The organism is Schlesneria sphaerica, assembly GCF_044336245.1.
Taxonomy (GTDB): Bacteria; Planctomycetota; Planctomycetia; order Planctomycetales; family Planctomycetaceae; genus Schlesneria; species Schlesneria sphaerica.
Genome location: NZ_CP172346.1, coordinates 1983750 through 2041420, shown reverse-complemented (window position 1 = coordinate 2041420; position 57671 = coordinate 1983750). Strand labels below are relative to the sequence as shown.

38 protein-coding genes (2 of these 38 cut by a window edge) are annotated in these 57671 nt (G+C 56.2%); 17 read left to right on the top strand and 21 right to left on the bottom strand.

Features of this window, described 5'->3' with window-relative positions; genetic code table 11:
* Window positions 1-352, top strand: partial view of a nucleotide exchange factor GrpE gene (locus ACGY09_RS07500; RefSeq protein WP_397571063.1) — the 3' portion only. It extends 176 nt beyond the left edge of the window; the window shows 352 of its 528 coding nt (coding positions 177-528); the start codon falls outside the window, past its left edge; it ends in the stop codon at window positions 350-352.
* 643 nt (window positions 353-995) lie between these two features.
* On the opposite strand, the gene ACGY09_RS07495 is transcribed toward ACGY09_RS07500, so the two are convergent.
* Both ACGY09_RS07495 and ACGY09_RS07490 read right to left on the bottom strand, forming a co-directional pair.
* Window positions 996-1709, bottom strand: a complete 714-nt coding sequence (locus ACGY09_RS07495) for a hypothetical protein (RefSeq protein ID WP_397571062.1) — start codon at window positions 1707-1709, stop codon at window positions 996-998.
* A 63-nt stretch (window positions 1710-1772) separates the two neighbouring features.
* Window positions 1773-2996, bottom strand: coding sequence for an inositol-3-phosphate synthase (locus ACGY09_RS07490; RefSeq protein ID WP_397571061.1), 1224 nt, complete (start codon window positions 2994-2996; stop codon window positions 1773-1775).
* Window positions 2997-3468: 472 nt separating this feature from the next.
* Here ACGY09_RS07490 and ACGY09_RS07485 point away from each other — a divergent pair, with 472 nt between their 5' ends.
* Window positions 3469-4374, top strand: coding sequence for a MotA/TolQ/ExbB proton channel family protein (locus ACGY09_RS07485; protein ID WP_397571060.1), 906 nt, complete (start codon window positions 3469-3471; stop codon window positions 4372-4374).
* 117 nt (window positions 4375-4491) lie between these two features.
* On the opposite strand, the gene ACGY09_RS07480 is transcribed toward ACGY09_RS07485, so the two are convergent.
* Both ACGY09_RS07480 and ACGY09_RS07475 read right to left on the bottom strand, forming a co-directional pair.
* On the bottom strand, window positions 4492-5055 hold the full coding sequence (locus tag ACGY09_RS07480) for a cytochrome c oxidase subunit 3 (protein ID WP_397571059.1): 564 nt from the start codon (window positions 5053-5055) through the stop codon (window positions 4492-4494).
* A 623-nt stretch (window positions 5056-5678) separates the two neighbouring features.
* Entirely contained in the window at window positions 5679-6353 is a 675-nt protein-coding gene (locus ACGY09_RS07475; RefSeq protein WP_373650904.1) for a metal-dependent transcriptional regulator, read from the bottom strand.
* A gap of 246 nt (window positions 6354-6599) precedes the next feature.
* On the opposite strand from ACGY09_RS07475, the gene ACGY09_RS07470 reads away from it, so the two are divergent.
* From ACGY09_RS07470 to prmC, 3 genes are all read left to right on the top strand, one after another.
* Window positions 6600-6878 carry a type B 50S ribosomal protein L31 gene (locus ACGY09_RS07470; protein WP_397571058.1) on the top strand — a complete coding sequence of 93 codons (279 nt, stop codon included), beginning with the start codon at window positions 6600-6602 and terminating at the stop codon, window positions 6876-6878.
* A gap of 443 nt (window positions 6879-7321) precedes the next feature.
* Complete coding sequence (gene prfA, locus ACGY09_RS07465) at window positions 7322-8398, top strand: peptide chain release factor 1 (protein ID WP_373650906.1); 1077 nt, start codon at window positions 7322-7324, stop codon at window positions 8396-8398.
* Window positions 8399-8478: 80 nt separating this feature from the next.
* The gene (gene prmC, locus ACGY09_RS07460; protein WP_397571057.1) at window positions 8479-9375 is read left to right on the top strand and encodes a peptide chain release factor N(5)-glutamine methyltransferase; all 897 of its coding nucleotides are present in this window, start codon (window positions 8479-8481) and stop codon (window positions 9373-9375) included.
* Window positions 9376-9624: 249 nt separating this feature from the next.
* Here prmC and ACGY09_RS07455 read toward each other — a convergent pair whose 3' ends face one another.
* Window positions 9625-12783 carry an efflux RND transporter permease subunit gene (locus ACGY09_RS07455; protein WP_397571056.1) on the bottom strand — a complete coding sequence of 1053 codons (3159 nt, stop codon included), beginning with the start codon at window positions 12781-12783 and terminating at the stop codon, window positions 9625-9627.
* Between the two features lie 273 nt (window positions 12784-13056).
* Window positions 13057-14448 (bottom strand): efflux RND transporter periplasmic adaptor subunit, encoded by a 1392-nt coding sequence (locus tag ACGY09_RS07450; protein WP_397571055.1) that lies wholly within the window; start codon window positions 14446-14448, stop codon window positions 13057-13059.
* A gap of 719 nt (window positions 14449-15167) precedes the next feature.
* Here ACGY09_RS07450 and ACGY09_RS07445 point away from each other — a divergent pair.
* Complete coding sequence (locus tag ACGY09_RS07445; protein ID WP_397571054.1) at window positions 15168-16709, top strand: hypothetical protein; 1542 nt, start codon at window positions 15168-15170, stop codon at window positions 16707-16709.
* Window positions 16710-16777: 68 nt separating this feature from the next.
* On the opposite strand, the gene ACGY09_RS07440 is transcribed toward ACGY09_RS07445, so the two are convergent.
* Window positions 16778-17134, bottom strand: a complete 357-nt coding sequence (locus ACGY09_RS07440; protein WP_397571053.1) for a hypothetical protein — start codon at window positions 17132-17134, stop codon at window positions 16778-16780.
* A gap of 636 nt (window positions 17135-17770) precedes the next feature.
* Here ACGY09_RS07440 and ACGY09_RS07435 point away from each other — a divergent pair.
* Window positions 17771-19108, top strand: a complete 1338-nt coding sequence (locus ACGY09_RS07435; protein WP_397571052.1) for a PP2C family protein-serine/threonine phosphatase — start codon at window positions 17771-17773, stop codon at window positions 19106-19108.
* Window positions 19109-19272: 164 nt separating this feature from the next.
* On the opposite strand, the gene hisS is transcribed toward ACGY09_RS07435, so the two are convergent.
* Window positions 19273-20589 carry a histidine--tRNA ligase gene (hisS, locus tag ACGY09_RS07430; RefSeq protein WP_397571051.1) on the bottom strand — a complete coding sequence of 439 codons (1317 nt, stop codon included), beginning with the start codon at window positions 20587-20589 and terminating at the stop codon, window positions 19273-19275.
* Window positions 20590-20805: 216 nt separating this feature from the next.
* Entirely contained in the window at window positions 20806-21249 is a 444-nt protein-coding gene (locus ACGY09_RS07425) for a YkgJ family cysteine cluster protein (protein WP_373650913.1), read from the bottom strand.
* 525 nt (window positions 21250-21774) lie between these two features.
* Between ACGY09_RS07425 and ACGY09_RS07420 the strand changes: the two genes are divergently transcribed.
* Window positions 21775-23073 (top strand): Gfo/Idh/MocA family protein, encoded by a 1299-nt coding sequence (locus tag ACGY09_RS07420; RefSeq protein WP_373650914.1) that lies wholly within the window; start codon window positions 21775-21777, stop codon window positions 23071-23073.
* A gap of 194 nt (window positions 23074-23267) precedes the next feature.
* Here the strand turns inward: ACGY09_RS07420 and ACGY09_RS07415 are convergent, their stop codons facing one another.
* Entirely contained in the window at window positions 23268-24791 is a 1524-nt protein-coding gene (locus ACGY09_RS07415; protein WP_397571050.1) for a SpoVR family protein, read from the bottom strand.
* Between the two features lie 700 nt (window positions 24792-25491).
* On the opposite strand from ACGY09_RS07415, the gene ACGY09_RS07410 reads away from it, so the two are divergent.
* From ACGY09_RS07410 to lptB, 3 genes are all read left to right on the top strand, one after another.
* Complete coding sequence (locus tag ACGY09_RS07410) at window positions 25492-25950, top strand: response regulator (RefSeq protein ID WP_373650916.1); 459 nt, start codon at window positions 25492-25494, stop codon at window positions 25948-25950.
* An 87-nt stretch (window positions 25951-26037) separates the two neighbouring features.
* The gene (gene lepB / locus ACGY09_RS07405) at window positions 26038-27906 is read left to right on the top strand and encodes a signal peptidase I (RefSeq protein WP_397571049.1); all 1869 of its coding nucleotides are present in this window, start codon (window positions 26038-26040) and stop codon (window positions 27904-27906) included.
* Window positions 27907-28095: 189 nt separating this feature from the next.
* Entirely contained in the window at window positions 28096-28887 is a 792-nt protein-coding gene (lptB, locus tag ACGY09_RS07400) for an LPS export ABC transporter ATP-binding protein (RefSeq protein WP_373650918.1), read from the top strand.
* A 189-nt stretch (window positions 28888-29076) separates the two neighbouring features.
* On the opposite strand, the gene ACGY09_RS07395 is transcribed toward lptB, so the two are convergent.
* The 4 genes from ACGY09_RS07395 to cysC all read right to left on the bottom strand — a co-directional run bounded on the left by ACGY09_RS07395 (window position 29077) and on the right by cysC (window position 33900).
* Window positions 29077-30570: an aldehyde dehydrogenase family protein gene (locus tag ACGY09_RS07395; protein ID WP_397571048.1), complete on the bottom strand. Its 1494-nt coding sequence runs from the start codon at window positions 30568-30570 to the stop codon at window positions 29077-29079.
* 319 nt (window positions 30571-30889) lie between these two features.
* Entirely contained in the window at window positions 30890-32434 is a 1545-nt protein-coding gene (locus ACGY09_RS07390) for an acyl CoA:acetate/3-ketoacid CoA transferase (protein WP_397571047.1), read from the bottom strand.
* On the bottom strand, window positions 32434-33186 hold the full coding sequence (gene fabG / locus ACGY09_RS07385) for a 3-oxoacyl-ACP reductase FabG (protein WP_397571046.1): 753 nt from the start codon (window positions 33184-33186) through the stop codon (window positions 32434-32436). The genes ACGY09_RS07390 and fabG overlap by 1 nt, the downstream gene beginning before the upstream one ends.
* Window positions 33187-33291: 105 nt before the next feature.
* The gene (gene cysC, locus ACGY09_RS07380; protein WP_373650922.1) at window positions 33292-33900 is read right to left on the bottom strand and encodes an adenylyl-sulfate kinase; all 609 of its coding nucleotides are present in this window, start codon (window positions 33898-33900) and stop codon (window positions 33292-33294) included.
* Between the two features lie 412 nt (window positions 33901-34312).
* Here cysC and ACGY09_RS07375 point away from each other — a divergent pair, with 412 nt between their 5' ends.
* The 4 genes from ACGY09_RS07375 to ACGY09_RS07360 all read left to right on the top strand — a co-directional run bounded on the left by ACGY09_RS07375 (window position 34313) and on the right by ACGY09_RS07360 (window position 45501).
* Entirely contained in the window at window positions 34313-35383 is a 1071-nt protein-coding gene (locus tag ACGY09_RS07375) for a 3-deoxy-7-phosphoheptulonate synthase (RefSeq protein ID WP_373650923.1), read from the top strand.
* Between the two features lie 516 nt (window positions 35384-35899).
* The gene (locus ACGY09_RS07370) at window positions 35900-36085 is read left to right on the top strand and encodes a hypothetical protein (protein ID WP_373650924.1); all 186 of its coding nucleotides are present in this window, start codon (window positions 35900-35902) and stop codon (window positions 36083-36085) included.
* A 244-nt stretch (window positions 36086-36329) separates the two neighbouring features.
* Window positions 36330-43352: a HAMP domain-containing protein gene (locus tag ACGY09_RS07365; RefSeq protein ID WP_397571858.1), complete on the top strand. Its 7023-nt coding sequence runs from the start codon at window positions 36330-36332 to the stop codon at window positions 43350-43352.
* Between the two features lie 106 nt (window positions 43353-43458).
* Window positions 43459-45501 carry a response regulator gene (locus ACGY09_RS07360; protein WP_373650925.1) on the top strand — a complete coding sequence of 681 codons (2043 nt, stop codon included), beginning with the start codon at window positions 43459-43461 and terminating at the stop codon, window positions 45499-45501.
* Window positions 45502-45539: 38 nt separating this feature from the next.
* On the opposite strand, the gene ACGY09_RS07355 is transcribed toward ACGY09_RS07360, so the two are convergent.
* From ACGY09_RS07355 to ACGY09_RS07335, 5 genes are all read right to left on the bottom strand, one after another.
* Window positions 45540-46772, bottom strand: a complete 1233-nt coding sequence (locus ACGY09_RS07355) for an enoyl-CoA hydratase-related protein (RefSeq protein ID WP_397571045.1) — start codon at window positions 46770-46772, stop codon at window positions 45540-45542.
* Between the two features lie 72 nt (window positions 46773-46844).
* Window positions 46845-48134, bottom strand: a complete 1290-nt coding sequence (locus ACGY09_RS07350; RefSeq protein ID WP_373650927.1) for a hypothetical protein — start codon at window positions 48132-48134, stop codon at window positions 46845-46847.
* Window positions 48135-48255: 121 nt separating this feature from the next.
* Window positions 48256-49101, bottom strand: coding sequence for a tRNA (guanine(46)-N(7))-methyltransferase TrmB (locus ACGY09_RS07345; protein WP_397571044.1), 846 nt, complete (start codon window positions 49099-49101; stop codon window positions 48256-48258).
* A 77-nt stretch (window positions 49102-49178) separates the two neighbouring features.
* Window positions 49179-50693: a hypothetical protein gene (locus ACGY09_RS07340; protein WP_397571043.1), complete on the bottom strand. Its 1515-nt coding sequence runs from the start codon at window positions 50691-50693 to the stop codon at window positions 49179-49181.
* A 398-nt stretch (window positions 50694-51091) separates the two neighbouring features.
* Entirely contained in the window at window positions 51092-52042 is a 951-nt protein-coding gene (locus tag ACGY09_RS07335; protein ID WP_373650930.1) for a 6-phosphogluconolactonase, read from the bottom strand.
* Window positions 52043-52499: 457 nt separating this feature from the next.
* Between ACGY09_RS07335 and pckA the strand changes: the two genes are divergently transcribed.
* On the top strand, window positions 52500-54077 hold the full coding sequence (pckA, locus tag ACGY09_RS07330; protein ID WP_397571042.1) for a phosphoenolpyruvate carboxykinase (ATP): 1578 nt from the start codon (window positions 52500-52502) through the stop codon (window positions 54075-54077).
* A gap of 50 nt (window positions 54078-54127) precedes the next feature.
* Here pckA and xerC read toward each other — a convergent pair whose 3' ends face one another.
* Entirely contained in the window at window positions 54128-55072 is a 945-nt protein-coding gene (gene xerC, locus ACGY09_RS07325; RefSeq protein WP_397571041.1) for a tyrosine recombinase XerC, read from the bottom strand.
* A gap of 345 nt (window positions 55073-55417) precedes the next feature.
* Window positions 55418-55660 carry a hypothetical protein gene (locus ACGY09_RS07320; RefSeq protein ID WP_373650933.1) on the bottom strand — a complete coding sequence of 81 codons (243 nt, stop codon included), beginning with the start codon at window positions 55658-55660 and terminating at the stop codon, window positions 55418-55420.
* Between the two features lie 442 nt (window positions 55661-56102).
* On the opposite strand from ACGY09_RS07320, the gene ACGY09_RS07315 reads away from it, so the two are divergent.
* Window positions 56103-57671, top strand: partial view of a zinc-dependent metalloprotease gene (locus ACGY09_RS07315; protein ID WP_397571040.1) — the 5' portion only. Its footprint extends 1149 nt past the window's final position; only the first 1569 of its 2718 coding nucleotides appear in the window; the start codon lies at window positions 56103-56105; the stop codon falls past the right edge of the window.

Sequence of the window (57671 nt, the reverse complement as noted above, 5' to 3'; positions counted from 1 at the left end):
CGACGAACGAAAGTATCAGTCGCTGCCATTGCTGAAGTCGCTGTTGCCGGTATTCGATGGTCTGGACCGTGCGGTCTTTGCGGCCTCGCAGTCGAAGAACTTTGACGATCTGCTCAACGGTCTCCTCATGACCATCAAGCAGATTGATGGTGCACTGGCGGGGCACGGAGCCAAAGCGATCGTAGCCGAAGGGCAGCCCTTCGATCCAAACCTGCATGAAGCGGTCAGCCAGGTCCCCTCCAAAGAGTTTGCCCCAATGACCGTGATCAACGACGTCGAACGGGGCTATACCTTGCATGACCGGGTTGTCCGCCCCAGCAAGGTCATCGTCAGCACGGCTGCGGCTGAGTGATTCGCACAGAGGAATCGTTTCCGTCGAGGCACGAAATGAAGAGCGACCGGTGAGCAGTGCTGCTTGCCGGTCGCTTGCATTTGTCGAACCCCGTCATCGATCATCGGAGACGAAGTCCCGCCGAACGTCGGTTCGGAATCGTCATCAGGTCGGGAGCCAAATGCATTCATATGGCTGTCGTACAGCGTTCTTTTCCTACCGCCGGCATGACGTGCGACGGCGATTCGCTGCTGCGGAACGAGCGACATCGGTACTTGAGGTGTTGAGCCCGGACCCCATCACGCTCCCTGCCGTCAAGTCTTCCAATTCTCGGGCGACGACCTTGATGAGAGACGCACATCAATCATGGTCTGCCAGGGAAGTCGCCTTCGTATTCCAGCAGAACTCGGAAGGATCGCTCCATACTCCTGGAAAGTGCTTGCCGGAGACAGGGAACGAATCTGAGCCAACCCAGGTGCGTCTCATGCCACAGTGGTAGCATCGTTTTCAGACCGACGCCGCTCGTCGATTGTCGTTCTGAACGAGCCGAGTGATCGTTGTATATGACCAATCTGCACACAGCTCATGTTGATCAGGTTGCCGCGATGGCATCGCAACGGGGGCGGTCTGTAAGTCTCGGCCCCGCATCTTCGCAGTCGGTGAACTAGAGAGGTTCCCAACTGATCCTGCACCAGGGCATCTGTTGCTGAAGTCGCCCAATCCCGGCTGAGGTTGTGGGCGTTCGTCGCAGAATCAAAGTCTTCAGGCGCTTTAGCCGAGTGAAGCCCGACAGTCCCGCGTCGTTGATTCTGGTGCGGGTTGCGTCAAAGTACGTCAGCGAATCAGGCAGGTCCTGAATTGCGGGGTTTGAGAACTGGGTTCTTGCAACGCACAGCCACTGTAACGTCTGATTTCGAAGGAACGGAAGGCGGGTCCGTGGGAGGGGCTCACTCGGGATATAGAGGGCGCTGGGGCGAACGCCCGTCAGCAAATCTTCGACTTGATGAATCGAGATCCTGGTCTCATACGATGAGATCGAGTCCAGAGAACCGATCTGCTTGACGATCTGAATTGCCTTTACAAGTTTATCGGGATCGGGCGAACGAAAAGTGACATCGCGAATTCGCCGGGAGTTCCATCGGGTCCAACCTCGTTTCAAACGGGCGGGAAGGGACGTCCCTGCAGTCGAAACGTCTCGCTGGAATTCGGCGCTGCAACACAGTTCCCGAAGCTTGTCCGCGAGAAATTGATGCTGGATGTCCAGGTAATATTGCCAGCCAACGAAGCTGGCCAGCAACACGAGGGCACCAGCGAGAGCGACTCGAGAACGAAAGTGGAACTGCGACAGGGGCCGATTCCAGAGGGCAGAGATCTGCATCGGAAACATAGCCTCCTGTCGCGAGTTCACATCAAGTCGCCAGTCAGCGGTGATGAACTTGCGCTAGTCTTCGAGATTCTCGTCGGTCACTCGTTCGACCCACCGCATCAGTTCCTGGAACTGATAGGCGAATGCCGGTTCATCAGTTCCCATGGGGCTCTTGAAAAAGGAGGCCAGGTGGGGAATGACGCCACTGCTTCCCCGGCGGGCTTCGCGTTCGGTCAGTCGAATCAGGTCAATCACCAGAGGTGCTGCCAGTAAGGAGTCACAGCCCTGCCAGGTGAATTGCAGTACCATGGGCGTGCCGAGGAAGCCCTGGAAGTGAATGTGATCCCACGCTGTTTTCCAATCTCCCATCGATTCGATGTATTCGATGGAAACCAGCGTTTGTGGTTTATAGCCAAGGATCTCTGTGAGCAGGTGATCCTTGGATTTCACCTTGTTGGCCTTGTTGATGGGGTCATCCAGGACTTTGCCGTCCAGATTTCCAAAGATGTTATGGCCCACCCAGCTCATCACTTTCAGATTGCGAGCGGCGAACATGGGTGCCAGGACGGCTTTCATCAGGGTCTCGCCCGTCTTCCCGTCACGGCCAACGTGCAGGACCTGCTGCTGGTGTGCGTATTCGTCGAGCCCTGGCAGATCAGAGCCGATTGAGGGGGTGAAGTTCACATAGTGAGCGCCACACTTCATTGCCGCGATGGCGTAAAGTGTGCTGGCCGGCAGCGGGCAGTCTCCTTTGGCTGCAAGGGATTTCTGGACGTCAGCCCACATCCACGACTTCACTTCTTCTTTAGGGGGCGGTTCTGTCGAAGAGACATTCACCACGACGACGCGATCGAGCTTGTTGCTGGCTTTGAATGTTTCAATGTCTTTTGCAAGGCGTGTCACAGCCTGGCTGGCGGTTTCTTTTTTCGTCTTGAGAGTGGCCGCACCGGCCAGGGATTCAATGCGGGAGCCCACGTTGAACAGCGTACCGGGACGGACGTTGGCGTCGAACTTTGCCAGTTGCGAAGCGATTCCGGCGAGTGTTTTCTCGTTGAAAACGTGAGATTTCTCGATCAGGTTCTGGGCTTCGGCCGAGTATGAAGTGTCACGAATTTCGTGGCCACCAATGACGATTTCATCCCAGTTGACCAGGTCAAGACCCGCGAACGGAGGAAGCGAGGTGACTAATCCTGTGGTGTCTGTCAGACCTTTTCGCAATGCTGCCAATCCGACAACAACGGTCGTGGCAACTCCCCCCCAGGCGCCGATCAACCAAACTCCGACTTTCCGCTTCGCCATGCCCTGAGCCTTCCTCTACGCAGTTTTGACCTGAACTTCGAATCCCTGACCCGAACTTTCAATCCGTCACTTTATCAGAGGGATTCGGGCATCGCGAGGCACACAAGCGTCTACCCCGATTACGGCGGAATAGTCCTGCTAATCAGTCGAGTTGAGGGCATCGCACTTTAACAAAGCGGCAAAGTCGATCTCTGGCATCGTGGGTTATCTGGCCCTCGGGTGTCGAAATGAATCGGGCAAGAACGCTCGAAGAAGTCCGATTCCGAACAATCGCGCACTTTTGATTTTGCTGATTGGTCCCTTTTCTGACGGGTGAGCGCGAGTCGAAGAAGACAGGAGAATCTCCGCAGGGAGTCCCATTGAGAATGGAATGATCCTGTGGCAATCTCTTCCCGGATGCATTCGGCATTTGGTTTTTCCGTCAAGTCAGTAGAATGCGTTCCATTCACGGCCTGATAAGGATGTTGTGACGATGACCCATCCCAATCCCAGACGAGACGGACCGATGTTCCCCTCCCCCATTGTGCGCAGTTCTCATCGTCCGGCCGGTAGACGCGGATTCACGCTTTGCCTGATGCTGGTCATCGTTTTGGGGGGGATCTGGAAACTGGCCTCCGCGCAGGACTCCGCCGAAGAGCCCGAGGAAAAGGGAACAACAGCAGCTGTCTGGTCGAATGAAGGTAAAATCCCCACCGAACCCTACGAAGTCTGGCTTGCGCTGGGGGCATTTCGCTTTCCCCTGGCCCTCACTTCGATCATCGTATTGTGGTTTACGATCGAACGGATGGTCGTACTTCGCCACGGTCGAGTTATTCCGAATCCCTTTGTGAAGCGATTCTTCGAGCACCTGAAATCAGGCAATCTCGAACCGAGAATGGCGATCAAGCTTTGCGAAGACAACGGCAGTCCGATCGCGCTGGTACTCGCCAACGGGTTGCGGAAATGGGGCAAAAGTAGTGTCGAAGTAGAGCAGGCCATCATTGATGGCGGGGAACGGCAGGTCAGTCAATTGCGAAAACATATTCGCATTCTGAATGGTGCTGCCACAATCGCTCCGCTCCTGGGACTTCTGGGAACTGTGGTGGGGATGATCGACTCGTTTAACCGCATCTCGCAAAGCGCGGCGATGGGCAAATCGGAAGCGCTGGCAAGCGGAATTGGATTGTCGTTGCTGACCACCGCGGCAGGACTCGGAATCGCCATTCCGTCGCTGATTATGTACATGTATTTCACCGGCCGGGTGGATTCGCTGGTGATCGAGATGGACGGGCTGGCTCAGGATCTCGTCGATATCATTTCTGCAGAAGGGCTTTCGGAACAGGCTCGTGCGGCGGCGAAAGCGAATTCGGCCAAAGCAGAATCGCGCCGCGCTGTATGACCGTGTGACATCGTCTTGAGGGCTTTAAAAGCGATTTTGGCGTATTCGTCTTTGGGAGGGCTGCCATTTCGGGCGGCCTCGCTGGCGGGCCACTGGCTCCCTGATTCGTGCATGGCTTCATTCATAGAGTCGCGCGATTGCCATTACGAACAGAATGACGATCCAGACAATTCCGAGAGCGTGCCAGAACCAGGCTGCAATCGTGACCCCCCAGTAGTACTCGTGGTCATACCGGTCGGCGTTAGCCTGCACAATGATGTAGCAGAGGAACAGCAACGCAATCATAAAGTGCATCGCATGCAACGCAGTGATGACAGCGACAAAAGAAGCCATGGCACTCGACGCTTCATCCCTGGTTCGGCTCTGTATCAGATAGTTTAAGGCGTATGCCTGGACCGATACGAACAACGCTCCTGTCGCGAGAGCCCACGAAAGGGAGCGACGAAACCGGATCTGACGTTCGCGCCGCACGGCCTCGATTGCACGGAGCAGAAATCCGCTTCCCACCATCAACAGCCACGTGCTCAGGATGAACGCCGACGAAAATCGGCTTGCACTTCCCGGCAGCTGTGGCGGAAACGCGTGGCAAAGCGCTAGCGAAACGACTGCGGCAACAGCCAGTGTTGACGTGGCCAACAGAAAAAAACGCAGGGCATAGACACTTTTGAGTTCCGCAGCCACTTGCTACCCCGACCGCAATTTGGAGTCATCGTAGAAAAGACGAGCGACAGTTCGGTCTCCTCTCAGCCGTGAACGATCGTAAAACAGTTCAGTTGCGGTGGATTGGTCGGGATTTCCAGTGACGTGAATTATTCCCCTCTCGCCGGGGGCCTGACAGACTTGCGCCCCATCCCCAAGGTGTCACGTTCATGGACTGGTTGAGGGAGTCCTCCTGATAACGAATCGGTCCTCTAACGAATCGGTCCTCTAACGAATCGGTCACCCATCGCTCACACAGCGGCCGTGGAAAAACGCAGGAATCGTCGTGAAGTGGTGTTATCTGCGGGTTACAACTGGCTCGGTGGTATTACACCGAGCCACCTACCATCAAACTTGCGTTTTGCGACAGTTCTATTTTCGCTGCAGAGATTCACAAGTTCAAACGAAATCACGAACTTTGAAGGTCAATCACTGCTTCCCGGTACGAACTTCCTGAATCAGCGAATGCATTCCGGTGGGAAGTGGTTGGGTCGTGGATCTCGGGTAGAAAGTCCGGCTGTGAGATGAACCGGCGGGTAGGAGGAACCTTCGCGGGGTTCCGGATGCTCTTGGCAGTTGTTCGATGGCAGGATCTCGGCCTGGAACTACTGATCCCCGACCCGTTCGACCAGGACGTGGCGGGCGGCCGGGTGCCCCAGCGTCACTTCGCGACCATCGATCACAGTGGTCACGATCCCGGCTTCGGGGCTGTTGAAGATCACGCGACATTCCTTGAGCAGGGAGAATCCCGAATCCCCCAGGAACCGCAAGAAGTCACTCCCCTGCTCGGTTACGCGGACGATGCGAATCGTGGCGCCGGACTCGATTGTGTCCAGCGGAATTGCGAGTTCAGAGTTGCCGCGCATGGCCCCATCGGCGGATGGGATCGGGTCTCCGTGGGGGTCGGCAACTGGATGTCCCAGGAATTCATCAATCCGGTCAACTAACCGGTCACTGACGGCATGCTCCATGTTTTCAGCTTCGGCGTGAACCTCGTCCCAGTTGAGATCCAGCGTTTTCACAAGAAACAGTTCAATCAAGCGGTGTCGCCGGAGAATCCGCAGGGCGATCTGGCGGCCGGTTTCCGTCAGCCGAACCCCTTCGTAGGGACGGTAATCGGCATGTCCCGTTTCTGACAGGGTTTTCAGCATGGCCGTGACCGTACCCGGCGCGACGGACATTGCAGTGGCGAGTTGACCTGTCGTCACCCAGTCGGAACCTGTTTTCAGGCCCGTCAGCAGGGTGGTTTTCAAATAGTTTTCGACCGTAAGTGTTGTCATGGACCGATTCTCGACGGAAATTAAGAGCCCTTCGTCGCAGCCCAGTTTGCGATAAAACCGAACATTTTGAAAGTGGCTGGACAAATGAGAATGAAAGCCTTGCGAGCATTGACGCCAATACTTACACTTCCAAGTCCCGTTGCGGTCGGAGCGAATTCCGCAATTCCGGTTCTGTTTTGAAAAAAAGATGCCCATCGATGTCGCGCGAACATCGGGCCGTCGTCACTTTGCAGGGTAGGTTGGATCATGAAAGAGGGCATTCATCCCGAGTATCGAGACGTGGTCTTTCAGGATACGTCGACGGGAGTTCAGGTTGTCATTGGGTCTACGATCAAGACTCAGAAGACGGTTGAGTTCGAAGGCCGAACCCTTCCCATGGTGACGGTGGACATCAGCTCTGCTTCGCACCCCTTCTTCACCGGCAAGCAGAAGTTCATCGACGCTGCGGGCCGCGTGGAAAAATTCCAGCGCAAATACAACTGGGGCAAGAAAGACGAAGGCACTGCCGAAGCTCCAAAAGAGTAGTTTGCTGCTGTCGGATCGGTCGACTCATCTCGTACAAGGGGTGGGTCGTACCGTAGGCTTTTGAGTTTCGCCGTCAATCTGATCCATTTTCTCGAGCGGCACGTCCCTCTTCCGGATGAAGTCGTGCTGCCGGTTGAGATTCATGTTCGAGACGATCTGGATTTCGCTGATCGTTCAGGGCTGATCGCCGTACTCCTCGGCTGCACCTGTTTCAGAGGGATGGTGATCGCCGCTCGGTCGAATTTTTGGCGTCGACGTGGTCTGCGTTCCCTCGCAAAGTTGGTCGCTCGCCGCCTCAGGCCCTCACTTGAGGGCAATTGCTGCATCGCAATCCAGAATGAGTTTGGCAGACGCAGGTTGCCCGTTTTTCTGCGGTCGTTCTGATCGGCTGCAAGAGACTGTGCTGCATTCCCTTTTGTTCCGTCAATAGTCGTACGGTCACCATGTTTCCCACGCTTCAGTCTAAATTGGCTCGCTACGAAGAACTGGAACGAATGCTCCAGGATCCTGAGGTGCTCGCCGATACGACTCAGATGCTCAATTGTCAGCGTGAGCATGGGGGACTGGCAAAAGTGGCCCGCTCAGTACGCGAGTTTAACTCACTGGAAGCGGAGCTTGCCTCCGTCCAGGAGATGGTCGAGACGGCGGACGACGATGAGACTCGCGAGTACGCACTGGCAGAGCAAACAGAGCTGCAAGCCAAGTACGACGTGCTTCGCACCGAACTCGAAGATATGGTGACAGCGGGCGATTCGTTGACCCGTGGCAGCCTGATCATGGAAATCCGGGCGGGGACAGGGGGGGACGAAGCGTCTCTGTTTGCCCGCGATCTGTTCGACATGTACACCAAGTTCGTCGAGAAACGGGGTTGGAAATTCGAAGTCCTCGAGCTCTCGGCCAATGAACTGGGGGGGATGAAGGAAGTCGTCCTGTCGATCACTGGTGAAGGAGCTTTCCACCAGTTGCAGTTCGAAAGTGGTGGTCATCGAGTCCAGCGCGTTCCCGAGACGGAAACACAGGGCCGCGTCCACACCAGTGCCGCGACCGTTGCGGTGATGGCCGAAGCGACTGACATTGATGTCGAGATTCGGGACGAAGATCTTCAGATTGACACCATGCGTGCCGGTGGTCCTGGCGGTCAGAAGGTGAATAAAACCGAATCGGCCGTGCGAATCACGCACGTTCCGACCGGGCTGGTGGTCAGGATTCAGGACGAAAAGAGTCAGCATAAGAACAAGGCCAAGGCCATGCGTGTGCTGCGCAGCCGACTGCTTGAACATCGACAGGCCATGGCCGACAAAGAGCGCTCTGATCAACGACGGACCTTGATCGGGTCTGGAGATCGAAGTGAGCGAATTCGGACGTATAATTTCCCGCAGAATCGACTGACCGATCACCGAATCAATCTGACGGTCCACAAGTTGGACCAGATTATTCAGGGTGATCTGGATGAAGTCGTGGGGGCATTAATTCAGTTCGACCGTGAAGAACGGCTTCGTGGCGGTAACGCACTCGGCTAGAATGATTGAGTCAGAACGTCAGGGCTTACTTGACGCCCGGGCTTGTTCTGCCGGGTGAGTGAAACTCAAGGACGAATTTAGTGACAACTGCTCCTTCCGAGTCGCCGTCTGCTTCGGAACAACCGTGGACGGTGCGTCGTGTACTCGAGTGGACCACGGCTCACCTCAAAAAACATGGCAGTGACACCCCGCGGCTGGATGCAGAAATCTTGCTCGCACATGCTCGTCACTGCCCTCGAATACAACTCTACACGCACTTCGATGATCCTCTCGACGAAGAAGTGCGAGGCGTCATGCGCGGACTGGTACAGCGACGCGCCAAAGCTGAACCAGTGGCCTACCTGGTGGGCGAGCGTGAATTCTTCAGCCTCAGTTTCCGAGTCACGTCTGATGTCCTGATCCCTCGACCCGATACCGAAACACTGGTCCTCGAAGTTCTGGATCTGGCGAAATCAATTGTATCGCCGCGAATTCTGGATCTGTGTACCGGATCGGGCTGTGTTGCGATTGCAGTGGCCAAGAACGCGAAAACATCCCGGCTGACTGCGGCGGATATCAGCGATAAGGCGATTGCGATCGCACGTGAAAATGCTGCTCGGCACAATGTCGACGACCGGATGGAGTTCGTTGAATCAGATCTGTTTCAGGGATTGCCCCCTGACTCGAAGTTCGACATCATCGCCAGTAACCCACCCTATATTCCGTCTGCGGAAATCGATCAACTCGATGCAGAGGTAGCCAAGCACGAGCCGAGACTCGCTCTGGATGGTGGTGCCGACGGGCTGGATGTGCTGCGAAAAATCATCGAAGCTGCCCCCCGTTTCGCGAAAGAAAATGCTCACCTGCTACTGGAGTTTACTCCCGAGCAGGCGGACGCGCTCACGGAAATTGTCGCGGCTCATGGGGGCTACGACGATATTCTGATTCGGAAGGACCTGGCCCTTCGACCCCGTATCCTTCGCGCCCGATTCCGTTGAGCAAATGATCGCGCGAGTCAATTCTCGCGGGGACGAATCAAGTCTACTGGTGCGGCAAGTCGCTGACTCTCACTTTGGCGGATGAGCCTTGCGCGAGGAGCCATCGGCTTTGAGCTGGTGTGCTGCACTTCCCTTATGCCCTTGCCGTAATCGGGCTTGGGCTGAAGGCGGGCGGCAACAGACTGCAAACAGGTCCCGAATGATCCTTGCGGCTAACGCCTGGGATCATTCGGGACCGGTCGCCTGACCTCAAGTCGCGTAACGCTTATCCGTCATCTTTCGAACGGATTCGAGCAGTCCGAACAGAATCGGCAAAATGAACAGGGTGAAGATCATGCTGCTCATCACGCCGCCGATCACGACGGTCGCCAACGGCCGCTGTACCTCAGCTCCAGATCCTTCACTGGTGGCCATCGGGACGAAGCCCACGCTGGCAACCAGTGCTGTCATGAGAATGGTTCGTAGACAACTAACTGAAATATCGACCACAGTCTGTGGCTTATCGCCGTGACCATGGCTGTGTTCATCGCCCGATCCGTGATGATCGTCCAGGTTCAGGGTCAGTTCGGGGTCTGGCGCCGTTCTCGCCGCACGCCATGCAGACGCAAGAATCATACTGCTGAGAACCGAGACCCCCGACAGGGTGATGAATCCGACCGCGGCCGAGATCGATAGTGGCATTTGTCGGTAGGCAAGCGAAAGCACTCCCCCCACGCAGGCAAACGGCACACTGGCGAATACGATGAATGTTTCTGGCAGACTGCGATACGTCAGGTACAGCAATCCCACGATCAAGCTTAGCGCCAGCGGCACGACGATCATCAGGCGCTGCTGGGCTCGCTGCATGTTTTCAAACTGTCCACCCCATTCGATTCGGAACTGTTCTTTGGGGAGATCGACTTTTTCCGCAATTGCTTTCTGGGCTTCTGCGACAAAGCTACCGACGTCACGACCACGGACGTTGGCCTGAATTGTGATACGGCGTTTGCCCCATTCACGAGTGATCATCTTAGGACCACTGAAACGTCGGATGTCCGCGACACGGGAGAGTGGAAGCTGCTCACCGCCGGGGCCGGAGAGCAGGATTCGCCCGATCACTTCAGGGTTCTCGCGATACTGGTCGGGAAGTCTTGCCACGAGAGGAAATCGCAATTGTCCTTCGACGACTTCACCAATCACTTTACTGCTGATCGATTCAACAACGTCGAGAACCTGTCGTGCCGAGATGCCGTAGCGGGCGATCTCGTCCTGTTCCAGCGCGATTCGCAGGATGGGCTGCCCTGCGACCTGTTCGATCGAAAGGTCGCTGCATCCGCGCACGGTACCGAGGACTGCCTGCAGTTCCTGGGCTTTGGGAATCAATGTCGAGAAATCGTCACCAAACAGCTTGAGAGCAATATCCGCGCGAACGCCGGAGACCATCTCGTTGATTCGTTGTTCGATTGGCTGAGTGAACCAGGTAATCTGGCCCTTCATCTGCTCCACTTCGGGCAGCATCAGGTCGACGAGTTCTGCCTGGGTTCTCGCTTTCTTCCACTCTTCACGTGGCTTCAGCGACACGAAGACGTCGGTGACTTCCACGCTACCTGCATCGGTTGCCACTTCCGGGGTACCGACGCGACTCCAGACATGTCGCACCTCGTCCGGGAATTTCTCGACGAGCAGCTTTTCGAGCTTCGTGTTCATTGCCGCAGACTCATCCAGGCTGGTTCCCGGGGCACGCAGCACCCCGATCACGATATCCCCTTCAGAGAGTCGCGGGACGAACTCGGTACCAAGGCCCATGGCCGTTTTGAGTGTGATCGCCAGAGCCACCCCGGCGGCGGCGAGCATGAGCCATTTGAACATCATCACCAGATTCAGGAATGGTCGGTACACCCACTGAGCGAATCGGACGATAAAGACTTCTTTCTCTTCAACGACGCGTGGCAGGAAGATGCTGGAGAGGACAGGCGTGAGTGTCAGAGAGAGGATCAGTGATCCAATCAGAATGAAGATCACGGTGATTGCCATCGGGCGGAACATCTTCCCTTCGACCCCCTCAAGGGTGAGGATCGGCAGATAGACGATCATGATGATCAACTGTCCGAAGACAGTGGGGATTCGCACTTCGGAGGCCGCATCTCGAATAATGGCGAGTCGCTCATCCGCGGAGCACGCCCCGCGATGCGCGAGGCGTTTAATGATGTTTTCGATCACCACGACGGAACTGTCGACGACGATACCGAAGTCGATGGCACCCAGACTCAGCAGCGACGCGGCGATCCCCATCGACCACATTCCGCAGAATCCGACGAGCATCGAGAGTGGGATGGCGACGGCGGCAATCAGGCCCGCACGCAGATTACCCAGCATCAGGAACAGCAGAATCACGACCAGGAACGCCCCTTCGAACAGGTTGTTCTTAACGGTCGCGATCACGCGGTTTACCAGTTCTGTGCGGTCATACACAATATCCATATGGAAGCCTTCTGGAAGAGTTTTTACGACTTCCAGAAAGCGTTCCCGCAGGCGGTTCGTGACCGCGTAACTGTTCTCGCCCATCAGCATGAAGCCAAGACCGAGGACGACTTCGCCTTTTCCGTTGGCGGTAACGATCCCTCGACGGAGTTCATGCGAGATCACCACTTCGGCGATGTCCCGGACGCGAATGGGGACACCGTCGACGGCGGTAATGACCATGGCACCAATCTGTTCCACATTGATCGTACGACCTACGCCGTGGACCAGCACCGAGTCACCTGCCTGCCGGATACTGCCGCCGCCGACGTTCAGGTTGTTTTCCCGGACCGCTTCCAGGACTTGCTCGAACTTCAGACCGTGTTTGACCAGCAATGTCGGATCAACTCGGACTTGGTACTGTTTCTTCAGTCCCCCCCACGAGTTGACTTCGGCGGTTCCGGGAACAGTTCGCATGACGGGCTTCACTTCCCAGTCATGCAAGGTCTTCATGGCAGTCAGATCCCCGTCGTCCGAGGTCATGATGTAGTGAAACACTTCACCCAGACCCGTTGACACGGGGCCCATCTCGGGCCGCCCAATGCCGGCGGGCAGTTCCACACCGTTCAACCGCTCGTTGATGAGTTGTCGAGCGAAGTAGACGCTCGTGCCGTCCTTGAAGGTGACGATGACTTGCGAGATCCCGAACTGAGAGACCGATCGCAGGTCTTCGAGCCCGGGTAGTCCACCGAGCGACATTTCCACAGGGAACGTCACCTGACGCTCCACTTCTTCCGGCACTAATGCTCCAGCCGCAGTATTGATCTGGACCTGGATGGGGGTGGTGTCCGGGAACGCGTCGACATTGAGCGCGTTGGCGGCAAGGTATCCCATCAGACAGATCATCACGGCGCCGAGCAGCACCATAATACGATGATTAAGAGACCAGGCGATGATGGACTGAAGCATTGGTTCAAACTACGTTAGAGATTGAGCTGCGCATCCACAGACGTTTTGCGACGTCAGCATTCAGGCCGATCATCACTGCTCAGGCTGTGACTTCCCGCCTCAGGGCGAAGTTTCAGGAGTGAGCAGAGACGGTTAAGCAAACCGGGATGCGACGATGCAATGTCACTCGACCGGAAGAGTTTAACATCGCATCGACGTGTATTCATGCCATTCAAGTCCGGAGCATCACGATTTTCCGCGACACCTGGCAACGAGGCGAATGATTCGCCGCGATCAGGGTGTGGAAGCGACGTGGTTCAGAATCCACTCGGACTTCAAGATATGCGTCCCTTGGCAAACGACTTCGAGATCGGGCCGCAGTTCGTCTGACTCGATTTGGACCAGGTCTCCCACTTGGGGGCCAAGTTTGACTTCGATCGCAACGAACGTCAGCGCATCGGTCTTGGCGAAAATCATCGGTTGTGCATCGGCGTGCAGAATCGCCGAACGGGGGACAACGAATGCTTCGGCCGACTCACGAATGACGATCGTCCCAATTCCGAAGGTTTGGGCTCGGAGCAGTCGGACTTCGTTCCCTGTTTCAGGGTCCGAAGAAACAATCGGGTTGTCAACTTCTGCCCGAATCCGCAGGGTTCGGGTCTTCTGATTCATCTCGGTATCAATCCAGGTAATCTTACTGTCGAGATCCTGATCAAGGCCATCGGGAAGAAAATGGACGACCTGTCCCAACACCAGTCGGTTCGCGTCTTCCTTGGGAACGTCGAGCTTGAGCCACATCCGACGCATGTCGGCGATTTCCAGCAGTGACTTTCCGATTTCCACCATTTCGCCAATAGCAAGATCATGATGCAGCAGTGTGCCATCGAACGCGGCCGTCAGGGGCAACAGGTTCGTTGTCGTCTGGGACGGATCAAGACTTTTGGCGATCGAATCAGGCAGGCCCAGGAAGTGCAACTTGGCAGAACGCTCTGCGTCTTTGAGTCCCTCAAAGTCTTCCTTCTTCAGGGCAAAACCCATATTGATCAAGGTTTGTTCGGTGTCCTGCAGGCGAATTTTCGCTTCTCGCAGGTTGACCCGCGCTTCGCGAATTTGTCGCTCTGGGACCGATGCAGAGGCCTTTTCCAGTGCTGCGAGAATCTCGGCCTTGGACTCTACATCGACGAGGTCGCTGAAGAACTCCGCTTTGGCACGTCCAACCTCAACGGCGTCAATGACGACCAGCACATCACCTTTGCGGATCGTGTCGCCAGGCTGTTTCAGCACCCGCCAGACTGTCCCCGAGACGCGAGACGAAAGAGCGGCGAACATCCTCTCGTCATAGGTGATAACGCCAGTCGTCTTAACCTTTTCGGTAACGGTACGCTGCTCAATGGGAACAGTTTTGATCCCGGATTGCTGAAGAGATTTTTCCGAAGGGAAAGAAACTTGCCATTCTTCGGCGTCTTCTTTCGTTTCCAGTTTTTCCCGAACCTCAGTTTCCTCGTGCTCGCTGTGAGGAGCGGCGTGAGCGCCGTAGCCGAATGACCAGTGCGTGCTGTGTCCGTAGTATGCCACTGCCAGCAAAATGAGCAACGTGCCGATATATCGTGCTCCGCCCCAAACCTTTTGAAAAAGAGTCTCTGGTTTGGGGTCTGCCCCCTTTTTGTGCGCCAATTCATCAGACACTTTATTCGAACTCCTCGGGAACGTAAGAGTCATCTGCGATCTGGCGAAATTTGCCGGCTCCTGCAAACAGAAAGACAAGTCGAAATGTCTTCTCTGTTTTGCCCGAGATCGGAGAACCTCACCTTACGACAGGTTAAGCAATGTTTGTGCCGCCTGCAATTCCGACCTGAAGGAACTGTAACAATGGGAACGGATGACAATCGATTTTGGATCTTTCGAAATTGCCGCAGAGATATGTATCTTCGCGTTAACAATCTATGGTAAAAAGCGTTGCGATTTTTTCGAGTTTTTTCTCGCTTTTTCCTGCCCATCTGAGACAGAAAGGCTGGGTAAGAATCAACCAATCAAGCGACGACGTCTTGTCGCCGCATTTTCGAGGTGGGCTCTGAATCCCGGGAGAATCCATGGGCTCCGCTTCGTCTATGTCGATGGAGACAGGAGGTGATAGCATTGCGGCGAATGCATTCCTGGACTGCTGCTTGTGCCTAGCGGCGTATGAGTCCGTCGAATGCAGATGAACCCCGGTCACCTCTGGATCTCGTCGAGAATGACGGATTGCTCGATATTGGACCTGAGCTGAAATGGGTGCAGACTCAGCTCGGAGCAGTGAACGTGGGAGGATTCCGATCCTAGGATCACTGGCTGAGCAACAGGATTGCCGCAGAGTGACAGTGTCGGCACGAGCGTAAATCCCTATGCAAGCAACTTGGATTCACCGAATGGTTCGTGATCTGCTGAGGCTCCTCTGCTGTGGGACATTGACTCTTTCCGGACTGGTCGGCTGTCAGCAGGAAGGTTCGCCTCAATCTCCTGCAGAGATGCCGAGAGCGTTAGCCGCTCCCCCCGCGGAAGCAATTCCGGCGAAAACAACGGCGACTGAACCACCGACGAAAACAGCGGACGATATCCTCGGAGAGGAAGCTCTCTCTCCGGTCGCATTGAATGGGCCTTCGGAGCTTCTGGTGCGCCCCGACGATCGCAGGCCTCAGCATGACGAAGCCAGCTTGGCCCAGGCAGGCATCCACCTGTTTGAGTCAAAAAGGTTGAAGCTCTTTACGGATGTTCCTGCGGCAGAAGCCGAGCCTCTCCCGCAGCTGGTGGACCAACTTTACGATGAGCTGGAGCAGTACTTCGGCCCGTTACCTCCCGATCGGCAGGGATCGTCATTCCAGATGACCGGTTACCTGGTGAACGATCTGGAATTATTTCGAAGTCAGGGACTGTTGCCTGAGGAATTCACTTTCGACCATGGCGTACAGCGAAGAAATGAGTTTTGGGTCCGCGATCAGGATCTCGACTATTACCGGCGTCATCTCGTGCTGCACGAGGCAACACACTGTTTCATGAATTACATGCCAGACGTGGATGCACCCCTCTGGTACATGGAAGGAATGGCCGAATACTTTGCCACTCACCGTATCGGGGAATCAGGGGCGCAGTTTCGTGTCATGCCGACTTCAGCTCGCGATTTTGCAGGCTTCGGACGAATGGGGATCATTCGGCGCGACGTCGCGACAAAGTTGACTCCGCCGATTCCGTCGATCGCGTCACTTGAGCCGGCGGTGTTTAAGACTGCTGATCCCTACGCCTGGTCCTGGGCGCTGTGTGCCTTTCTCGATGGGACGCCGCGGTACCGAAATCAATTCCAGAAGCTGGGGCAGGCGACACGGGGTGGAAAGTTCGAGCAAGAATTTCGTAACTCGTTTCCGGACGAGGACCGCGAGCTGGCTACGGGGTGGCAACTGTTTCTGATTCATGCACGATACGGATACGACTTCGAGCATGCGGCGATTGATTTCCAGCCTGGGGAACCCCTGTCTTTGAGTCGTCCAGAGGCCTCGATCTCGATCAGTGCACAACGTGGCTGGCAGTCCAGTCGTGTTCTCCTCGAAGCGGGAAAGACGTACGAGATATCAGCGACAGGACGATTCACGCTGAAAGCGGCGACCGGAGATACCCGGGCGTGGGAAAGTGACCCACAGGGAATTTCATTCCGGTATGTTGATGGCCTGCCGATGGGAACGCTGGTGGGATGTCTTCGGACCGAAACTGGGCCTGCCGGAGGATCTGACGACGCAATGCTGCAGACCATCCGGATCGGAAATCAGCGGACGTTTCAGGCACCCGTCACGGGAACCTTCTACTTGCGTCTGAACGATGACTGGAACTCGTTCTTCGACAATTCCGGCGAAGTTCAAGTGACACTTCGTGAAGTCCGATCTGTAGGACCGGTTGAAAGCGACACGCAACCGGGAAACTGAATTACGACGTTGCAGATCGCCCAGGGAAGTACCTTTTCGGAATCTCTCCGGTAGAGGTCTCGTCGAGATTACTTATGACGAGTTTTTGGCCTTGGTCGAAGGATCAACGTCGCGATGGCAATTCCTGCCAGCAAAGGGATGATGATTCGAATGTCGACTCGCTTACCCGTCAGCAGGAGCGCCAGTCCGACGAACGCGATGACGTTGAACCAGGAGGCTTCGCCCAGGCTTCGGTTTCGAGCAATCGCCGGCAAGGCCATCCACAATGCCCCCATCACCAAGCCAACTTTTAAGCAGGCACCGGTCCAGATGTTCTGAGTCCCGGTGAATACCCAGAGGATCCCTGCGCCCCCCAGCATGACAACCGCGATCACACCGACCAGATTGCGATTGATGACCACGGACTTCGATGACGACGGATTCAACGCTCGCCGCTCCTGTTGAGAACGTGTTGGGTGAGATGGGCCCACACAGAGTTCTCCTCGGGGAATATTGCTCAATTCGGACAACGAACGAGATACTGTAATAAATCCCCCCTTTCCGATCGACGTGAGATTGCAAGAGGCCTTGCCGCGGCGATTTTCAGGACATTGTGGTTTTCAGGACATTGTGTCTGCAATCTTTAGGTCGATCTGGTGACGGGACGAGGTGCCACAATCAGCGATCATCCAATCTGAGTGCACCTCGGAAACGTCCTGGGAACTTCGAACGGTTGGAAGGAATGGGCAAGACTGGCATTTCGGCTACTTCAATTCTCTTAATAAGCAGTTTCGTTGAAGCGTCAGGGATGCTACGATTTACGAATTGCCACACAACTGTTCAGCTGGTTGGGATATGAACGTCACCGGGACGAACAGTCCTGTGATTCCGATCACTTCGAGGGAGTGAGGTCAGTCGGATATGGGTGTTTTACCGCAGAGTCCTGGCCGGTACGGGAGCGATGAGGCGTCAGGGACCCATGGGCGGAAACCGATGGCAGTACAACCCCCGGTTTGTCGAGCAATCGCTCGCGGGACGGGGATCGAATTGAAGATGCGAGCGTTCCACGATTAGGGTTCATCATGCTCTGGGAGCAACGAGTCCGTTATGCGGCGCAAACCGACATCGGTTTTCGGCGTAAGAATAACCAGGATTCCTGCGCGGTGGCCCTGTGTTCGCTCAAAGAGGAATGGGAAGAAGGTGGGCATCTTTTCGTCGTGGCTGACGGAATGGGGGGCCATGCCGTCGGAGAACTGGCCAGCAAGATCGCCACCGATACGATTCCTCACATGTTTGCCAAATTGCGAGGACGGCCTCCCGCAGTCGCTCTGAAAATCGCGATTGAAGAAGCCAACGACGTCATCAATGAGCGTGGTTCGCAAAACCATGATTTCATGCGGATGGGGACCACCTGTTCCACACTGGTCCTTTGTCCGCAAGGGGCTATCATCGGTCATGTCGGGGACAGCCGAGTCTATCGGATACGCAATTCGCAGATCGACCAGTTAACCTCGGACCATAGCCTGCTCTGGGAGATGATTCAGTCTCGCAAGCTGAACCAGAAAGATGCAGAGAGGCTTTGTCCCCGAAACGTCATCACGCGATCACTTGGGCCTGAGCCAAATGTCGATGTCGATATCGAGGGGCCATTTCCAGTTGAGCCAGGGGACATTTTCCTGCTTTGCTCAGATGGACTTTCCGGACTGCTCAGCGATTCCGAAATCGGGATGATCGCGGGGACAGTTCCCCCCAACGAAGCCTGTCGGCTGCTCGTCAACCTCTCCAACCTGCGCGGTGGCCCGGATAACATCACTGTGATCATCGTCCATACCGGGGATCTCCCCGAGGGTGTGGATGTTGTCTATGAACGACCTGTGCCCCCTTCCCGGTTTGAAGGGCTGAGCTGGGGTGGGTTTGCCCTGATGTGCGTGTTCGCCGCGCTGTTCCTCGTGGGTCTTTATTTCTTTGAGCTGGATAAAGAGCGGCGGTTACAAGGAGGGGCCATCCTCGCAACTGCCGCGCTGGCGGGGATTGCTTACTGGACGTGGCATCGCAGTCGCCATTTCAAAAACGGATCTGACTACGCCCCGAATTCAGCCGTGGATCGCCGGCCCTATCGTGAAGCACCCGCGCGCATTACAGATGCGTTTGTAGAACAAATCACGCACCTCGAAGCGGATCTTCAGCAGGCTGCGATTGAAGACCACTGGCCCGTCGACTGGCCCAGCTACGAAGAAGCCTTTCGTCGTGCACGCGATGCGGTAGAGAAGCGACTCTTTACTCGTGCACTGGTCGAGTACGGGCGACTGTTTGACTTGTTGATGGCAGCGATTCAACAGCAGAGAAAACTGCAGCTCAAGGAACAGCGGCCAAAAAAAGGGAGCGGTCCTTCGATCTCGACGATTAAGGATGCAACCTGACTTGGAAAGTGACCCTATCGGCTCACTCACAATCTTGCGGCTCTTCAATTCGGTTGCGGATGGGTTCCAGTCAACTGTCGTCCGTAGCGCAACCCGGTTGTTGCGGGAGCAACTCAACCGGGATTGCGATTGCGATTCGTGACGCCTGGACGTTTCCTCGGCGACTATGTCGCGGAGAGGATTGATTGAAGGGATGCGATGAGGTTGCCTTCTTCGACCGTGGTCGATGTTCCCGCTTTGAGATCCTTGATCTGCCAGACCCCTTTGGCGAACTCATCGGATCCGGCAATCAGAGCAACCCGGAATCCTTTTTTATCCGCGTACTGAAGCTGCTTTCCGAGTTTTTTCGTTTCCGGATAAACTTCGGTACTAATGCCAGCGGCCCGCAGCAGGCGTGCAACTCGCAGGTAGTCTCCCAGTCGTTCATCATCAAACTGCGTGATCAGGACAGGAGCGGGTGTCGTCTGCGTTCCCAGGAGTTTGAGTTCCTCCATCGCGGCGATCAGGCGGTCCAGTCCCAGGCTGGCACCAACCCCGGGGAGACGTTCCTTGGTGAACAGTCCCGCCAGATTGTCGTAGCGACCCCCGGAGCAGATGCTGCCAATCGAAGGGAGATCGGTCAGGAAGGTCTCGTAGATGGTCCCGGTATAATAATCCAGACCCCGAGCGATGGAGACATCCAGCGCCATTCGATCCTGGGGAATTCCAGCCGTTGCGGCGGCATCGAAGAGCTGACGGAGCCGTTTCACGCCCTGCATGACCTGTTCGTTGTCTGCATAGGTGGTGGCCAGGAACGCCAAGTCAGTCTGCGGCCCGACCGTCAAGAGCACCTGCTTTGCCTGATCGGGAGTGGTTCCCACCTTCTCGACCATTTCAGCGATCACATTGTCCTGTCCAATCTTCGGCAGTTTGTCGATCGCTCGCAGCACTCCGACCGTCTTGTCAGTCAGACCCAACGCGGCGAGAACGCCGTTCAGAATGAGACGGTTGTTGACGCGAATCGTAAATCGTTCAAAGCCGAGTGCCACGAGCAGGTCATGGATCACTAGCAGGGTCTCGATGTCTGCCGCGTTGGAATCGGTGCCGATCGTGTCGAAGTCACACTGGACGAATTCGCGGTAACGACCTCGCTGGGTGTTCTCTCCACGCCAGACAGGCGCAATGTGGTAACGCTTGAAGGGAGTCCCCAGCGTCGAGGAATGTTGAGCGGCGAAGCGCGCCAGGGGGACGGTCAGGTCGAACCGCATGGCGACGTCTCGATCTCCCCCGTCTTTGAAGCGGAAGAGCTGTTTATCGGATTCTTCCCCCCCCTTTCCCGTCAGGATCTCGGCATATTCGAGGGCAGGAGTATCGATCGGGCTGAAGCCGTAGCTGCGAAAGACACGCCGGGCCGTTTCCATCAGCCGTTCGCGTACCAGCATGACTTCAGGCAGAAAATCGCGGAATCCTCGCAGGGTACGTGGTTCAATCAATTGGGACACGGTGGCTTCCATTCAATGTAGCGTCTGACGACGAGGACAGGGTAACCGAGGGGATGGTCTTGCTGATTGGACGAATCAATGTCTCTCGACCATGCAGGTCATCAATTCGGATTCTACTGGGGAATAATGCAACCCGCCGGCTGAGACGAAGGCGGAATCGGGAGTGGGCTGACCGGTGCCACCACGTGACGGCTTGCGGCTTTACAGACCCCGAACCTAAGTACTGAGGACCGGAAGTGTGGGCAGGTCCGGCACTCCGGCTTTCTTGCGAGGCTGCGGTTTCGGAGGAAGAACCGCTTCTGCATATTCCCACAACTGATCGGGGGATTCGAAGTATTTGTCGTAGCACCCGTTGTTGTCATACTCGCAGTTGTCGGTGGAGTACGCCCGGCAGATTTCGGGGCGAGTGTGATAGATTCCGCAGCGCTGGTCAGGAAGCAGGTTCTGGCAGTCTCCGTAGACGAGCAGATACCAGGTTCCCCCATCGACGAAGATCGCGGTCCGTCCGTGCATGACGTACCAACGCATGTGATCGAAGTCCTCCCAGGTCGTCGGGGTTTCGATGGGTAACGCGAAATACCGGCAGCAGCGTGCAGTGCAATATGTGCACAGCACCTCGCCCGGTTTTAGATCGCTGCGACGGACTTTCACTTTCGGCATGGTTGATCCTCTTCGAACAACCCAGGAGTCTCATTTCTCCCGGGACTTGAGAAATCAGTGTAGCTGGTCGATGAAATCGATGGTATCGATCAGAAATCCAAGTCGAGAACAAGAATCGATGAGTGCGAAATTGCGTCGGGACTGAACGTCTTGATCCCTATTCCCTGTCGGCGCGTGCACCTGCTGCGAAACAACTGTCGGCACTGCAAGTTAGCGAGTCTCTGTCCTGTTTGAGCTGGCGGGCCGGCAATATTGAACGCAGTCCGGTACCGCATTTCGCGTTGTTTTGAGGAATCGAACGGTTTGTAAGTGATCATCAGGACTTGCTGAGTTCAGTTTCCACTCAGGTGGTGATTACCGAAAAAACTCCGACAGATTGCTCGCATCGAGCGTAATCGATGTTGTAGCATTCGTTGCGGTGCTTCTTGAATTGCGTACCTGTTTGGCGCCAGATCAAGTGAATTGCCAGTTCCGCGATGGCGGAATGTGGTTTGTGATTTCGGAAAATTTTGGAAAGAGCATTCGATGAGCGATCAATTTTCGACGGGATCAACGTCGCGACGGAGCTTCCTCAAGGGAAGCACAGCAGTGGCTGGAGCCCTGGGAATGAACCTTGGACTCAATTCCGGTCTGTTTGCCGCGGGAAGTGACCAGCTGAAGGTCGGTCTGGTCGGCTGTGGTGGTCGCGGAACGGGTGCGGCCGGTGAGGCTCTGCAGGCCGATTCCCAATCGAAGCTCGTCGCTGTTGCGGACCTCAGCAAAGACGCGATCGAAGCCAGCTTGGGCAATCTCAAGGTCAACAAGCGAATCGAACAGCAGGTCGCGGTCGACGATGCGCACAAATTTGTCGGTCTGGACGCCTACAAGAACGTCATCGAAACGTGCGATGTGGTTTTGCTCGCCTCGCCACCAGGTTTCCGCCCCGCTCATCTGCGTGCCGCGGTCGAAGCAGGCAAGCATATTTTCACCGAAAAGCCCATGGCGACCGATGCCCCGGGCGTGCGATCGGTGATGGAGTCGGTTCGCATCGCCAAAGAAAAGAACCTGGCGGTCGTCGCCGGTTTCTGCTGGCGCTATGACTACGCACGGCGCGAGCTGTTCCAGCGAATCCACGATGGACAGATCGGTGATGTCCTGGCAGTCTACGGGACCTACCTCACCAGCCCTGTCAAGCCGATGCCACCCGCCAGCACACGGCCAGAAGGCATCACCGATTTGGAGTGGATGGTTCGCAACTGGTATAACTTCACGTTCCTGTCGGGGGACGGACTGGTTGAACAGGCCATTCATACGGTGGACTGGCTGCAATGGGCGATGAAGGACGAAGCCCCGATGAGCTGTACGGCGGTCGGTGGACGCCAGGTTCCCGCTCATGGTGGTAACATCTTCGACCATATCGAAGTCAACTACGAATGGGCCAACGGAGCTCGCGGGTTTATGGCACAGCGGCAGATCGCCGGCTGCCATAACGAAAACAGCCTGCACGTGATGGGAACGAAGGGTTCCGCCTACATCAAGGGTGGTGTGGAAATCACCGGCGCCAATCCCTGGAAGTACAGTGGTCCTAACTCCAACATGTACCAGGTCGAGCACGATGAATTTTTCGATTCGATCCGAACCGGAAAGCACATCAACAATGGCGACCGGATGGTGACCAGCACGCTGGCTGGGATCATGGGGCGCATGGCAGGCTACACCGGTAAGCAGGTGACCTGGGAGATGGCACTCAACTCGAAACAAGTGCTCATCCCCGAAATCACCGGCTGGGATACTAAAGTGGACGTACCACCGCTGGCTCGGCCCGGCGTCACTCCGTTCATCTGATCTGATCTGATCTGGACGGCGGCAAAGGAAGAATTGAGAAGCTGCGTGGTCACGGTTGATCACGCAGCTTTTTGTTTAAGGTCGCCAGACAGCATACGGCCTTTCCAGTCTTGCCGCGCCTTTCGCCTTTGCTTCCCCTATTTTGAAGGGAAGAGAGTCTGGCTGCACGACAGGAGTGCACTCGTCGCAGCAGCTTACTTATTCTTGATCGAGTGATTGGTGCCGTCGAACGCGATAATGGCGGGCTTGTCATCGATCACCGATTCCAGATGAACTGGCCGCGCCCACAGTTTATGCAAGTTCCGTAGCGTATCCTGGGCGTAGTCCTGCTTCAGCTCGATTCCCTGATACTTGTGCTGCAGGTAAAGCTCACCCCGATTGCGGTAGTTGGCGTCGACGACGTAGATGAACGGGCGGCTGTGATTGGTGAGGCTGTTGAGGAGTTGCGCTTTCACTTCCTGGAACTGACGCGAAGCAATTTCGTAGTTGTCGCTGCTGTCGTTGAATGCAAACGAGAACATCTTGTGCTTCTTGCAGAATTCAGGCGTTAAGAATGTATCGATGAAGGTGATGTCGTTGTGGATACGGCGGACTTCAAAGATTTTGTCCCGCCCAAGCCCCAACTGCTTGTCCCAGCTTTGCTTGGCCTGCCAGTCGTCACACTCTTCGTATTCGAGGCCGAACTGGCCCCGGTTCCAGCGTTCTTCAATATCCCGGAAGAGTTCGATTCCGATCTTGTAGGGATTGATGCGCTGGGGGCTCATGGCCACCGTCCCACTGTGGTGGTCTGCGTAGTCGATGACCTCGGCGTCGGTGAGGCCGTGTTTTGTCATGAGAGTTGTGTGCCAGTAGCTGGCCCAGCCTTCATTCATGATCTTCGTCTGACCCTGGGGGGCGAAGTAGTAGGCCTCGTCTCTGATAATGGCGAGGATATCGTGCTGCCAGTCTCGGAGGGGGGCGTGTTCGAGTAGAAACAGGAGAACATCCCGCTGAGGCTCGTCCGGAAACGACCGTTTCTTGTCTCGCTCCTCTTCCTGCTGGTGCTTTTCTCTTGCCGCCTTTTCCAGGACTTCTGGTGGATTGATGAAGGAGTCCATGTAGCCCTTCGAGGGGAGGCGGCCGGACTGCATGAATTCGAAATCATCCTCGCGCAGTAGAGCTGCGTGGGGAAGTGGTGTCACATCCGGGGCGCGTTTGATATGCATGGAATGCATGTCGATCAGGTCTTCGAGAGACAGGCACGCATCGATGAATTCTTCTACCTTCTCGTACCCGTAGCGGTCGATGTATCTGCTGATGCGAGTGGCGTGGTTGGCCATCTGATCGAGCATTTTGCGGTTCGTTTGACCGAACCAGGCGTTGTTCTTGAAAAAATCACAGTGGCCGTAGACGTGGGCAATCACCAGCTTCTGATCCACCATCTCGTTGGTGTTGAGCAGGTAGGCGTAGCACGGGTCATTGTTGATGACCATCTCGTAGATTCGCTGAAGTCCGTACATGTGGGTTTTCAGCAGTTGATCGTACTCAGCGCCAAACCGCCAGTGCGGGTAACGCACGGGGAATCCGCCGTAGGCGGCGAACATGCAAAGTTCTTCCAGATCGAGAACTTCAAAGATGGTTTCGAAGAAGTCGAGACCGTAACTTTTCGCGAGGGCTTCCATCTGAAGCTGGATGTCGCGAAGTTGCGAAGGCAGCGTTCGGGCAGTCGATATAGCCATGGGCTTCCCTGCTGAAATGACGAAAAGTCATCCGAATGAGACTGCGGCAAGGGACTTCTTCCAAGCCTCTCCCCGAGACTCACGCATCTAACGGCAAGGTATGTATACTCAACTCGCCACCTCGCAAAAAGACCTTTGCCAGCGAAGCGGCGTCGGAATGAAATTTATCCACACGGGAATGATACGCGGGCGCCGGGGAAAAGATCAGACCCTTTCTGCGGCTTCAGACCTGAAAATCCTGGTTTCCCGCCCCAAAGACAGCGCTGATCCTCCGACTGTTGTGGAGTCTGCTCTCCCGGCAGGGAAGGCAAGTCGAATTATGAAGGGTTGATCCGAAGTCCAGGTGGCTGCGTTCGGGCATGACTTGCACGGGGATGTACGCCGGGGAATGGACCGACTCGGAGACAGATTTGGGTGAGGGGGAGTTCGACTCAGGGAGCTTGAATTGTCGAGATTCGAAGCCCTCTCGACGAACGCATCGGGTAACACCTGCATGTTTCAGGGGTGTAACCCTGCAGTTCCCGTTGCAACCGTGATGCCACATTGATCGACGCCGTCGGCGATCAGGCAGTTACCGATTCCGCTGTCGTAAGGAAGACGATATACTTTTCCGGTCTGAAGGAGGTGTGGACTTCGGAGGCGTTGGCATCTGAAATTCGACCGAAAAGACCCCGAGTTCTCTTTATGGATGGTGAGTGATATGACGGCGACGTCGAAGATTCTGATTGCCGACGACAATATTCAGAACTGCGAGCTTCTTGACGCATTTCTCGCCGACGAAAACTATGAAATCGCGATGGCTCACGATGGTCGGGAAACCCTGCAGAAGGTGGAAGAGTTTCAGCCGGACCTGATCCTGCTGGACATCATGATGCCCAAACTGAGCGGTTATGAGGTCTGCAAGCAACTGCGAAGTGAAGCGGCAACCCGGGATATTCCCGTCCTGATGGTCACTGCCCTCGCGGAAATGGGTGATATCGAGCGCGCGGTGCAGGCGGGCGCGGATGATTTTCTCACGAAACCTGTCAACCGTATTGAACTTACGACACGTGTGAAGTCGCTGTTGCGAGTTCGGCACCTCACCAGTCAGAGGGACCGACTTCTGGCCTACCTCGAAGAGGTTGATGCTGTCGCCGTGAAAACGCTGGGTCTCAAATAGCAAAGCATGGCCCTCGCACGATGACGAGGGCGGACCGCAGACTGACAGGCAGAATGTCGCCCCCCTTCAAGATTGATAGAAGACCGAATGAGTAGATCCAACCCGACCGCCGCTTCTGTCAACAAAGGGACGGAATCCACGCAGAATCCCGCTCGAACAGCTTCACACGGCTCGCAGCAGGACGCCGGACGGGAAACGATTGAATCGATCGCGTTTGCTTTTGTACTCGCGCTCCTCTTCCGGACATTTGTCGCCGAAGCCTTTGTGATCCCAACCGGGTCGATGGCGCCGACTCTTTTCGGTCGCAATAAAGCTGTCGTCTGTACCGAGTGTCATCAGCACTATGAAGTCGGTGCGAGCGACGAACTTGACGACGATGGCTACCTCGTTCGTCGGATTAGCGAATCCATCTGCCCCAACTGCCGGTATCCCAATTCAATTCGAGATCTCCCTGTTTTCAAGGGAGATCGCATTCTGGTGAATAAGTTTCCTTATCAGATTGCCTCACCGGAACGCTGGGATGTCATCGTCTTCCGGTATCCTGAAGACATGCAGAAAAACTACATCAAACGACTCGTGGGGCTTCCTGGCGAGACGATCCGAATTTCTCGCGGTGACGTCTACGCACGCCAGGGAGATCAAGGGGAGTTTCAAATTCTGCGTAAGCAGGATCCGGACAAGCAGAAGGTTCTGCAACTCCTGGTCTACGATGACCGAAATCCCCCCGTCGACTTGCTCGCCAGTGGCTGGCCAGAACGATGGCAGACAATGACCCACGAAGAGATTTCAAATGGACTCGACGGCTGGGTTCGGGCGGAATCCGGCTGGAAGCATGATGCTCAGTCACGCAGCTTTTCCGTTGAATCGACTGATGAAGAAAAGTGGGTCAGGTATCAGCATCTCGTTCCGAGCAAATCGGATTGGGATGATGTGGGCGGACACGAGGATGTCGTGAAGGATCCTCGACCGCAGTTGATCACCGATTTCTGTGGATACAACGCGTTCTCTGGTGGGCGAAGCTCCAACAACGACGATGACCGCTTCTGGGTCGGCGATCTGTCATTGAATTGCACCGTCAACATCACCTCCATTTCAGACACCACATCCGGTGATTCTCAAGCGGAACTGAGCTTTGAATTGACCGAGGGCGTTCGTCGCTACGTCTGCCGGATTGATGTAAAAACGGGACAGGCGACCTTGCTGCGCAATGATGACCTGGCAGCCGATTCCCGCGCGGCGAATATCGAAATGGCGTCTGCGCCGACCCCGATTCGCGGGCCTGGACGATACAGCATCACATTCGCGAACGTCGATGATCGGCTTTGCCTTTGGATCAATAGTTCCTGGCTCAGCAGTGGTTTGATCCCGTTTGGTCCCGGGGCGGAATTTTCCGCTCCCGCAAATCGCAGCCCCCAGGAGTCGGACCTGACGCCCGCTGGTTTCTCTGCGCGGGGTGTGACCGCTCAAGTCTCAGACCTGGTTCTTCAGCGAGATATCTACTACCGGGCAGAAAAAGTCCCTAACGATGCGGGTGACTTTACGATGCACGATCAGGAGCTTTCGGACTCGCTTCAGATCCGCGAGAGCCTGAAGGATCCGAACGAATACGGGAATCTCTATTCGCGTCAGCATCGCGAAGCGACGTTCCGGGAACTGGGGCCTGATGAATTTTTTGTGATGGGGGACAATAGCCCCCGCAGTCAGGACAGCCGATTGTGGCCGAACGTGCAACGTCATGCCTACAATCGGCATGCCGTGCCGCGACAGGCGTTGCTGGGGAAGGCCTTCTTTATCTACTGGCCCCACGGAATCCCGTTTCTTAACAGTGGCAAGGGCTACCCACTGCTGAATCATTCGCCACGTCGGAATCAGCGAGGGGAACCGGAAGTCGACAACTATCCGGACTACGTGGCCCCCTTCTATCCTCAGTGGTGGCGATTGAAACGGATTCGGTAACCTCAAGCAGTGTCAGTCCGAAAGTGGTGTCAGTCCGACGTGCGGCCCGATCGGGTAAGCAGCGAGGAATCCCCGTTGACAGCAACTCTGCTCTGCGGATTCGGCATTGGCATCGTCAAAATCAAGGTGACCGACTAAACTGGCGAAACGTAAAGCAACCTCGACAGAGACCGTCATGGAGGACGAAATATGTCATTGCTGCAATGCATTGGTCTGGTCAAGCAATACCCTGGCAAACGTGCCGTCGATGGGGTTTCGTTCCACGTCGAGCCTGGTGAAGTTGTCGGATTGCTGGGTCCGAACGGTGCCGGGAAATCGACGAGCTTTAGTATGGCGGTCGGACTGGTGACCCCCACCGATGGCAAAGTCATTTTTAACGGCGTGGATGTCACCCGCTGGCCGCTCTACAAACGAGCCCAGCATGGCATGGGATATCTGCCCCAGAATGACAGTGTCTTCGGTAAACTGTCCGGTGAACAGAACCTCTACGCGGTGCTGGAGTTTCAGCCGCTGTCATACCGCGAACGGATGGCCAGAGCGAATGAACTGCTGGGCATGTTCGGACTGACGGAGAAGCGGAAGCAGACCGCCGGGACGTTATCCGGGGGGGAGCGACGTCGTCTGGAAATCGCCCGCTGTCTAGCGAGTCGTCCGAAGCTGATTCTGCTTGACGAACCCTTCACGGGGATTGACCCGGTCACGATTCATAGCATTCAGGACATCATCGCTGACTTGCGGCAAAGCGGCATTTCGATCCTCCTGACCGACCACCGTGAACGCGAGACGCTCACCATCACCGATCGCAGTTACATCGTGTTTTCCGGCCGGATCCTCGTCAGTGGTGACGCGGCGACGGTACTGAATGACGAGAATGCACAGAAGTACTACTTCGGGAAACGCTTTGATGCGGGCTCGATTATCGAGAGCAAAGGGGCCTTCCAGACGCAGATGGATGCCGCAGCCGCCAATCGGGCTGCATAGCCCGGTGTCTCAAGGGATCAAACGGCTTTCGGAATTGCTCTCATGATTGACGTGCGGCCGAAAGACGTATGAGCGTCCCGCGACAAGGAAAACCTGCGTGTTCTGATGGGCTGAATCCCGAGACGGAGCATCAAAGGCCGCGTCGCCCCAACAGAGGCGACGCGGTCGTATTATTGCCGCCCTGAGCGATCAGAGGGGACGCACGACGGACATGCTTCTCCAGTAATCGAACAGCGTTTCGATCGACAGGACTCCGCCCCCCATCCCGCTCTTGTTGACACCGCCGTAGGGAATGCCGTGAGCAAAGATGTTGTGGGCGTTGATCCAGCTATTGCCCGCGACCAGCGATTCTGCCACACGGTACGCTCGCGTCAGATCGCTCGACCAAACGCTGTTGGCCAGACCATAGTCAGTCTGGTTAGCCATCTCGATTGCCTCCTGCTCTGATGAGAAGGGGGCGATGTAGGCGACGGGGCCAAAAATTTCCTCGCGCGCGGCGACATTGTCGAGCGATCCTGCCAACAGCGATGGTTTGACGTAGAAACCAGAGCGACCCGGCACTTCGGCAGCGCCCCCATCGGTCAGCAGCTTGGCCCCCTGTTCTTGTCCTTTCTTGAGGTAGGAGAGCACCCGCTCACGCTGACGTGCATTGACCACCGGTCCCATTTGAGACTGTTCGTCGAGCTGATAGCCGATGCGAACTTTCGTCATCCGGTCTTTGCATTCGTCGATAAAGTCGTTGTAGATCGACTTGTGCACCAGCCAGCGCGTCGCATCACAACAGACCTGTCCCGTGTGGAACGTGATCGCCTGAACCAGCTTTTCTGCGGTCTTGGTGACATCGACATCGTCGAAGACGACAGCGGCGCCCTTCCCTCCCAGTTCGAGCTTGACCGGGGTCAGATTACGTCCGCAGGCCTCACCCACCATTCGGCCGACTTCGGGTGAACCGGTGAAGGACATGCGTCGCAAACCGGGGTTTCGCGAGAGAGCGGCACCGGCCGTTTCGCCTGTTCCGGGAACGACGTTGATGACCCCATCGGGGAACCCGATCTCACGAGCGAGTCGTGCAAGATAGATGGCAGACAGGGGAGTATCTTCGGCCGGTTTGATGACGACGGTGTTCCCCGCGGCAAGTGCAGGGGAAATTCCCCAGCCAATCAGCAGGAAGGGAAAGTTCCAGGGAAAAATGAAGCCACAAGGTCCCCAGGGGTGACGAACCGTCCACGCATCATGTCCCGAGACCGCCAGTGCTGTACGGTGCTGAACGTGAAGTGACATGTTGGTGAAGTAACGCAAGGTGTCGACAAAGTTCTGTACGTCGCCGAGTGCCTGTGGCAGAATCTTGCCGGCGTCCAATGCTTCGATCTGACCTATGATTGGTTTGTGCTTCTCGACGGCATCCGCCAATCGGTGCAGCCACACACCACGCTCGTTCGGCGGGAGTTTGGCCCAGGGTGACTTGGTAAATGTTTCACCGGCGACTCTGACGGCGTTATCGACATCCGATTCACTGAGAGCGGAGAACTCCGCCAGAACTTCTCCCGAGCCGGGGTTCAGTGTTTTCAATGTCTGACCGGTGGAACTGGTGACATCCTTGCCCCCGACGACTCCCTTGAGAGTTCCCGATGAGAGAAACTTGACGACGTCTGGATGCAGATTACTCGAGACGGTGGCTGTCATATCGTTGGATTCCTGTGGTAGAGGCTTCGCACTGAGCGGAGTCAACGTGCTCGGAGACGAGTGTCGACTGCCATCAACAAGTCGTTCGCAATTTTACGACAATCACTGTCGGAATGCGATTTGGTGAGCCGTCAGCAACAACTGCAACTCAAGTCAGCGCGAATTTCTCTCAGGACTGGATTCCGCCTCGGGCAGGTAAGGCGGAAACGAGTCAAGGAGATTGCGAGGCGTTGCTCGTACCGGTGTCACTTGAATGCGAGATCTGGTCGTTCCGGGGGCGTTTCAACGGATCGTTCGATCAGCTCGTGAATTCAGCAGGTCACTCAAACAGGTAAGCCGGCATAGAGCGAACGTCCCGGATGACGGGACGGAAGTCGAGATGCGCGAGGATCTGCGTTTGGATGTCGATTCCCGGTGCGGCTTCAATCAGTTCCAGTCCAGCCGAAGTGAGTCGGAAGACCGCTCGTTCGGTGACGATCAGCACATCCCTTCCGGTTTGTCGCGCGATCTGGCCGCTGAAGGAGATCTGTTCGACAGCCTTAACAAATTTGCGAGTCGCACCTTCGCGGACGATGATCAGCTGGCCATCCCTAACGTCGACTTCGAGACCCCCGGAGGTCAATGTCCCACAGAAGACCAGCCGTTTGGCCGTTTGTGAGATGTTGATAAAGCCGCCGGCACCGGCGAGTTTGGAACCGAATCGAGAGACGTTCACATTCCCTTCGCAGTCGATCTGCGCCGCTCCCAGTGCGGCGAAGTCGAGTCCGCCGCCGTCGTAGAAGTCGAACTGTGCGGGTTGATCGACAATGGCTTGTGGGTGCATTGAGGCACCAAAGCTCAGTCCCCCGGCTGGCATTCCGCCGATGGGGCCACTCTCCACGGTGAGGGTAATGCGGGCCAGCAGGCCTCGCTCAGCGGCGATTCGAGCAATGCCCTCGGGCATCCCGATTCCCAGGTTGGCCACGGCGCCGGGCTGAAGTTCGTCACAGGCCCGCGCGGCAATGATCCGGCGTTCATCGTGAGGAAGCCTTCCCAGTGCCGCACATCGCTCTGCCGCATGATCCGCCGACGCCGGCAGGAAATAGGCGTCGTTCAATTCTTCTGCGAATGTTTGCGAGTGATCTTCCGAGCTGGAAACGATGACCTTGTCGACAAGGATTCCCGGTACCCGCACCTGAATCGGGGGCAATGGGGCAGGCAAAAGTTGCTTCACCTGCGCGAGCACGATGCCGCCGGAGTTTCGGACTGCCTGTGCGATCGGCAGCACGTCGCCAACGACCGCTTCCTCCTCCATGTACAGGTTGCCATAGGGGTCGGCGGAAGTGGCTCGGATCAACCCCACATGGATTGGAAAGGATTGGTAAAATAACCATTCCTTCCCGGCCAGTGTGACGCGCTCCACCATCGGGATCGACGTCCTGGCGTTCAGGCGACCCCCTCCGTTAACCGGGTCAACGAAGGTTCCGAGGCCCACGTGAGTCACGCAGCCTGGACGACCTGCAGCGATGTCGCGATAGAGCTGGCAGATGACCCCCTGCGGAAAGTTATAGGCCTCGATCTGATTCGTGAGTGCCAGTTCTCCCAGACGGGGGACAAGGCCCCAGTGTCCCCCAATGACACGCTTCACCAGACCCGCATGGCCGAGGTGGTTAAGTCCGCGGGATTTTCCGTCTCCCTGACCGGCACCGTACACGAGGGTCAGGTCGCGGGGCGTACCGGTCTCCAGAAAGCGGCGTTCGAGAGCGGCGGTCAGGGACTCTGGATGCGCGGCCCCCACAAACCCCCCGCAGGCGACGGTCGCACCCAGGGGAATTTGCGCTACAGCAGCATCGGCAGTACACAGAAGTGTGTCGATCCGGTCCATTAACCCCACCAGCCCCCATTGACGTGGATCGTCTGCCCGGTGACATAGCTTGCCAGGTCGCTGCAGAGGAACAGGATTACGCTCGCAATCTCAGAGGGTTCGCCAAACCGCTTCAGCGGGATGTTGACCAGCATCTGGTCACGAACTTCGTTGGGGATTGTCTTTCCCATTTCTGTCAGAACGACGCCGGGGGCGACCGCGTTCACGGTAATCCCTCGCGGGGCAAGTTCTTTGCTCAGGACTTTGGTCAGGGCAATTACACCCGCCTTGGCGGAGGAGTAATTCGCTTGTCCGTAGAAGCCAATCACTCCTGAAATCGAGGCCATGCTGACGATGCGACCGTTCTGGGCCAGTTTCTCCTGGGCGACTTTGCAGACGTTGTAGACCCCGGTCAGATTTGTATCGATGACGTCCGACCATTCGTCGTCGGTCATTTTGCGGATGGTGCGGTCACGGATGATCGCTGCGTTATTGACGACAATGTCGATTTTCTGGAAACGGTCGACGATCTTCTGAAACAGAACGTCCAGCGATCCCCTGTCGCGAACATCCGCGGGCAGGGCGATGGCTCGTTCGCCGAGCTGTTTTGCGGCTGCTTCCGCCAGCCCCTGATTCACCCCGGCCGAGTCGGGGAAGTAATTCAGCACAACCGACGCTCCCGCATTATGAAGTTCGGTGGCGGTGGCTAACCCAAGTCCCTGGCTGGACCCGGTCACCAGGGCGACTTTACCGGACAGATCGATGCTTCTCATGGAGGGAATCTTTGAAGTTATGGAATCACGAGACTGGAAACAAAATCACCTCGGTTTCCTGGCGAAACCGAGGTCGATCTCAATTTTTTCGGCAGCGAGAGTCAATTAGATTGACAGGAAGCCGTTCTTTTCGAGGTAGGCGATGACTTCGTCCGCCAGTTCGTCGATGTTCTTGCTGTTCGAATCCAGGACGAGTTCTGGCTTTTCGGGGGCTTCGTAAGGATCGGAGATCCCGGTGAAATTCTTGATCTCGCCGGCTCGTGCCTTTTTGTACAGGCCCTTCGGGTCCCGTTTTTCACAGGTTTCCAGCGAAGCGTCGACAAAGACTTCGATGAATTCGCCGGGGAGAATTTCGCGAACCTTATCGCGGTCAGCGCGGTAAGGCGAAATGAACGCGGTCAGTGCGATCGTTCCCGCTGAAGCGAACAGCTTGGCGACTTCGCCGATGCGGCGAATGTTTTCGGCGCGATCTTCTGCCGAAAAACCAAGGTTCTTGTTCAGGCCCATACGGATGTTGTCGCCGTCGAGAACGAAGGTTCGCTTGCCCAACTTGTGCAATTTGTGGTCAACGGCATTCGCAATGGTGCTTTTTCCACAGGCAGAAAGTCCAGTGAACCACAGGACGGCCCCCTTGTGGCCATTCAATTTGCAACGATCTTCCTTCGAAACTGCGTGTGCGTGCCAGGTAACGTTAGTGGCCTTCTGCTCGGTCATGAACAACGAACTCCTCGAAATTTCTGCGGCGGAAATGGTTTTTATTGATCTCTACGGGTGGATCACGTGGATAAGCCGGAGTGTATGGTACGAGCTATTTTGAGGGAAGCGACGTTCTCGTCATGTGGGACGTCGCCAGGGATTGCCGGAGAATCATTCTCTTCGTAAAAATCGTGCTGTTCAGGGTAACGGTCAATCCTCGCGGAATATGTCTTCCCGCATCGAGTCGGCAACCGACAAGAAATGAAAGGCCGCCTGACGCTTCCCGGATTCCGATCTGGCCTTCATCTGATGTGCCAGGGACTGGCCATGAGTGTGGTACCGATGTGTCTCGCAAAAAATGGCACAGAACCAATGGCGAGTCGGTCGTGTCGATCCTATACTAGATTTTTGCAAACACTAGGAATGGCCAATGACCGATTCTTCTCCTGTTCAACCCCTGCAAGACGTCCATATCAGCGAAACGATCCCGCTTGTATCCCCGCGATATCTCAAGCAAGAAGAGACCATTTCCGATGTCGCCGTCAGGACGGTGATCGACGCGCGCGAATCGATCAAGCGAATCCTGCTCGGTGAAGAGTCGCGAATGATCGCCGTCGTGGGACCGTGCTCGATTCATGATCATGTCGCGGCCCTGGAATATGCCCGCCGACTCAAAGGACTGGCTGACCGCGTCAAAGACCAGATTCTGGTGGTCATGCGGGTTTACTTTGAGAAACCACGCACGACCGTCGGCTGGAAGGGATTGATCAACGATCCCCACCTGAATGACACGTTCGATATTGCGACGGGACTAAGAATCGGTCGACGTATCCTGCTGGAAGTCGCCAATATGGGACTTCCAGCCGCGACGGAACTACTGGAACCGATCACACCTCAGTACATCGCCGACTTGATCTCATTGACCGCGATCGGCGCTCGAACCACCGAATCACCGACCCATCGGCAGATGGCCAGCGGCCTGTCAATGCCGGTCGGGTTCAAGAACGGCACCGACGGCAGCTTGCAGGTCGCAATCGACGCGATGCTCGCCGCTCGTTCCCAGCACAGTTTCCTGGGCATCGACGCTGACGGACAAACGTGCATCGTGAATACCAAGGGGAATCCCTGGGGCTTCCTGATTCTGCGGGGGGGACGATCGGGGCCGAATTACGGGGCCGAGAGTCTGGCTGACAGCCTGAGCCGGCTGAATGCGGCGAAGCTCCATCCGCGCCTGATGGTCGACTGCAGCCACGCCAATTCCAACAAGGATTACCTGTTGCAGCATGTCTGCTGGGATGCTTGCTTGAAGCAGCGTCTGGCAGGCAACAAAAATATCGTGGGACTGATGCTGGAAAGTAATCTGTTTCCAGGTAACCAGGCGCTGAACAGCGACCTGAAGTCGCTGAAGTACGGTGTGTCCATCACCGATGGCTGCATTGGTTGGGAAGAAACGGAGCGATTGATCCTGAACGCCCACGAACAGTTATCGGCCGCATCGTAGTCGGTGTCAGAGTCAGCGACGTTGTTAGATCCGCTGAGACAAGCTGCCAACGGGTTCCCGCTCGCGTAGTTGTTTGAACTGCGCGAGCGGAAGTGGCCCGTGCGAGCGTACTTTCATCCGCCCTTTTCGTCGACCGAATCTTTTGCGTCGCGAGGCCGGTGTCACTCTCGATTCTCTTTCGACTTCGCCAGCGGCCGCGCGACTGGACCAACTCTCTCCCCGCGCAGGCCAGCCATGCGAATTTCATGGCGAATCGATCTGAACATCCGAATCGAAAAGATTCGGCCATTCCCGAATTCAGAACCGGAGTTGTTTGATTGCTACCCTGAATTCACGATAATGGTCGTGAATTGATGCTGGGCCCATCGATGAGAACAAGAGCGCTCCAGAGAATTTCGGAAATTCAGTTCACACAGTGGACCAGGTGTCGCCATTCCAGCGCGCCGGTCCTCATCTGATTGGGCTGACGTTCGGGGATATACGCGAAGCTACGACCATGGAGGTTCGGTGCCCGGAATGATTCAATTCCCACATGTCTCGCAGACAGATCTGTCTACCTGCCTGCTGCTGCAACTGACCGGTACGTTGCGTACTCCGGTTGAATCTCGATTGATTGTCGAAACTCACGTGCCGCTTCCCGAGTTTCAGCAGTCTGACCCAGATCGGGAATCGAAGCCTTTCCCCATTCTACCGCCGCTTTAGCTCCCCGATGAAATCGTTCCCTCAGGGATTTGTCACTGAGATACGAGAGACATCTGGTAGGCTAATCCTGCAATGATCGCGCAGTTCTTCATAACTGGATGAGTCAATCATGACGGATTCGAGCGACCCTCGCTTTCACAAGACCACTGCCTCGGAATCTGAGAACGTCGTCGGTCAGACTGTCGGGTTAAAAGAGGGGCGTGGCAATCATTCGGATCTCTCAGAGTCACATGCTCGAGCACTCATGCAGGCGATGGTCGCCTTTCGGGATGGTGACTTTACCGTTCGATTGCCATCAGACTGGCTGGGAACGGAAGCTCGTATCGCTGAAGCGTTCAATCAAACAATTGCTCAGAAGCAGCGGATTGCGTTCGAAGTCGCACGACTGAGCAACACGGTTGGTCGCGAAGGACGCTTGAAGCAGCGAATGACGCTTCCGGGGGCGATTGGCGAATGGGCGGTGGAAGCCGACTCCATCAACAATCTGATTGACGATCTGGTGCGGCCCACGACCGAAATTGCCCGGACGATCGGTGCCGTCGCCAAGGGAGACCTCGGTCAGTCGATGGAACTGGAAGTCGACGGTCGGTCGCTCAAGGGAGAATTTCTTCGATCAGCACAACTCGTCAATACCATGATCGAGCAGCTATCCGTGTTCACCTCTGAGGTCACTCGTGTGGCTCGTGAGGTCGGGACTGAAGGAAAATTGGGGGGGCAAGCCCAAGTAAAGGGTGTCTCCGGTGTCTGGAAGGATCTGACGGATTCGGTCAACCAGATGGCAGGCAATCTGACTGCCCAGGTGCGGAATATCGCTGAAGTCACGATTGCCGTGGCAACAGGCGATCTCTCCAAAAAGATTACCGTGGACGTGCGCGGGGAAATTCTCCAGTTGAAAGAAGCGACCAACACCATGGTCGACCAGCTTCGTTCATTCGCTTCGGAAGTGACTCGTGTGGCTCGCGAGGTCGGGACCGACGGACGTCTGGGGGGACAGGCCGTTGTTCCAGGGGTCGCCGGGACGTGGAAAGATTTGACGGATTCTGTGAACGCCATGGCAACGAACCTGACGGCTCAGGTCCGTAACATTGCGACGGTGACCACCGCTGTCGCGCGGGGCGATCTATCGCGAAAGATTACCGTCGATGTGAAAGGGGAAATTCTCGAGCTGAAAGAAACGATCAACACGATGGTTGATCAGCTCAACGGGTTCTCCTCCGAAGTGACCCGCGTAGCGCGCGAAGTCGGTACCGAAGGGAAGCTGGGGGGGCAGGCGGTAGTGCCCGGGGTGGCCGGTACCTGGAAAGACCTGACCGACTCGGTGAACTCGATGGCATCGAACCTGACGGGCCAGGTCCGCAATATTGCCGATGTGGCAACGGCCATTGCCAAAGGGGATCTTTCCTCCAAAATCACCGTCGAAGTGAAGGGAGAGATCCTGGCGCTGAAAAACACCATGAACACCATGGTTGATCAGCTCAACGGCTTTGCTTCAGAAGTGACCCGCGTGGCGCGTGAAGTGGGAACCGAAGGGAAGCTGGGAGGGCAGGCCGATGTCCCTGGCGTAGCGGGGACTTGGAAAGACCTGACTGACAATGTCAACTTCATGGCCTCTAATCTGACGGGGCAGGTCCGCAATATCGCCGAAGTGACGACCGCCGTGGCCAATGGCGACCTCTCCAAAAAAATCACGGTAGATGTGCGAGGGGAAATTCTTGAGCTGAAAAACACCATTAACACCATGGTGGACCAGCTCAACGGGTTCGCATCAGAAGTGACCCGCGTAGCGCGCGAAGTCGGTACCGAAGGAAAACTGGGCGGTCAGGCCGAAGTGCTGGGGGTCGCCGGTACCTGGAAGGATCTCACCGATTCTGTCAACGCGATGGCGACGAACCTGACATCCCAGGTCCGTAACATTGCCGAAGTGACGACCGCCGTGGCGAACGGAGACCTCTCGAAGACCATCACCGTCGATGTGCGGGGAGAAATTCTTGAGCTGAAAAACACCATCAACACCATGGTGGACCAGCTCAACGGGTTTGCCGGTGAAGTGACACGTGTGGCGCGCGAAGTCGGTACCGAAGGCAAGCTGGGGGGACAAGCTCAGGTGCCGGGCGTCGCCGGGACGTGGAAGGACCTGACCGACAACGTGAACTCCATGGCCTCCAACTTGACCGACCAGGTTCGCAACATTGCGGATGTCGCGACGGCCGTGGCGAACGGGGACCTTTCGAAGAAGATTACCGTCGACGTGCAGGGCGAAATTCTACAGCTTAAAGAGACCATGAACACGATGGTCGAACAGCTTTCGGCGTTCGCTTCTGAAGTGACCCGTGTTGCTCGTGAGGTCGGTACGGAAGGAAAGCTGGGTGGCCAGGCGATGGTGAAAGGGGTTGCCGGTACCTGGAAGGACCTGACCGACAACGTGAATTCAATGGCCAATAACCTCACGTCACAAGTACGAAACATTGCCGATGTGACCACGGCCGTCGCCCGGGGCGATCTCAGTCGCAAGATCACCGTGGAAGTGAAAGGCGAAATTCTTGAGCTGAAGAACACGATCAACACGATGGTAGACCAGTTGAACGGGTTTGCCGCCGAAGTGACACGCGTGGCACGTGAGGTTGGCACGGAAGGGAAACTGGGGGGGCAGGCCGCCGTCCCCGGCGTCGCCGGCACCTGGAAAGACCTGACCGACAACGTGAATTTTATGGCGTCCAACCTGACCGGGCAGGTTCGCAATATTGCGGAAGTCGCCACGGCGATCGCCAAGGGAGACCTGTCGTCCAAGATCACGGTGGAAGTGAAAGGAGAAATCCTGGCACTCAAAAACACCTTGAACACCATGGTCGACCAGTTGAACGCGTTTGCGGGCGAAGTCAGCCGCGTGGCGCGCGAGGTCGGTACCGATGGGAAACTGGGTGGTCAGGCCGAAGTCGAAGGGGTTGCGGGAACGTGGAAAGACCTGACGGACAACGTGAATTCGATGGCGTCGAACCTCACCAATCAGGTCCGCAACATCGCAGACGTGACCATTGCCGTCGCGAACGGTGACCTCTCGAAGAAGATTACCGTCGATGTGCGGGGCGAGATTCTGGAGCTGAAAGAAACCATCAACACCATGGTGGACCAGCTTCGATCGTTCGCAGCCGAGGTCAGTCGCGTCGCGCGTGAGGTGGGGACCGACGGGAAACTGGGAGGGCAAGCACAAGTTCCGGGCGTGGCCGGCACCTGGAAGGACCTAACTGACAACGTCAACTCTATGGCGTCGAACTTGACGGGGCAGGTCCGCAACATCGCCGATGTCTCGATGGCCATCGCCCGCGGAGATCTCAGCCGCAAGATCACGGTCGATGTGAAAGGAGAAATCCTGCAACTGAAGGAAACCATCAACACGATGGTCGATCAGTTGTCGGCGTTTGCTTCTGAAGTGACCCGAGTGGCTCGTGAAGTCGGTACGGAAGGAAAGCTGGGGGGCCAGGCCGTGGTGCCGGGAGTGGCGGGGACCTGGAAGGACCTGACCGATAACGTGAACTCCATGGCATCAAACCTGACGGGGCAGGTCCGCAATATCGCCGAAGTGACGATCGCTGTGGCGAATGGAGACCTGTCAAAGAAGATCACCGCGGACGTGCGGGGTGAGATTCTGCAATTGAAGGAAACCATCAATACGATGGTCGAGCAGCTTCGCTCGTTCGCCTCGGAAGTGACCCGCGTGGCGCGGGAAGTGGGAACCGAAGGACGGCTGGGCGTTCAGGCTGTTGTGCCCGGCGTTGCGGGAACCTGGAAGGACCTGACTGACTCGGTGAATACGATGGGGGCCAACCTGACCGCTCAGGTGCGAAACATCGCCGAAGTCACGACCGCCGTGGCGCGTGGTGACCTGAACCGAAAAATCACCGCCGACGTCAAAGGTGAAATTCTGGAGCTGAAGAACACGATAAATACGATGGTGGACCAGTTGAACTCGTTCGCCGGAGAAGTGACCCGTGTTGCTCGTGAGGTCGGTACTGAAGGGAAGCTGGGTGGTCAGGCGCAGGTGTCGGGGGTAGGAGGAACGTGGAAAGACCTGACGGACAATGTGAACTTCATGGCTTCCAACCTGACGGAGCAGGTTCGCGGAATCGTGAAGGTGGTGACCGCCGTCGCGAATGGCAATCTGACGCAGCGTCTGACGGTGCAGGCCAAGGGGGAAGTTGCCGCTCTGGCGGACACGATTAATAACATGACGGACACCCTCGCAACGTTTGCCGATCAGGTAACGAACGTGGCCCGTGAGGTGGGTGTCGAAGGGCGATTGGGAGGTCAGGCTCACGTCCCCGGTGCTGCAGGGACCTGGAAGGATCTGACTGGAAACGTCAACCTGCTGGCCGCAAATCTGACGACGCAGGTCCGTGCGATCGCTGAGGTGGCTACGGCGGTGACGAAGGGAGACTTAACTCGTTCAATTCAGGTTGAGACGCGCGGCGAGGTCGCCGAACTCAAAGACAACATCAACACGATGATTTCGAACCTGCGAGAAACGACACAGCGAAACCGTGAGCAGGACTGGCTCAAAACGAACCTCGCCAAGTTCACGGGGATGTTACAAGGTCAACGGGAACTGAGTACTGTCGGGCAGTTGCTGCTGATGGAACTGGCGCCGCTCGTCGACGCACATCAGGGAACGATTTATCACCTGACAGACCATCAGGGCAGCTCAACGCTCAAGTTGCTGTCGAGCTACGCGCACGTCGGCAGCCGCCAGTTCGAGGCAGAGATTCGGCCAGGCTCGGGTCTGGTCGGCCAGTGTGCGGTCGACAAGAAGCGAATACTGCTGACGAACGTTCCACCCGATTTTATCTCGATCCATTCGAGCCTTGGTCATGCGCAGCACCTCAGCATCATCGTGCTGCCGGTCCTGTTTGAAGGACAGACAAAGGCGGTGATTGAATTGGCGACGCTTCAGCAGTTTAGTGCGGGATCGCTCGCATTTCTGGAACTGCTGACGCAAAGCATCGGAGCTGTCTTCAATACGATCGAGGCGACGATGCGGACTGAAGGCCTGCTGTCGCAATCGCAGCAACTGACCGTCGAACTTCAGTCCCGTCAGAGTGAACTTCAGCAAACGAACCGTGAACTGGGGCTGAAAGCCAAACTGCTGGCCGAGCAGAACGAAGAAGTGGAACGGAAGAACCGGGAAGTGGAACAGGCCCGCAGGGCGCTGGAAGAAAAAGCCGAGGAACTTGCGCTGACATCCAAGTACAAGTCCGAGTTCCTGGCGAACATGTCTCATGAACTCCGAACGCCGCTGAATTCGATTCTGATTCTCAGTCAGCAGCTCGCGGGAAATTCGGGCGGCAACCTGACTCCCAGGCAGATCGAGTTCTCGCGCAACATCAACTCCTCCGGCTCGGACCTGCTGCATCTGATCAATGACATTCTGGACCTGTCGAAGATCGAATCGGGCACGGTCACCGTCGACGTCGAAGAGATTCCGTTTGCGGGACTGCGGGATACCATCGACCGGAACTTCCGTCACGTGGCCGAAGCGAAGAACCTTCCGTTCAATGTCCACTTCTCCGAAGACCTTCCACGGTCCATGGACACCGACCCAAAACGATTGCAGCAGATTCTGAAAAACCTGCTTTCGAACGCGGTCAAATTTACCTCCCACGGACACGTCGAAGTGGGAGTTCGGTTCGCGACGGAAGGATGGAGTATCGATCATCCCGTGCTCAATTCGACCCAGCAGGTGCTTGCATTCTCGGTGGAAGATACCGGGATCGGGGTTCCCCCTGACAAGCAACGACTGATTTTCGAAGCCTTCCAGCAGGCGGATGCGGGGACGTCTCGCAAGTATGGTGGAACGGGGTTGGGGCTGGCGATCAGTCGCGAGCTGGCCATCCTGCTAGGGGGCGAGATTAAACTGACCAGCATCCATGGTCAGGGAAGCACATTCACGCTTTATCTTCCACTGCACTATTCGGGGCCCGCGAATTCTCCGAGCCCCGCCGCAACCAGCAATCTCGTACCAGATGTGGCTCAGAGCATTACTGTACGGCCAATGGTCGCCGAAGAACATGTCGAAGATGATCGCAAGGCCGTCGACGAGGGTGACCTGATCATGCTGATTATCGAGGATGATCCTCATTATGCCCGAATTCTGCTGGGATTGGCGCGAGATAAAGGTTTCAAAGGAATCGTTGGAAATAAGGGATCGTTAGGGCTGTCATTAGCACGACAATTCAATCCGACAGCGATTTCTTTAGATATCTTCCTGCCTGACATGCTCGGCTGGACCGTGCTGAATCAGTTAAAGCTGGATCCTGTTACCAGACACATTCCTGTACTGGTTGTTTCGATGGAAGAGGAACGTCAGCACGGTCTGGCACATGGCGCGTTCGCGTGTCTCGTCAAGTCATCGACGACGGAGGGGCTGGAGACAGCTTTTGATCGGATCAGGCATTTCATCAGTACCACAACAAAACGACTTCTGATCGTCGAAGACAACGACATCGAACGGCAGTCGATCGTCGATCTGCTTGCACACAGCGATGTGGAAATTGTTGCCGCGGGCTCTGGCGGCGAAGCGAAGGCCGCCATCGAAGAAGGATCTTTCGACTGCATGGTTCTCGACCTGAGGCTGCCCGATATGTCGGGTTTTGAACTGCTTGAGTACCTTCAAAAACAGACGCCGAAACCGGATATTCCCGTCGTGGTCTTCACAGGGAAAGAACTTTCCATGGAGGAACAGAACCGTCTGAAGGTGATGGCAAGAAGTATTATTCTCAAGGACGTGCAGTCGCCGGAAAGGCTGCTTGACGAGACGGCGCTATTTTTGCATCGCGTCGTCACCGATCTACCGGTGGAAAAACGCAAGATGCTGGAGCGACTGCATAATTCCAACGAAGTCTTGCATCATCGAAAGATACTGGTTGTGGATGATGATGCCCGTAACATCTTTGCATTGACGTCGTTGCTTGAGAATCAGGAAATGGACGTACTGACCGCGACGAACGGCCGGGCGGCGATTGAAATGATCAGGAATACGCCCGACCTGAGTATGGTTCTCATGGACATCATGATGCCGGAAATGGACGGTTACGAAACGATGCGGGAGATCCGCAAAGACCCCGAATTTCGTACGCTGCCGATCCTGGCCCTGACGGCAAAGGCAATGAAAGGCGATCGGGAGAAATGCCTCGACGCCGGCGCAAGTGACTACATCGCCAAACCGGTGAATACGGACCAGTTACTCTCGTTGTTGCGTGTCTGGCTGTTCCGATAGTTTCGACCCTGATAAAACCACTGCTGTTATGAACATGGATTCACGCTCGTCGATCTGCGGGCTCACTGATCGCTCTCTCAGGCAATCACCCCTCAAGGAGGCTCCGATGTCTGCATCGCACAGCGGCGCCATTAATATCCTGATCGTGGATGATGAGCCGAAAAATCTGACGGTTCTGGAAACGATCCTCGATGATCCGCACTACCGGCTGGTGCGAGCAGAATCTCCCGACGAAGCCCTGCTGGCGCTGGTGGCAGATGAGTTTGCGCTGCTCATTCTTGATATCCGCATGCCGGGAATGACAGGGTTTGAGCTGGCTCAGATGATTAAGGAACGAAAGAAAACGGCCAGCGTTCCGATTATCTTTTTGACCGCATACTACAACGAAGATCAGCACATGCTCGAAGGATACGGAACGGGGGCTGTGGACTATCTCCACAAACCCGTGAATCCTGCGGTGCTGCGGTCAAAAGTCGCTGTTTTTGCTGAACTTTACAGCAAACGACGTGAACTTGCAGAAGCCAATCGCGCGCTCATCGCCGAGAACGCAGAGCGGCGGCGGGTTGAAGATGATCTCAGGCAGCTCAATGAAACACTCGAACAGCGGGTATCAAACCGAACCCAGGCGCTCGCTGAAATCAGTTCAGCGCTCCAAGAGTCCTTCGCGTTACTTGATACTCTAGCTGCAACAGCACCGGTGGGATTGGCGTTTATCGATCGAGATCTGAAATTCGCTCGAGTTAACGAAACTCTCGCCGACTACCACGGTGTCCCACTCAACGATCATCTCGGTCGAAAGGTGGCGGAGGTTGTGCCTGACCTGTGGCCCGACCTGCAGCCGCTACTTCAACGGGCGATCGCTGGTGAGCCCGTCGTGAATATCGAAGTATCGGGTACGTCAGCGACCTCCGGGGATGTTCTGCACTGGTTGGCGAGTTACTACCCGGTCCAGGTGCAGACGGAAACAATCGGTGCTGGCGTGGTCATGGTGGATGTCACGTCGCAGAAAAAACTGCAGCAGGCGATCACGGAAGCGGACCGCCGTAAGGATGAGTTCCTGGCCACCCTGGCGCACGAACTTCGCAATCCGCTGGCCCCGATACGCAATTCGCTCCAGATCATCAAGCTGGCACCTGGGGACGCGGAGATCGTCCAGGAGGCGCGGACTGTAATGGAACGGCAGCTCGCGCAGATGGTTCATCTGGTCGACGACCTGCTCGATGTCAGCCGAATCAGCCGGGGTAAACTGGACCTGCGGATTGAACGAGTGGATCTCAATGTGATTCTCAACAACGCCCTCGAGACTAGCCGGTCTTTGATTGAATCGAGTGGTCACGAACTCCGTGTTGATCTGCCGTCCGAACCACTCTTTATGGATGCAGACGTGACCCGATTAGGGCAGGTGTTCGCGAACCTACTGAATAACGCGGCAAAATACAGTGAAAGAGGGTCACAGATTGCCCTGACCGCTGCCCGAGTGGGGCGCGAAATTGTGGTCAGTGTAAAGGACAATGGCATTGGGATTCCGACCGAGATGCTCCATCAGATCTTCGAGCTGTTCACTCAGGTCGATCAATCGCTGGAACGCTCAAACGGTGGCCTGGGAATCGGACTGTCACTTGTCCAGCGCCTGGTACAAATGCACGGCGGTGACGTAAAAGCTCACAGTGACGGCAGCGGAAGGGGAAGCGAATTCATCGTTCGGTTGCCACTCGCGGTCCTGAAAAGCAGTCCCGCTGAGCCGTCTTCTCCCGGCGGGCCCGCCGCAACATCGACGCCGCCCCGCCGAATTCTGATCGCCGATGACAACGAGGACTCGGCGACCAGTCTGGCCAGAATTCTCAAGATCATGGGGAACGAAGTCCATACAGCGAACGATGGTGAAGAGGCAGTCATACTGGCCGCCACGTTCCGTCCGGACGTCATTCTGATGGACATTGGCATGCCGCGAATGAATGGCTATGACGCATGCCGCGAGATCCGCAGTCAACCCTGGGGGAAAGAGACCGTCCTGATTGCCCAGACCGGGTGGGGACAAAACGAAGATAAGAAGCGATCCCGAGATGCAGGCTTCGATTTGCACATCGTTAAACCGATGGACCCCATGATTCTGGAAGGGTTACTGACAGAACTGAAATCCTCTAATTGACTTCCGGTTTGGGGGTTGCTGCGGACGCTCAGGCAGGCTTACTTTCCATTGAAGCGTGGTTTCCGTTTCTCATTGAAAGCAGCGATCCCTTCTTGCGCATCGGGTAATCCTAGGCACTGGATGTAGGCTGCCGTATCTGCGAGGTAGGCCTGCTTTGCTTGTGTTCCTTCGTCCGCGTGGATCAGTTGTTTTGTCAGACGAAGAGCGGCGGCGGGCTGAGCCAGGAATTGCTGGGCTAGCTCCCCTGCGCTGCTTAGCAGCCGCGTTTGAGGAACGAGATCATGGACCAGACCGTACTGGCTGGCTTGCTGCGAGGTGATCTGTTTGCCGGTAAGACATAACTCGAGGGCGCGGGCTTTGCCAACCAGTGCCGTCAATTGAGCGATTCCATAGCCGGGTGGCCAACCCAGTTTAATCTCGGGCATGGAAAAGCGCGACGAATGTGCGGCAATGCGGAAATCGCACGAATATGCCAGCACGCATCCCCCTCCAAATGCCACTCCGTTAATCGCCGCGATGAATACCTGAGGCAGTTTCTCCCAGGCGAGGTACAGAGATGCCTGTCGATGGCTGAGTCGGGTTGCTTCCGCCAGATCGAGCGTGCCGACCTCGGTGACGTCGTCCCCTGCGCAGAAGGCTTCTCCACTGCCCGTCACGATCACCACTCGAACGTCGGGGTGACCCGCCAGCCAGGCGTTGAGTTCCTCCAGATCCGCCGTCATCTGTCGATCCACCGCGTTCAGCTTTGCAGGACGGTTGAGCCAGACCGTGGCGATGGCCCCCGCTCGTTCGACTCGTAACGTCTTGAGGGGAGGCAGGTCCGAATGATTCGGTTGCGGTGAGACCGGCAGGACTGACCCCTCCCGCATTTGGCTGGCTTTGTCGTCCAGCCTGGCAGCGAACTTCTCGGTGCGGATCACTGCACGGCGGTGTGTACCACGACCAATCTGGTCTTGGGTGTCGAATGCCGCCAGTTCAAAATCAATCAACCGTCCGTCGATCGCCGTCACTTTCGCCTCGGCACGAACGACCGAATTGATCGGGGTGGCAGCCAGATGTTCGACGGAAACTGTCGCTCCGACTGATTCTTCTCCGTCTTCCAGAAACGGTAACAGCGCCTCACGAGCCGCGTGTTCCATCAGGTCGATCATCGCTGGCGTTGAAAAGACCATTGCTCCGACCGGTTGAGAGGCCCCGAGATGGATCACGCTGGATCCATCCACAAACCGGTCGAGTTTTCCGATGGTCCCAATTGTTAAACCGGATTTCATAGGTCTTGGTTCGCAATGAAGATCGGCCAATCGACGACCGAACGGAAGTTATGGAGATCGAGTCCGCAGGTGTCAGGGCTGGAGATCAGGTACGCCGATGGAGTTGCCGAATGATTCCACGAGCACTTCGGGGGTACAGTCATACGTCAGTTTGAGTGCCTCATCGAGCGGGTATCCGTCTTTGATGGCCGTCAGGAATGCGCGGTACAGATTGGCATCCGTTTGCAGCATGAATTCGGTCAAGCTCGATGCGATGCCGTAGTCTGTCGGGGTGAGTCCGTCGACTTTCTGGAAAAATCCTCCCATTGTGCGGTTCATACGCAGGAAGGCGATTCCGTCCGACTGTCTCCGAGCGACAGCAGGTGTGCCCGGAACGGCGACGCCCGCAATCCATTCGGCAATCCCTTCATTCAGCCAGGGAACGATGTGTACGTTGGATCGCATCCGATGGACGAACCCGTGAGCGGTTTCATGGACCAGCGTTGCTGCAAAATAAGCAGGGTCCTTACCAATCCAAATGACAATCACAACGCTGCCGTCGTACGATCCGTGGTGCAGTCCCTGCGTCCCCTCCGATTTTGGGTTCTTCATGACCGTGGCTTCAAAATGGTGGTACATCTCGGCGTTAGCGAAAGCCAGCACGGGACATTTTCCTTTCCAGATGTTCTTGTCGGGCAAGATTCCAAACGCCAGGCAAAGCTGTCGATACATCGTGTCAAGATTATTGAGGTATCCCGCCATCTGTTCTGCGGGTAGATCTGTGAAAAACAGGTAGAACTCCGTCTCCTGCATCAGGAAGTTGTGTCCGGGGAAGAGCTTCCGAGCTTCCTCGAATAACTCTTTCGATTTTTCAATCGACTCCGCACGTTCCTCGTCGGATGGATCGTCCCAGAGAGCATGACCCGTTCGCGATAACCGTGCTTGTGCCAGTTCATCTCTTCGAGCGAGATCAAGCAGGAAGAATGACTTTGCCGAGGGATCCTGCACGACATCAAAAACCTTGTCCTCCGTTGCCAGATGAGCCAGGTTTGTCGCGGGAATCTTTTGCTTACCCCCCTTCGGGAGTGTGATTCCCAAGATTTTCAGTGTGTTTTTCTGTTTACCGGGCAATAGTTCGGTGATCTCGACTTGCTCAAGCTTTTTCCCGGTCTGAAGGTACAAGTCGGCCTTCATTCCTTTAGAGAGTGGCGATTCGTCGGTCCCGAGCGGTGCGATGTATTCCTGCTCAAGCTTGAGCAGCGCGCGCGTCCCCAGCTTCACACCCCGCAGCTTGGGTGGTGCCGAATCTGCGGTCAGGCAGAACAGAACGGCGCCCCCAATCAGACTTGCGACACAGGCACGGACTGCTTTTGACTTCGCCATGGGGTGACTCAGAAAAAGAGGGACCAGATCGAAAAAATGAGTTCCGGAATCCTGCGTGCTGCACAGTAAATTTTTCTGAGATCGGACTCGGAGCTGTCGCAACACCGATTCACCTTGCGTTCTACGAGCCGCCCGAATCTCTTTCGAGCCGATCAAGGGCACGGAGTTTCCGGTCGGCGTCGAACGTCGGAGGGGGAAGAGTCGCCGCCAGCTTGAGTGCGTCTGTCGGGGATACGTCAGTGCGGGGTTTTCCGGTCCCGCGAAAAATAGGCAGTGATTGCCTCATGGCAATGATTTCACGTCGTGTCCGCCCCTTGGGGGCATCGGGCCACGGATTCGGATGCGATTGCCATTCAAAAAAGAGCGGCATCACCTGCTGCATATATTTCCAATATCCGGGGTTATCTGTCTGCAGGACGAACTGCCCCCCCGGGGCCAGAGAACGATGGACGAGCGCGATAAATTCGGGGGTGATCAAACGTCGGTGAACCTGACTCGCCTCGTAGTATGGCTGCGGGTGGTATACGTGAATCTCAGCCACCGATTGTGGTGCGATGTAATCCGCCAGCAGTTCCCGTCCACCGATGACGGCGAAGCGGACATTGGTCAATCCTCGCTGGTTAGCTCGTCGGGTCGCATAACGAATGACCACGGGAAGGACGTCTGAAGAAAGGTGATCAACGTCAGGCCGCCAGATTGCCGAGGCCAGAGTAGATCGTCCATTGCCACACCCGATATCGAGCATGACGGGAGCCGTACGACCGAACAGCGCCGCAAAGTCCAGCGGTCCGGGCGGAGGGAGCTTCTTGATGGCGGTCTGTGTCCATTTTTCCGGGGCAAGAATCTCGCCCGGTACGGGTACACCGAATTCGCGTTCGATCTGGCGCTTGGGGCGTTCAAAGGGACTGGAAGGGGGCACGGTCGTCGTCCAAAAAAGTGACTCGGTCGCGGCGTCTGCGGAGGTCATGACTCAACTGCGCTGACTGAGTGCAAGTCGACCCGACGCTCTGCCCCCTATCATAGCGACTGTCCAAACGGTTGGGATTAGAACCCTTCTCCGGTGGTAAAGTGGCCGCCGCTGCGGGGACGCCCGACCCGTTCCTGATGCACACGTCGCTCAGGGGCCCGCCGTTCGATTCCTCGTTGCGCCATCGAGTTCAGAGCACCTTCGACAACCTGTGCAGTTGCGTTGATGAGAACGCGAGACAATGCGGGATTATTGAGGGCTTCCAAGACGACATAGGCCCCTTGCGCAGACATGTTCTCGGCCCAGTTTGGCTGAAACTGCTGCTGCCGTCTGATGATTTGCCAGAACTCTTCCGGTTTGGTCAGCCCCTGTAGATAACGTGTCAGTTCGGTGTCAGGGTTCAGTGAATCGGAGAATGAACTTCGCTCAGAATCAAAGTTGTTCTGACGAAATCGGTTCACGACCAGATCCATACCTCCCGCCAGATCTTCAGCCAGCTTGCGGTTACGCTGGGCGTCCACAATTTGAGGCCTAAGTCGCTCGATCTGGGCCGTCAGCTCGGTGACTCGAGACACAATCTCGTCATCGCGGGGGTCAGGGGTTCGTCTGGCCCTGCTCTGGAGGACTCCTGTTTCTGTCTGGCTGAGGAACTTTTCGAACTTCTTGATGGCCTCTTCGTAGAAATGTCCCTGTGTCTGATCAAGTTCCTCGAGTTCGGCATCGACGGCCTGCAGTTCTTTTCTGGTCTTCTCCAGGGTTGCGACAATTTCCTCTCGCTTTGCCCCGAGTTTCCGGCCTGCTTCCAGAACCGCGGTCAGCCCGACGGAGTCGGTAATCTGGTACTCAATATCTTCGATCTCTTCCATCAAGCCCTTGAATTCGGCCTTGCGGCGTTCGACTTCTTCTGCCATCAGTTTCGGCGTATTCCGGAGAAACTCATACCCGTTGCGTGCTTTGGGAAAATCGATGATCCTCGCGACCCATCTGTCGAGAGATCGGACGAATCCTTTCCCCCGGTAAGCGGATGTTCCGTAACCGATCCGGTAGAGGTACTGAAAGAGTGAACTTTTCTCGTAGGGCGGAAGCTTTTCCTTTGCAGAGGCCTGGAGTTCGAGGACGCGGGCCTCATTCCGCTGCAGGCGCGCTTCCATCTGAGCCGCGTCGTGAGAAAGTTCCTGGAAATGCGTGTCTTCCTTAAGCCGGTCAGCAACGACCCTCTCCAGATCGTCGCGTCGTCGCACGTGTTCATTCAATTGTTCGGTGATCCCGTCGAGATCTTTCTCGAGCTTACGGCACGATTCGACGAATCGGCTAGCCCGCGCGGTTAACTCGGCATGGATCCGCTCTTTACGCCCCATAATCTCCAGTAACGTCGCCCGGACTTCGGCAAAAGTCGTTTCAATCGACGATCGGCTGAATTCAGGGAGATAATGCTGCGCCAGTTCGAGGAGAGTTGCCCCTTTGCGCGAGACCAATTCTTTTAACTGACTGTCGAGCATTTCCACATCTCGCGTCCGTTCTGCGACGGCCAACCGCTGATGGTCGAGGGCGGATTGCAGCTGATGATAGATGACTGAACCTGGAGTCGGCATGGATCGGCTTCTCGACAAGGGGCCAAGCGACGTGTTCTCTAATCCACCCTGGGGATCGATTTTCAGAATCTCGTAGGACTGGGATCTTCCATTGTCAGTCAATCGATATCCCTAAGTCTAGTGACGGGGATCGCAGCTTCGATGCTGTGACCCTAGATCTCCCAGGCGAGCGGAGGGTCGGAGGAATCTCAGGTGATCCAGGCGGAATCGGACACCGTCATCGATAAGACGATTGTGTTCGTCGCAGTTGGAAACCCGGCTGGTTGCGCTGGTTAATTCAACAGTGAGGGCCACAGCGGCGAATGACTTTCGCTGCCGTGGCCCCACTGATTTCTTTCCTCTTCGCGTCTTCTTCGCCCGAACTTGTGGTACGGAAAGTCGAAGGAAGCGGACGAGGCTCAGTTACATTCTGCAACCAGCGGACCGGCCAGATCTTGCAGGAAGAACAGGCGACCGGGCTGTCCGGGCATAAATGTCGAAGGAATCCATGGAGTCGGCTCGTGTCGCAGGGTCATCCAGAGCGACAGGCCCTGCCACTGCATTCCACGGCCAAAGGTGCCGTCAGCGCCGCCGATGATCTTATCGCAGCCGAGGAACAAGCCTGGGCCGATCGTATTGGCGAACGCCGGGACATGCGTCGTGCGGCTCTTGAAACTGGTTAGCGCATTCTGTTCGATCGTCAGAGGATGAAGCTTGGCACCCAGCCGATGAGTCTGTTGCTTCCATTCAGCCACCGATGAGTATTCGGCGGCGAAGTGAGGTTCCCAGAATGCGATATGGCAAACTCGGCCAATGCCGAAGATGGTGGTCAGCTTTGCGCCGCGCGATCGCAGTTCGCCGATCTTTTCGGCGTAGGTCGGCAGCAGTTTCTTCGTGGCAAAGTTACGCTGCTTTTTGGGAACGGTCAATTTTTTGAGAGGACCGTAAAACGCCTGCTCCATTGCATACTGGAATGATCCCGTATTGGACGATGGGAGCGTATTGCCAGCGATGTCCGACCATTCGTCCATGTTGAAACCGTGCACATGATCGCACGAGACATTCCATTCTGTCAGGAAATAGACGGCCCAGCGATACATGCCCATCGGACCCACGGGCAGAATCATGGCGGCCTGTTCGCCCGCATCCCGGGCCTGCTTGATCGTGTGGGCAATTTCATGCCCGAGCATCATGTCGAAGTCGGCCAGGCTGGTACAGGGGATTGGCTGGAAGCCCGAGTGCCAGCTCTTCTGTCGGACCGTAATCGTTGAGGGATCGGGGTCGACGCATGCGTCGATTTTCGCGAGATCCCAGCCCGCCGGATAGAAGCCTTCCATCAACGAACCCGACAATGTCGTAAGCAAATCCATTAACTAAACTCCCAAGTCAAATGCAGGTTGAATCATCGAGAAGCAGTTGTCACTGCGAAGCCCGATTGTAGACGTTTAAAGGTGAGTTATGCCTCTGCTGTGATCACGATTTTCGCCCGGATTTCGGAAACGCCCGGCCTGGAGCGGGAATTGACCTTATAAGTCAAATTGCTGAAACTGTCCGACCGTTCCGATTCCCCGCTACTTTGTGCTCGCAGGTGCAGGAGACAACCCTTGGCGCCGTGTTTGGGAAGGGATCTGCTATTCTTTCGCTAAGTCACCAGAACAAACCAGTCCACTGGCGGCGTGGCGTCGATCCGCTTGACCGTATGTGATTTGCGAATCCGACCGAGAGGTTCCCCGCATTGTGAATCGATCGTCTACTCGTTCCGGTTTGAATGGATTCATGCGCGACAATCGAGTCGACATGACTTCGCCGGACACTCAGGAGCAACCGATGGCCAATTTTGATCTGTCCGTACATGGATTGAAGGCTCCCACGATTCTGCGGAACGCCGATCCCTCACAACTCTATGAAGAGGCGATTCGCTACGAACCGGGGACGCGCATTTCCAACTCTGGAGCACTCATCGCCTATTCCGGGGAGAAAACAGGTCGCTCGCCACAGGATAAACGACTTGTCAAAAATTCCGCGTCGGCAGATGACATCTGGTGGGGACCCGTGAATTTTCCGCTGGACGATGCCACGTTCTCAATCAATCGCGAGCGGGCCAAGGATTATCTGAATATCTGCGAAAGGCTTTACGTCGTCGACGCGTTCGCCGGTTGGGATCCGCAGCACCAGATTAAAGTTCGAGTGATCTGTTCTCGGCCCTATCACGCCCTGTTTATGCATCAGATGCTGATTCGTCCTACGGACGAACAGTTGGCGAACTTTGGCGTGCCCGACTTCGTCATCTACAACGCAGGAAGGTTCCCGGCGAACCGTTACACGACCGGTATGACGTCCAAGACCAGCGTTGACGTCAGTTTTGAGAACGGTGAAGTTGTCATTCTGGGGACCGAGTATGCAGGCGAGATGAAGAAGGGCATCTTCACGATCATGAACTATCTGATGCCGAAACGAGGAGTGCTTTCGATGCACTGTTCGGCGACAGCAGATCGTGTCACGGGGCAGTCATCGATCATGTTCGGACTCTCCGGAACGGGGAAAACCACGCTCTCTGCCGATCCCCGTCGGTCTCTGATTGGTGACGACGAGCACTGCTGGTCGAACGAAGGAATCTTCAACATTGAGGGGGGCTGCTACGCCAAGGCGATCTACCTCTCACGAGAATCCGAGCCCGAGATCTTCCAGGCGCTGCGGTACGGGGCGGTGCTGGAAAACGTCGTCTACGATGACGCCCACCATCACGTCGACTTCAACAATTCGACCATCACACAGAACACTCGGGGTGCTTACCCCGTTGAATATGTGACGAATGCGAAAATTCCCTGCGTTGCGGGCCACCCGACTGACGTCATTTTCCTGACGTGTGACGCGTTTGGAGTCCTGCCGCCGGTCAGTCGATTAACGACCGAGCAGGCAATTTTCCATTTTGTGAACGGCTACACTGCCAAGATCGCGGGAACGGAAGTCGGTGTGAAAGAGCCTCAGGCAACGTTCTCGCCCTGTTTTGGCGGACCGTTCCTAGTCTGGCACCCGCAGAAGTATGCAGAACTGCTGGCGGAAAAGATCCAAAAGCACGACGCCAAGGTCTGGCTGGTGAATACGGGTTGGAGCGGTGGCCCTTACGGAATCGGCGCTCGAATGAAGCTGCCCTACACTCGGGCCATCATCGACGCGATCCACTCGGGGGAACTCCGGGACGCGCCGACTCAATTGGATCCCATTTTCGGGCTACACGTTGTCACCCGGTGCAGCAAAGTCCCCGACGAAATCCTCGATCCGCGAAAAGCCTGGGCTGACGTTTCCCATTACGAAGCGAGTGCCCGCCGACTGGCCGACTCGTTCGCGGAAAACTACGCCCAGTTCCAGGAAGGGGGAGTCATCACCGGTTCGATGGACGGTTGATCCTCGGGGGTGCCAATGGCGCCATCAGCGAGGATGACGTGAGCGGGCCGCTATTTTTCAGCGGGGGGCCGTTCGCCTCGACCCGGGCGATGATTTTTGGCGGCGTGGGGGTGCGCGTTTTCGTAGGTGTCTTTCAGACGTTTTGTGCTGACGTGTGTGTAGATCTGGGTTGTCGTCAGACTTTTATGTCCCAGCAGTTCCTGAACGGAACGCAGGTCGGCACCCCCATCCAGAAGGTGAGTTGCAAACGAATGACGCAAGGTGTGGGGAGTGGTGAGTTTGTCGAGACCCGTCAGCATCAGATACTTTTCCAGCATTCGACCGATGCTGCGTGTTGTCAGTCGCGTGCCGAAGCGATTTAAGAAGAGTGCTCCCTGGTCTTTCGGGCCTGCGCCAGGAGCCTCTTTGCGGACCTCCAGCCAGCGGTAGAGTGCTTGAGCGGCGAAGCGTCCGATCGGTGCGATCCGCTCTTTCTTTCCTTTTCCAAAGACGCGGATGATGTTCGCGTCCTGATCCCAGTGGTCGACGTTCAGGCCAACAAGTTCAGCCACTCGGAGACCGGCAGAGTACAGCGTCTCCAGAATCGCTCGGTCGCGAAGTCCCTCATCCTGATTGGCGGGAGGAGCTTCGAGAAGTTTTGTGATCTGTTCGGTCGTGAGAAAGTGAGGCAGTTTCCGACCGACTCGGGGCGTCCGAAGGACTTTGGCAGGATTCGAACTGGCAAGGCCTTCTCGCTGGCAGTAGCGGAAGAAGCTGCGCAGGCTGGCCAGTCGTCGGGCGATCGTCGTTCGTGCGTAGTCGCACTCATGAAGGTAGGCGACGTAACCGCGAAGCTGCGGGATCTGCACTTCGGCTGGATCGACAATGTCCCCGACGCGATCGCGAAAATAGTCCAGCAGGCTGCCAAAGTCCTCGCTGTAGGATTTCAGTGTCAGCTCAGACGCATTTCGCTCGATTTTCAGGTAGCGCAGGAAGCCATCAATCGCGGCGTACATTGGGGCGTTGCTTGTTTCCAGGACGAGAAGCGCTGTTCAAGTTCGCGATCGGATCGACTGAACTCAACGGAACCAATTTCGCAATCGAGGTCAGTACGACCGTATCAATTCATTGGGTGACGACTCAAGATTGTTCTGGGTCGGTCCGCATTGAAGGAGCAATCCAGCCACCGCCGGTCGGATGCAGTGGGATCGGTGCGTTTCGCAATCCCCCGTGGCTCGCTACCGACTTAATCATTCATCGTTGTGTCAGCGTCCAGCGGCAAGAATGTTGGCTGCTGTGACGGCACGGCTTCGGGGGGGGGCGGAGCCAATCTTTGCGATCAGTTCGCCTTGAGCCGGTGATCAGGCTGCGGACCGGCGAATGCGATTGCGAGGACGCTCTTTGTCCGTGGAGTCGGCTTCCCGGAGTTTCCGGACACGCTGGCTCAGGGTCGCAGCATCATACCACGAGAAGTTCAGCTCGGGATCGGCCGCGTACTTACCGAGCGTCTGCAAGAGTTGATCGGCGCTCTCATCGTCGTAGAGAAACACAAAACGCTCGGGTCCCTTGATCAGCGCGAGGACATTAACGCCGTGTTGAGGCATGACTCTTCCCTTCCGTGGGTCCGATCTCGAAGTTGAAGCGTAATTAAGCTGCCGCCGAGGCCAGCGTCGTGAAAGGGATATCGACCGATCAGCTACAGATTCGCAGGAATCTGTGAGTGGGAGGGGAACTGCGCGTGATTCACTCTATTCAGCCGCTTGAATCGTCGTGAAACGGATGAAACAACGTTTCCGTGCCGCCGATTTTATCGGCAAAGTCCACGTAGAAGTTTAACCTTGCCAAGTGGCTTCAGGCGTCGCAGCGTGCACTGTCCACGAGAGATTTTCGAGGAGCAGCGGAAACTGGTCGATTCTGCTGAATTTTGACAATTGAGCGTGCACGCACCACTGGACGTGTGCCATAATTTTGTAAAGATTGGGAAACCTGCGTCAAGTATAGGGCTGGTCTGCCGTTCGAGTTCATTTTCCTGCTGGAACAACACTTATGGCTCGTTTTCGATTGCTTATTGCGCTGCTCGTGCTGGCCGCGACTGTCCCCGGTACTGCCGCGCACGCTCAGCAACCCGCCGCAACACCCTCGAAGTTTGATACGTTGACGACTGGCCTGAAAAAGGTCGACGGAGGGCTGTGGACGGTCTATACGAAGGACCAGCAAATCCTGGTCGACCTGAAGCAAGCTCAGCTCAACCAAGACTACTTGATGCTCAGCTCGATCGCTCGCGGGGTGAGCCAGGGGATGGTTCTGGGCGGGATGACGTGGGGAGACGATGTTCTCTGGTCGTTCCGTAAAGTCGGAGACAAGATTCACGTCCTGCGTCGCAACGTCAAATTCAAAGCCAAAGCGGGAAGTCCCGAAGCGACCGCTGTCAAATTGGCCTACAGCGATTCCGTTCTCTACGCCCTGCCGATCCTGACCGACACTCCGGGCGGCCACCTGGTCGATATGACACGCATTTTCCTGAGCGACGACGAAATGGTCGGCAGAATGCTCGGTGCATCCTTTGTGTTCGATCGCAGTACGATCGCCAATGTGAAGACATTTCCGAAGAATGTGGAAATCGACATTGCCGCAGTCTACTCGCGCGATCCCATGAACGAGTCGGACGCGGTACCCGATCCGCGCGGAATGCAGGTGATGATGCATTACAGTATCAGCCAGTTGCCGCAAACCGGCTACAAACCACGAAAAGCAGACGACCGGATCGGTTACTTCCTTACGGTTACGAAGGATTTCAGTGACGTATCAGACGATCAGCACTTCGTCCGCTACATCAATCGCTGGGACCTTCAGAAGCTGGACCCTTCCGCGAAGATTTCTCCTCCGAAGGATCCGATTGTCTTCTATCTCGAAAAGACCGTCCCCTTCAATTTGCGTCCGATTGTCAGAGCGGGGATCGAAGATTGGAACAAGGCATTCGAGAAACTCGGTTTCGACAACGCCATCGAAGTACGGCAGCAGCGTGATGACGACACCTGGGATCCGGAAGATGTGCAGCATAACACGTTTCGCTGGATCACAGCAGAAGCCGGTTTTGCCATGGGCCCCTCCCGTACGAACCCGTTGACGGGTCAGATTCTGGATGCTGACATCATCTTCGATGCCAGCTTCCTGCGGTCGTGGAAGTCGACGTACGAGAACTTTACTCCTGCCACCATCGCCACCCTGTTTGGGGAAGAGCTTCCCGTAAAGGGGCCACGTCCGCTCCGCCTGCCGGGAAATCGGGCTTTCCACGAATGCCGGCTGTCGGAAGGGATGCAGCAGCAGACCGGGTTTGCGGCAGCAGTCATGGCAGTGCAGGGCCTCACTGATAAGCGTGGCGAATTGCCCGAAGAGTATCTTCAGCAGGCCCTTAAAGAAGTCGTGATGCACGAAGTCGGCCATACGCTGGGACTGCGGCACAACTTCAAGGCCAGTGCCTGGAAGTCGCTCGCGGAAATGGAAGATGCTGCCAAGGCCCATGAACCGACTGTGGCGAGTGTGATGGATTATTCCCCCGTGAATATCGTCCCCGCCGGCACGAAACAGCCAGCGTACTACACCACCACCCTGGGC

What these genes read in the sequence shown, in the direction of transcription:
- pckA (WP_397571042.1), top strand. Translation starts at nt 52,500, where the DNA reads ATGGCCAATTTTGATCTGTCCGTACATGGATTGAAGGCTCCCACGATT.
- ACGY09_RS07435 (WP_397571052.1), top strand. Translation starts at nt 17,771, where the DNA reads ATGCTCTGGGAGCAACGAGTCCGTTATGCGGCGCAAACCGACATCGGT.
- ACGY09_RS07395 (WP_397571048.1), bottom strand. Translation starts at nt 30,570, where the DNA reads ATGACAGCCACCGTCTCGAGTAATCTGCATCCAGACGTCGTCAAGTTT.
- lepB (WP_397571049.1), top strand. Translation starts at nt 26,038, where the DNA reads ATGAGTAGATCCAACCCGACCGCCGCTTCTGTCAACAAAGGGACGGAA.
- ACGY09_RS07370 (WP_373650924.1), top strand. Translation starts at nt 35,900, where the DNA reads ATGATTCAATTCCCACATGTCTCGCAGACAGATCTGTCTACCTGCCTG.
- ACGY09_RS07455 (WP_397571056.1), bottom strand. Translation starts at nt 12,783, where the DNA reads ATGCTTCAGTCCATCATCGCCTGGTCTCTTAATCATCGTATTATGGTG.
- ACGY09_RS07340 (WP_397571043.1), bottom strand. Translation starts at nt 50,693, where the DNA reads ATGCCGACTCCAGGTTCAGTCATCTATCATCAGCTGCAATCCGCCCTC.
- ACGY09_RS07360 (WP_373650925.1), top strand. Translation starts at nt 43,459, where the DNA reads ATGTCTGCATCGCACAGCGGCGCCATTAATATCCTGATCGTGGATGAT.
- ACGY09_RS07410 (WP_373650916.1), top strand. Translation starts at nt 25,492, where the DNA reads ATGACGGCGACGTCGAAGATTCTGATTGCCGACGACAATATTCAGAAC.
- ACGY09_RS07475 (WP_373650904.1), bottom strand. Translation starts at nt 6,353, where the DNA reads ATGACAACACTTACGGTCGAAAACTATTTGAAAACCACCCTGCTGACG.
- ACGY09_RS07485 (WP_397571060.1), top strand. Translation starts at nt 3,469, where the DNA reads ATGACCCATCCCAATCCCAGACGAGACGGACCGATGTTCCCCTCCCCC.
- fabG (WP_397571046.1), bottom strand. Translation starts at nt 33,186, where the DNA reads ATGAGAAGCATCGATCTGTCCGGTAAAGTCGCCCTGGTGACCGGGTCC.
- lptB (WP_373650918.1), top strand. Translation starts at nt 28,096, where the DNA reads ATGTCATTGCTGCAATGCATTGGTCTGGTCAAGCAATACCCTGGCAAA.
- ACGY09_RS07495 (WP_397571062.1), bottom strand. Translation starts at nt 1,709, where the DNA reads ATGCAGATCTCTGCCCTCTGGAATCGGCCCCTGTCGCAGTTCCACTTT.
- ACGY09_RS07445 (WP_397571054.1), top strand. Translation starts at nt 15,168, where the DNA reads ATGGTTCGTGATCTGCTGAGGCTCCTCTGCTGTGGGACATTGACTCTT.
- ACGY09_RS07365 (WP_397571858.1), top strand. Translation starts at nt 36,330, where the DNA reads ATGCAGGCGATGGTCGCCTTTCGGGATGGTGACTTTACCGTTCGATTG.
- ACGY09_RS07345 (WP_397571044.1), bottom strand. Translation starts at nt 49,101, where the DNA reads ATGACCTCCGCAGACGCCGCGACCGAGTCACTTTTTTGGACGACGACC.
- ACGY09_RS07390 (WP_397571047.1), bottom strand. Translation starts at nt 32,434, where the DNA reads ATGGACCGGATCGACACACTTCTGTGTACTGCCGATGCTGCTGTAGCG.
- ACGY09_RS07415 (WP_397571050.1), bottom strand. Translation starts at nt 24,791, where the DNA reads ATGGCTATATCGACTGCCCGAACGCTGCCTTCGCAACTTCGCGACATC.
- cysC (WP_373650922.1), bottom strand. Translation starts at nt 33,900, where the DNA reads ATGACCGAGCAGAAGGCCACTAACGTTACCTGGCACGCACACGCAGTT.
- ACGY09_RS07470 (WP_397571058.1), top strand. Translation starts at nt 6,600, where the DNA reads ATGAAAGAGGGCATTCATCCCGAGTATCGAGACGTGGTCTTTCAGGAT.
- ACGY09_RS07490 (WP_397571061.1), bottom strand. Translation starts at nt 2,996, where the DNA reads ATGGCGAAGCGGAAAGTCGGAGTTTGGTTGATCGGCGCCTGGGGGGGA.
- ACGY09_RS07335 (WP_373650930.1), bottom strand. Translation starts at nt 52,042, where the DNA reads ATGGATTTGCTTACGACATTGTCGGGTTCGTTGATGGAAGGCTTCTAT.
- ACGY09_RS07420 (WP_373650914.1), top strand. Translation starts at nt 21,775, where the DNA reads ATGAGCGATCAATTTTCGACGGGATCAACGTCGCGACGGAGCTTCCTC.
- ACGY09_RS07350 (WP_373650927.1), bottom strand. Translation starts at nt 48,134, where the DNA reads ATGGCGAAGTCAAAAGCAGTCCGTGCCTGTGTCGCAAGTCTGATTGGG.
- ACGY09_RS07375 (WP_373650923.1), top strand. Translation starts at nt 34,313, where the DNA reads ATGACCGATTCTTCTCCTGTTCAACCCCTGCAAGACGTCCATATCAGC.
- xerC (WP_397571041.1), bottom strand. Translation starts at nt 55,072, where the DNA reads ATGTACGCCGCGATTGATGGCTTCCTGCGCTACCTGAAAATCGAGCGA.
- ACGY09_RS07320 (WP_373650933.1), bottom strand. Translation starts at nt 55,660, where the DNA reads ATGCCTCAACACGGCGTTAATGTCCTCGCGCTGATCAAGGGACCCGAG.
- ACGY09_RS07355 (WP_397571045.1), bottom strand. Translation starts at nt 46,772, where the DNA reads ATGAAATCCGGTTTAACAATTGGGACCATCGGAAAACTCGACCGGTTT.
- prfA (WP_373650906.1), top strand. Translation starts at nt 7,322, where the DNA reads ATGTTTCCCACGCTTCAGTCTAAATTGGCTCGCTACGAAGAACTGGAA.
- ACGY09_RS07425 (WP_373650913.1), bottom strand. Translation starts at nt 21,249, where the DNA reads ATGCCGAAAGTGAAAGTCCGTCGCAGCGATCTAAAACCGGGCGAGGTG.